Origin of the sequence: Pseudomonas sp. TKO26 (genome assembly GCF_003225665.1) — a bacterium.
Classification (GTDB): Bacteria; Pseudomonadota; Gammaproteobacteria; order Pseudomonadales; family Pseudomonadaceae; genus Aquipseudomonas; species Aquipseudomonas saponiphila.
This window is the reverse complement of record NZ_QKLN01000037.1, coordinates 1-57,124: the sequence shown is the minus strand read 5'-3', so window position 1 is coordinate 57,124 and position 57,124 is coordinate 1. Positions and strand designations below refer to the sequence as shown.

Sequence of the window (57,124 nt, the reverse complement as noted above, 5' to 3'; positions counted from 1 at the left end):
CCAGGAACACCGGATTTACCCCATGGCCGTACGCTGGTTTGCCGAAGGTCGACTGATGCTCGGCGATCAGGGTGCTTTACTGGATGGTCAATTACTGGCCGCCAGCGGCTATTTGATTCGAACCTAGGAGATTTTATGCGTCGCGCCCTGCTCTTCGCTTGCGCTCTGTTCGCCCTGCCGGTTGTGCAGGCGGCAGACCTTCACCCGTTCTCCGCCAGCTACACCGCCGACTGGAAGCAACTGCCCATGAGCGGCACGGCTGAACGCAGCCTGGAAAAAACCGCCAATGGTGCCTGGAAACTCAGCTTCAAGGCGTCGATGATGATCGCCAGCCTGAGCGAGGAAAGCACCCTGACCCTGGACAAGGACACCCTGGTGCCCCAGTCCTATCACTTCGAGCGTGGCGGTCTGGGCAAGGCCAAGAAAGCCGACCTGGATTTCGACTGGAACGCCAAGATGGTCACCGGCACCGACCGCGGGGATGCGGTCAAGCTGCCGCTGAACACCGGCATGGTGGACAAATCCACCTACCAGTTGGCCCTGCAGCACGATGTGGCCGCCGGCAAGAAGACCATGAGCTATCAAGTGGTCGACGGCGGTGAAGTCGACACCTACGACTTCCGCGTCCTGGGTTCGGAAAAAGTCGATACCAAGGCCGGCCAGATCGATGCCATCAAGGTCGAGCGCGTCCGCGATCCGACACAAAGCAAACGCATCACCGTCATGTGGTTCGCCAAGGACTGGGATTACCTGCTGGTACGCCTGCAACAGGTGGAAACCGACGGCAAGGAGTACAACATCATGCTCCTCAACGGCACCGTCAACGGCAAGACAGTCAAAGGCAGTTAAACCGCAGCACCCTGGAAGCCTCGCGAAAGCGGGGCTTTTTTTTGCCCGGAATCGACTCGCCAAGCCCGCCCAGAGGCCCTGGCGCAACGGGGCAAAGATGAAACTTTTGTCATGAAAGATCGGCCGCTGCGGCGAAATGTCACGGTTTTCGCGGGCTGCAGGATTGTCGCCAATCCTGCAAAGGTCTGTTGCAGATTCAGGCAATTTACTTAGCAAGCTAACAAAACATATAACAGAGGCCTGCACACGCCTTGCTGCAGATCAACCGAAATTGGAGCCAGCAGATGACTGTAAAAGTAACTGAACGCGACGATTCACATATGTCCCATGAAGGCGTAGCCGCGGGTGTCCGAATCTGGGATGTGCATCAACAAGACCTACTGGTGGGCATGTTCCACTCCGAGAGCGATGCCCACAGTTACAAGGCCGAACTGGAAAAACTCGAGCAGAACCGAGCGTCCCAGAGCTCCTGATTCAACCTCGACACAGAGGCGCCGGGATTCCACGCAAATCCCCCGCGCAAAAACCACCAACCCCGCCATGAGCGGGGTTGGTCGTTACAGGATGCTTACCACATCAGATCATCGGGGATCTGATAGGCCGCGTACGGATCGTCCTCGTCCGGCGCCTCGGTTGGCGTGTTCAGTTGCACGATACGTCGCGGGTCGCGCTCCTGGATCTTCAGCGCCGCCTCCCGCGGAATCACCTCATAGCCACCACCGTGGTGGACGATGGCCAGGGAACCGCTGCTCAGCTTGTTGCGCATCAGGGTGTTCACCGACAGGCGCTTGACCTTCTTGTCGTCAACGAAGTTGTAGTAGTCCTCGGTGTTCAGCTTGGGCAGACGCGAGACTTCGATCAGTTGCTTGATCTGCGCTGCACGGGCCTTCTGCTCGGCCTTCTCCTGCTGCTGACGGTTGAGCTCCTGGTCACGCTTGACCTTCTCGGCCATGGCTTCCTGGGCTGCGCGCTGCTGGGAATCATCAAGTTCGATCTGGCCTTTATGGGCCAGTCGCTGCTGCTTCTGCTTGTCTTTGCTGACCTGCTTGGCCTGCTTTTGGTTGACCAGCCCTGCTTTGAGCAACTGGTCGCGAAGGGAAAGGCTCATGGTGCTTACTCACTTAGGCAACGGCCTCAGCCGCAGCTGGGCAAATTCTTTTCCTGACGTTTGGCTTCACCCCACAGGGCATCCAAGTCTTCGAGGGTGCAATCTTCCACGGGACGACCGGTGTCGCGCAATGCCTGCTCGATAAATCGGAAGCGCCGATCGAACTTGGCATTGGCGCTACGCAGGGCGGTTTCCGGGTCGACCTTGAGATGCTTGGCCAGGTTGACCACGACAAACAGCAAGTCACCGATTTCATCGGTGATGGCCGCCGGGTCGTTGTCGGCCATGGCCTCCAGCACCTCGTCCAGTTCTTCACGCACCTTGTCCACCACCGGCAGGGCATCCGGCCAGTCGAAGCCGACCTGCGCCGCGCGCTTTTGCAACTTGGCCGCGCGGGACAGGGCCGGCAGGGCCACCGGCACATCATCGAGCAGGGACAACTGCTGCGGAGCGTCGGACTTCTCTGCGCGCTCCTCGGCCTTGATCTGCTCCCAGCGCTCCTTGACCTGCTCCTCATCGAGCCGCGGGATATCCAGCGGCGCGTACAGATCACCAGTAGGGAACACATGGGGATGCCGACGGATCAGCTTGCGGGTGATGCTGTCCACCACACCGTCGAATTCGAACCGCCCCTCCTCCCGGGCCAGCTGGCTGTAATACACCACCTGGAACAGCAGGTCGCCCAGCTCACCCTGCAAGTGGTCGAAGTCGCCGCGCTCGATGGCGTCGGCGACCTCGTAGGCCTCCTCAAGGGTATGGGGGACGATGCTGGCGTAGGTCTGCTTGATGTCCCACGGGCAACCGTATTGCGGGTCCCGCAGGCGCGCCATCAGGTGCAAAAGGTCTTCAAGGCTGTACATCAGTTCATCCATTTCATGCGGGCATCACGGGGTTCGATTGCGCCGGGTCTCGATGATGTTCGGCAGCTGGGATATGCGCCCCAGCAAACGTCCCAATGCGTCCAGGCCCGGAATCTCGATGGTCAGGGACATCAACGCGGTGTTGTCCTCCTTGTTCGAGCGGGTATTGACCGCCAGTACGTTGATCCGCTCGTTGAGCAGTACCTGGGACACGTCACGCAGCAGACCGGAACGGTCGTAGGCGCGGATGATGATGTCCACCGGATAGGTGAGCACCGGCACCGGCCCCCAGCTGACCTGAATGATCCGCTCCGGCTCGCGTCCGGCCAGTTGCAGCACCGAGGCACAGTCCTGGCGGTGAATGCTCACCCCGCGGCCCTGGGTGATGTAACCGACGATCGCATCCCCCGGCAGCGGCTGGCAGCAGCCGGCCATCTGGGTCATCAGGTTGCCCACGCCCTGGATCTGGATATCGCCGCGCTTGCCCGGCTTGTAGCCGGCGGCCTTGCGCGGGATCAGCTCCAGTTGCTCGTTGCCGCGCTCCGGCTCCACCAGTTGCTGGGCCAGGTTGACCAGTTGCGCCAGGCGCAGGTCGCCCGCGCCCAGGGCGGCAAACATGTCCTCGGCGGTCTTCATGTTGGCCTTGTCGGCCAGCTTGTCGAAGTCCACCTGGGGCAGGTCGAGACGGTTCAGTTCGCGTTCCAGCAGGGTCTTGCCGGCGGCGACGTTCTGATCGCGAGCCTGCAGCTTGAACCAGTGGACGATCTTCGCCCGCGCCCGGGACGTGGTGACGTAGCCCAGGTTCGGGTTCAGCCAGTCGCGGCTCGGCGTGCCGTGCTTGCTGGTGATGATCTCCACCTGTTCGCCGGTCTGCAGGCTGTAGTTGAGCGGCACGATGCGCCCGTTGATCTTCGCGCCCCGGCAGTTGTGACCGATCTCGGTGTGCACCCGGTAAGCGAAGTCCAGCGGCGTGGCCCCCTTGGGCAGGTCGATGGCGTGGCCGTCCGGGGTGAAGATGTACACCCGGTCCGGCTCGATATCCACCCGCAACTGTTCGGCCAGGCCACCGATGTCACCCAGTTCCTCGTGCCATTCCAGCACCTGACGCAGCCAGGAGATTTTTTCTTCGTAATGGTTGGAGCCGGACTTGACGTCGGTGCCCTTGTATTTCCAGTGGGCGCAAACCCCCAGCTCCGCTTCCTCGTGCATCGCATGGGTGCGGATCTGCACTTCCAGCACCTTGCCCTCGGGACCGATCACCGCGGTGTGCAGCGAGCGGTAGCCGTTTTCCTTGGGGTTGGCGATGTAGTCGTCGAACTCCTTGGGGATATGCCGCCACAAGGTGTGCACGATGCCCAGCGCGGTGTAGCAGTCGCGCATTTCCGGCACCAGTACCCGCACGGCGCGCACATCGTAGATCTGGCTGAACTCCAGGCCCTTGCGCTGCATTTTGCGCCAGATGGAATAGATGTGCTTGGCCCGCCCACTGATGTCGGCGTTGACCCCGGTGGCCTTCAGTTCGTTCTGCAGCTGGTTCATCACGTCGCTGATGAAGCGCTCGCGATCCAGGCGTCGCTCATGCAGGAGCTTGGCGATCTGCTTGTATTGCTCAGGCTCCAGGTAACGGAAGGACAGGTCCTCCAGCTCCCACTTGATATGGCCGATACCCAGGCGGTGAGCCAGGGGGGCGTAGATATCGAACACTTCCCGGGCAACCCGGTTGCGCTTCTCTTCGTCAGCGCCTTTCACCGCCCGAATGGCGCAAGTCCGCTCGGCCAGCTTGATCAGTGCCACGCGCACGTCATCGACCATGGCCACCAGCATCTTGCGCAGGTTTTCCACCTGGGCCTGAGTGCCGAGCACCAGGGATTGACGAGGGCTGAGACTGGCCGTGATGGCGGCCATGCGCAGTACGCCGTCGATCAGCTTGGCCACCACCGGACCAAAGCGCTGGCTGACCGCCGGCAACTGGATCTGGCCCTCGCGGACACCGCGGTACAGCACCGCGGCGACCAGGGAATCCTGATCCAGCTTGAGGTCGGCAAGGATCTCCGCAATCTCCAGGCCCGTGCTGAAACTCGACACGTCCTCGGCGCTCAGGCCCTTGGCGGCAATGTGTTTTAACTCTGCCTCGCGAGCGAACTCGCAGGCTTCTTTCAGGGCCTCACGGTCCAATGCCATATCGACGCTGACCGTATGATCGAGCCATGCCTCGAGATTGATACTGCCGTCGGTGTTGATCGGCTGGTGCGCTCTCACCTGTACCATCTTGCTTTACCTTCCCTACGACGCACATTCAATGCGTCAAATCGCTGATCCTCAACGCTCAGGGGCAGCTCGCGGGGCCAGCGAACCACACCTGAAGGATCAGTCGGATTAGACAAGCCATCCTAGCTCGCTTCGAATAACGCCATGGCCTCGACATGCGCCGTCTGAGGAAACATATCGAGGATCCCGGCACGTTTTAACTTGTAGCCCTGCTTGATCAATTCGACCGTGTCACGGGCCAGAGTTGCCGGATTGCATGACACGTAAACCAGCCGCTTGGCGCCCAGGCTCGCCAAGTGGCGAACCACCTCGAAAGCACCGTCACGGGGTGGGTCCAAGAGTACCGCAGAAAAGCCTTCATCAACCCACTCGGCAGCGCTCAGAGGCTGGGATAAATCGGCTTGAAAAAAGCGCGTGTTATGCAAATTGTTGCTAGCGGCGTTGTCAGCGGCACGCGCCACCATGGCCGCCACGCCTTCCACCGCCACCACTTCCCGCACCTGCCGGGCCAGCGGCAGGGCAAAGTTGCCCAGGCCGCAGAACAGATCCAGCACCCGCTCCTGAGGTTGCGGCGCCAGCCATTCCAGAGCCTGGGCCACCATCGCCTCGTTGACCCCGGCATTGACCTGGACGAAGTCCCCGGGTCGATACGCCAGGTGCAGATCCCAAGTCTCCAGGCGGTAGCCCAGCGACTGCAATGGATCAAAGGGTTGTGGCTCGCCTTCACCGTGCAGCCACAGTTGCGCCTGGTGGAAATCGCAGAAGTCCTTGAGGATCGAAAGGTCGCTTTCGGACAGTGGCGCCATGTGCCGCAACAGCAGGGCCAGGGCCGAACCGCTGAACAACTCGACATGCCCCAGCGCCTGGGGCTTGCTCAGGCGCCGCAACATGGCCGGCAAGCGGCTCATGATGGGTTGCAAGGCCAGTACCAGCACCGGGCAATCGTCGATGGCGACAATGTCCTGGCTGCCGGCGGCACGAAATCCCACTTCCAGCTGCTTGCCCTTGGCGTCCCAACGCACCGCCACCCGGGCGCGGCGTCGATAGCCGAACTCCGGACCGCTCAAGGGCGCTGCCCAAGCCTCGGGCTCGACCCCCGCAACCTTGGACAACTGCTCGGCGAGCATGCGCTGTTTCAGGGCAAGCTGTTCGGCGTGGGGCAGGTGCTGCACGCTGCAACCGCCGCAACGCCCGGCGTGGGCACAGGCTGCCGGGCGGCGCAGCTCACTGGCGTTGAAGATGCGCTCGGTACGGGCCTCCACCACCTTGCCATGACTGCCCAATACCCGTGCCTCGACTTCCTCACCGGCCAGGGCGCCGCTGACGAACCAGGTGCGCCCTTCGACAAAGGCGATGCCACGACCGTCGTTGGCCAGACGCTGGATGTTCAAGCGCTGCTTCTTGCCCACCGGAATCTGTGGGGCCCGACTGCCGCCCGCTGGCTGGAAGCGCAGGCCTCTCTCGTGCTTAGCCATCAGTTGGGCGCATCGAAGATGCCGGTCGACAGGTAACGATCGCCACGGTCACAGATGATCGCGACCATGACCGCGTTTTCCACTTCCCGGGACAGGCGCAGCATCGCTGCCACCGCACCACCGGAAGACACGCCGCAGAAGATGCCCTCTTCCCGGGCCAGGCGGCGGGTCACGTCTTCAGCTTCGCTCTGGGCCATGTCGACGATCCGGTCGACTCGACTGGCCTGATAGATCTTCGGCAGGTATTGCTCGGGCCAGCGGCGAATGCCGGGAATGGCCGAACCCTCCATGGGTTGCAGACCAATGATCTGCACCTCGGGGTTCTGCTCTTTCAAATAGCGCGAAGTGCCCATGATTGTGCCGGTGGTGCCCATCGAGCTGATGAAGTGGGTGATGCTGCCCTGGGTCTGGCGCCAGATTTCCGGACCGGTGCCGGTGTAGTGGGCCTCGGGATTGTCGCCGTTGGCGAACTGATCGAGCACCTTGCCACGGCCTTCGGCCTGCATGCGTTCGGCCAGGTCGCGGGCGCCTTCCATGCCCTCTTCCTGGCTGACCAGAATCAACTCGGCGCCATAGGCGGTCATCGCCGCCTTGCGCTCGGCGCTGGAGTTGTCGGGCATGATCAGGATCATCTTGTAGCCCTTGATCGCCGCAGCCATGGCCAGGGCGATGCCGGTATTACCGGAGGTCGCTTCGATCAGGGTATCGCCGGCCTGGATCTGCCCGCGCAGTTCGGCGCGCGTGATCATCGACAGTGCCGGACGGTCCTTGACCGAGCCCGCCGGGTTATTGCCCTCAAGCTTGAGCAGCAAGGTATTGCTGGTGGCGCCAGGCAGGCGCTGCAAACGAACCAGCGGGGTGTTGCCGACGCAATCGGCGATGGTGGGGTACTGCAAGGTCATGGCGTATTCGCAATCCAGACTGCGGGGGCGCCTATCATACCGGCAAACGTCCAAGCGCCATATCACGCAAAGTGCGGGACTTATGGCTTATTGATCTAAGGCCGGCCAGGGCCCGCGCTCAGGCTCCCGGCAAGCGCAGATGCAGACGCAAGCCACGCTCCCGGTTCTGCGCCCACAACTGCCCGCCCTGGCGCACCACCGCATTGCGCGCGATGCTCAGGCCCAGGCCGAAGCCGCCATCCCCCGGCCGCGATCCATCCAGACGGATGAACGGCGCGAAGATCCGCTCCAGATCCTCTTCGGCCACGCCAGGCCCCTGGTCGTCCAGCCACAGGTGCCAATACTCGCCATCCCGTTGTCCGGCCAGGGTAATTCGCGCGCCGGCCGGGGAATGACGGATGGCATTGCGCAGGATGTTTTCCAGGGCCTGGGCCAGGGTATTGAGATGGCCGCGCACCCAGCAATCGGCGTCCAGTTCACAGCACAACTGCGCCGCCGACCAGCCGCTTTCGAAGCAGGCGTTCTCGCTGAGCATCTCCCACAGTGCCTGGACCTGGATCTGCTCCGCAGGCAATGGCCCGCGTTCAGTATCCAGCCAGGCCAGTTGCAGGCTGTCTTCCACCAGGCGCTGCATGCCATCGACCTCCCGGGCCAGGCGCTCGCGCAGCGCCCCCAGGTTCTGCTCGCTGTCACAAGCCACCCGCAGGCGACTCAGGGGCGTGCGCAACTCGTGGGACAGATCGCGCAGCAATTGCTGCTGCACTGCCACGGTGCTCTGCAAGCGTTCGGACATCTGATCGAAGGCCCGCCCCAGCTCTCCCAACTCATCCTTGCGCTCAGTAGTCTCGCTGGACAGACGCACATTCAGCTGCCCGGCCCGCCAGGCGTTGGCCTGCTCGCGCAGCTGGTTGAGCGGTACCACCAGCAAACGGTACAGGCCGACACACAGCAAAAGCGTGAACAGGCCGGGGATCACACCATTGGTGATCACCTGCCAGAACACCCGATAGCGCCCGGGCATGAAGCGCTGTGGCAACTCGATCACCAGGCTGCCCAGAGAGGGATCTTTGGGGAATGGGATTTTCAGCCAAGGCAGACCACGGCCATGTCGGCTCACCGGCCAGTGCGCACCGCGCAGAGAGGTCAGGCGCTGGGCCTCGGCCGCGGTCAGAGACTGACTGCTCAGCGATTGCAGGTCGCTGCCGATGACGCCGACCCAGGTCTGCTCACGACCGGCCATTTGCGCAAGCCAGGCATCGACACCGGCACTCTGGCCGCTGTTCCAGGCTTGCTCGGCCTCAACGGCGTAATGCTCCAAGGTGGCCCGGGCGTCATCGGACAGGTACAGGTTCCTCTGCTCCACATAGCGCCCCCAGGACCAGCTCAGCCAGATCATCAGCAGACAGAAAGCCAGCAGCAGGCAGGCCAGTTTCCAGAACAGCGAATGCCGGCCGGGCAGTTCAGGCCAGCTCATCGGCGGCACTCAAGACGTAGCCCTTGCCCCACACGGTGCGCAACTCCCGCTCGCTGTAGCCCAGTGTCTTGAGCTTGCGGCGAATCTGGCTGACGTGCATGTCCAGGCTGCGGTCATGGGCCGCATAGCCGCGCTGCAGGACATGCTGGTAAAGGAAGGCCTTGCTCAGCACCTCATCGACGTTGCGATGCAGGGTTTCCAGCAGGCGATATTCGCTGCGGGTCAACCCGGCCCACTGCCCGGCAAACAGCACATCGCACAGCTCGTCGTCGAAACTCAGGCTCTGCACATTGCTGCTCGGCAGCGGCAACATCGGCCGCCGGTCCAGGGCCACCCGGCGCAGGATCGCCTCGATGCGCACCTGCAACTCGGCCAGGCTGAAGGGCTTGGGCAAATAGTCATCGGCGCCGAGGCGAAAACCGCTGATGCGATCGGCCTCCGCCCCCAGGGCCGACATCAACAGCACCGGCGTGGAATGACTCTGGCGCAAGCGGGTCAGCAGGGTAAGCCCATCCATGCCAGGCAGCAGGATGTCCATCAGCACCACATCGAAGCTCTGGCTGCGGGCGATCCCCAAGCCTTCCTGGCCGTTGCGGCACCAAGTCACGGCGAAGCCGCAGCGCCCCAGTTGCTCGTGCACATAGGCGCCAAGCACCGGGTCATCTTCAATGCTCAGGATACGGGGAGGCTCAACAGCTTCGGGAGTCATTAGCTTCTGCAAGTCATTCTCAGTTGGGCGATTATTCAAGATTGCCCGGAGCACGGCAACCAATGCCTTGGTCGCAACCTGGCCGCAGGCATTCCAGCCGCGACCGCCAGTGCGCAATTTGCCAAGATCAGCCTTCGGCAAATCGTTACACTGCGCGGGTGGCGCATCACGGACGTGCCCGTAGACCTTTCAAAACCGCGTGGAAGCAGGAGAGTGGCGTGCTCAAGAAACTGGGAATCAAAGGCCGCGTACTGTTGCTGACCTTGTTGCCCACCAGCCTCATGGCCCTGGTGCTGGGCGGTTATTTCACCTGGATGCAGCTCTCGGAACTGCAGGCCCAGCTCCTGCAGCGCGGCGAAATGATTGCCGAACAACTGGCCTCGCTGGTGGCTCCGGCGATGGGCAACCATAACGCGCAGATGCTCGAACGCATCGCCACCCAGGCCCTGGAACAACAGGACGTGCGCGCGGTGTCGTTCCTGGCCCCGGATCGCACGCTGGTGGCCCATGCGGGACCGAGCATGCTCAACCCGCCACTCAGCGGCAACGGCACGCAGCTGATGCAACGCAGCGGCAATGACGCGACCCGCTACCAACTGCCGGTCTTCGGCCACCATCGCAACCTCGCCGGCGACCTGATCCCCGATGAGTCCGACCGCCTGCTGGGCTGGGTGGAACTGAAGCTGTCCCACAGCGGCATGCTGCTGCGCGGCTACCGCAGCCTGTTCGCCAGCCTGCTGTTGATTGCCGCCGGCCTGGCCGGTACTGCCCTGCTGGCGGTGCGCATGGGCCGCACCATCAACAACCCGCTGACCCAGATCAAGCAGGCGGTGGCGCAACTCAAGGACGGCAACCTGGAAACCCGCCTGCCACCCTTGGGCAGCCACGAGCTGGATGAACTGGCCTCCGGCATCAATCGCATGGCCAGCACCCTGCAGAACGCCCAGGAAGAACTGCAGCACAGCATCGACCAGGCCACCGAAGACGTGCGCCAGAACCTGGAAACCATCGAGATCCAGAACATCGAACTGGATCTGGCGCGCAAGGAAGCCCTGGAAGCCAGCCGGATCAAGTCGGAGTTCCTGGCCAACATGAGCCATGAAATCCGTACACCCCTCAACGGCATTCTCGGCTTCACCCACCTGCTGCAGAAAAGCGAGCTGACGCCGCGCCAGCTGGATTACCTGGGCACCATCGAAAAATCCGCCGACAGCTTGCTGGGGATCATCAACGAGATCCTCGACTTCTCGAAAATCGAAGCCGGCAAGCTGGTGCTCGACAGCATCCCGTTCAACCTGCGGGACTTGCTGCAGGACACCCTGACCATCCTCGCCCCGGCCGCCCACGCCAAGCAGCTGGAACTGGTGAGCCTGGTCTACCGCGACACGCCGCTGTCGCTGGTCGGTGACCCGCTGCGACTCAAGCAGATCCTCACCAACCTGGTGAGCAACGCCATCAAGTTCACCCGTGAAGGCACCATCGTCGCCCGGGCCATGCTGGAAGAAGAGCACGAAGACAGCGTGCAGCTGCGCATCAGCATCCAGGACACCGGCATCGGCCTGTCGAACCAGGATGTACGCGCCCTGTTCCAGGCCTTCAGCCAGGCCGACAACTCGCTGTCGCGCCAACCCGGCGGCACTGGCCTGGGGCTGGTGATCTCCAAGCGCCTGATCGAACAGATGGGCGGCGAGATCGGGGTCGACAGTACCCCGGGTGAGGGCTCGGAGTTCTGGATCAGCCTCAACCTGCCCAAGACCCGCGACGACGCCGAGGACCTGCCCGGCCCGCCGCTGCTGGGACGACGGGTGGCGGTCCTGGAAAATCACGAACTGGCCCGCCAGGCCCTGCAGCACCAGTTGGAAGACTGCGGCCTGGAGGTGACCCCGTTCAATACCCTGGAAGCCCTGACCAACGGCATTACCGGGGTGCACCAGAGCGATCAGGCGATTGACCTGGCGGTACTGGGCATCACCAGCAACGACATGTCTCCCGAGCGCCTGAGCCAGCATATCTGGGACCTGGAGCATCTGGGCTGCAAGGTCCTGGTGCTGTGCCCGACCACCGAACAGACGCTGTTCCACCTCTCGGTGCCCAATCCCCACAGCCAGTTGCAGGCCAAGCCGGCCTGCACCCGCAAACTGCGCCGGGCCCTGTCCGATCTGGTCACCCCGCGCCGGCCCCGCAGCGAGCCGGAGGAAACCCTCTCCAGCCGCGCGCCACGGGTGCTGTGTGTCGATGACAACCCGGCCAACCTGCTGCTGATCCAGACCTTGCTGGAAGACATGGGCGCCAAGGTGCTGGCGGTGGACAACGGGTACGCCGCGCTGAACGCGATCCAGAACGAGCCTTTCGATCTGGTGATGATGGACGTGCAGATGCCCGGCATGGACGGTCGACAAAGTACCGAGGCGATCCGCCAATGGGAAAGCGAGCGCCATGGGACGCCGCTGCCGATCGTCGCCCTGACCGCCCACGCCATGGCCAACGAAAAGCGCGCCCTGCTGCAAAGCGGCATGGACGACTACCTGACCAAGCCCATCAGCGAACGGCAACTGGCCCAGGTGGTGCTGAAATGGACCGGCCTGGCGCTGCGCAACCAGGGCCCGGAACGGGCCAGCGAGCGCGCTGAAGTGAGCCTGGAACTGCAAGTGCTGGATCAGGACGAAGGCCTGCGCCTGGCCGCCGGCAAGGCCGATCTGGCAGCGGACATGCTGGCCATGTTGCTGGCATCCCTGGAAGCCGATCGCGAGGCGATCAAAGCCGCCCGGGCGGCCAACGACCACAGTGCCTTGATCGAGCGAGTGCACCGCCTGCACGGCGCCACTCGTTATTGCGGAGTACCGCAGTTGCGTGCCGCCTGCCAACGCAGCGAAACCCTGCTCAAACAGGAGGACGCCAAGGCCTTTGCCGCCCTTGACGAGCTGGACCACGCAATCGGTCGCCTGGCCGCCGAAGCGCGGATCAACGCCTGACCCAGGGCAAGACCCGAACAGTGCCCGGCAGGCATGCTGGGCGCCCCGAACAAGGATGCAAGCATGCGCACGATTCTATTCAGCAGTCAGAACTACGACCGTGAGAGTTTTCTCGGCGCCAGCCTGCCGGCGGGTATCGAACTGCAGTTCCAGGCAGCCCGCCTGAGCCTGGACACCGTGGCCCTGGCCGAACGCCATGAAGTGGTCTGCGCCTTCATCAACGACGACCTGAGCGCCCCGGTACTGGAACAACTGGCCGCCGGCGGCACCCGCCTGATCGCCCTGCGCTCGGCCGGCTACAACCACGTCGACCTGCCTGCGGCGCAGCGCCTGGGCCTGGAGGTGGTGCGGGTCCCGGCCTATTCCCCGCATGCAGTGGCCGAGCATGCGGTGGCGCTGATCCTGGCGCTGAACCGGCGCCTGCATCGCGCCTACAACCGCACCCGCGAGGGCGACTTCACCCTGCACGGCCTGACCGGCTTCGACCTGGTGGGCAAGACCGTGGGCATTGTCGGCACCGGGCAGATCGGCGCCACCTTCGCCCGGATCATGGCCGGTTTTGGTTGCCAGCTGCTGGCTTACGACCCCTTCCCCAATCCGGCCGTCGAAGCCCTCGGCGCCCGTTATCTGGAGCTGCCGCAACTGCTGGCCCAGGCGCAGATCATCAGCCTGCATTGCCCGCTCAATGACCACAGTCGCTACCTGATCAACCAGGAAACGCTGGCCCACATGCAGCCTGGGGCAATGCTGATCAATACCGGGCGCGGCGGCCTGGTGGATACCCCGGCGCTGATCGACGCCCTGAAAAGCGGCCAACTGGGCTACCTGGGGCTGGATGTCTACGAAGAGGAGGCGCAACTGTTCTTCGAGGACCGCTCCGACCTGCCCCTGCAGGACGACGTGCTGGCCCGGCTGCTGACCTTCCCCAACGTGATTGTGACTGCGCACCAGGCCTTCCTGACCCACGAAGCCCTGGCCGCCATCGCCGAAACCACCTTGCACAACATCGCCAGCTGGGCCGCAGGGCAAGCGCAGAATCAGGTCTTGGGGTGACATCGGCGCGGGCTGATCGAAGGTCGCCTGCCCGCAACCTGCGGCGCAGGGGCCCGTGCTAGCATACGCGGCAGATTTGGAGGACCCATGGTCGAACACGATTTCCGCTACAACCTGATGAACCCGCAACACACCCTGATCGAATGCCGCGCACTGGTGCCGGGCCGCTATCAAGTCACCGGCAACGGTGGCTCCATCCGCACCGACGACGTGCTGCTGGTCACCCTCAAAGGCAGCAAGGACCTGTCCATGCGCCTGACGGTGGAAACTGTGCGCCACCTGATCAATCCCGTCGGCCAATGGGTCGCCGTGGCCCGCGGCCCGGTATTCGGCGAACTGGCGATTCACCAGTGGCAGGTCAACTGCGACAGCTGCGCCGCCACCCTCGACTTCGAATTCGCGGTGGATGCCAAGCTGGGCAACAAGGCCCAGAAGCCCGCCGCCAGCGCGCGGATCGCCGAGCTTGGCTGGCGCAGCGAAGGTGAGCAGCACCGCTGCCCGAAATGCCAGCAGGCCGGCCAATGAAACGCCTGATGCTGACTGCGGCGCTGGGGGCCGGCCTGTTGGGCTGTGCCGCCGAGCCGCTGAAGCTGCAACAGGACCGCAGCTATGTTCTGGAATGGATCGGTGAGCGTCCGCTGATCGATTACAGCCACCTGACCATCACCCTGGGCGAGGATGGCCGCGCCTATGGCAATGGCGGCTGCAACCATTGGTTCGCGCCTTACACCCTGGACGGCGAGAAGCTCAGCTTCGGCAAGGTCGGCAGCACGCGCAAACTCTGTGCCCCGGCCTTGATGGAGCAGGAACGCCGCTTTCTACAGGCCCTGGAAAGCATCGAACGCTGGGATGTGTCGCCGATCGAGCAAGTGCGTTTCTGGCCTGCCGAAGGCAAGCCGTTGCGCTGGTGGCAGGAAGAAGGCTGATGTTCCTGTAGCCGCTCCCCAAGGAACAACATCCGGGGGCCTGAATCTCCAGCGAGCTTCAGGCCCCTGCATTCCTTCAGGACCTTCGCAGCCGGCGACAGCCGCTACAGTCCAGGCACCATCAATGCCCGCGCAGGGCCTGCAACTTGGCCAGCACGCCCGCGGCCGTCTGCTCCCCCATCATCTGCTCACGCACCTTGCCCTTGTCGTCGATGATGTAGGTCACCGGCAGCGCCTCGCTGCGTGGCAGTTCGAAGAGTTCCGCCGGGTTCTGCGCCAGCACGGTGAACTTGATCCCCAGCTTCTCGCTGGCGCTCTTGAGTTCTTCACCCTGCACATTGTCGAAATTGACCCCCAGCACGGTGGCCGACTGGCCCTTGAGCTGCTCGTTCAGGGCATTCAACTCGGGGATCTCGGTACGGCAAGGGCCGCACCACTCCGCCCAGTAGTTGAGCACCAGCCACTGCTTGTCGATACGCTCGGCGGCGACTTTGTGGCCATATTGGTCGACCCCGTAGTCATTGCCACAGCCGCCCAGCAGCAGGGTTGTGATGATCGCCAATGCCGCCGCCAATTGCCTTGCCATGCGCTGTTTCCTGTATTGAAAGATGCCTTGAATAACGCTGCCGACCTCGGGTCGCTGCGACCTATCGACTCCCAAGGTTCAGGAGAGCCCGTCGCGCGGGTAGAATAGCCGCCACCTTACGCAAGATGCGACCCGCACATGACCGATCTGACGCTTTATCACAACCCGCGCTGCTCGAAATCCCGCGGTGCGCTGGAACTCCTGGAACAACGCGGCCTAGCCCCGACCGTGGTCCGCTACCTGGAAACCCCACTGGATGCCGCCCAATTGCAACGTCTTCTGGGCAAGCTCGGCATCAGCGCGCGCCAACTGCTGCGCACCGGCGAGGAGGAGTACACAGCGCTCAACCTGGCCGACAGCAGCCTCAGCGAAGAGCAATTGATTGCCGCCATCGCCGGGCACCCGAAACTCATGGAACGGCCGATTCTCGAAACCGCCGACAAGGCCATCATCGGTCGCCCACCGGAAAATGTGCTGGAGATTCTGCCTTGAGCGCGCCGTACATCCTGGTCCTCTATTACAGCCGCAACGGTTCGACCAACGAAATGGCCCGGCAGATCGCCCGCGGTGTCGAACAGGCCGGCATGGAAGCCCGCCTGCGCACCGTCCCGGGAGTTTCCACCGAATGCGAAGCCGTGGCGCCGAGCATCCCCGACAGTGGCGCCTTGTACGCCAGCCTCGACGACCTGAAGCACTGCTCGGGCCTGGCCCTGGGCAGCCCGACCCGCTTCGGCAACATGGCGGCGCCCTTGAAGTACTTTCTCGACGGCACCAGCAACCTCTGGCTGACCGGCGCCCTGGTGGGCAAGCCCGCCGGCGTGTTTACCTCCACCGCCAGCCTGCACGGCGGCCAGGAAGCCACCCTGCTGTCGATGATGTTGCCGCTGCTGCATCACGGCATGCTGATCACCGGCCTGCCCTACAGCGAGTCGGCCTTGCTGGAAACCCGCGGCGGCGGCACCCCTTACGGGGCCAGCCATCATGCTGGGGCTGACGGCAAGAGCCCGCTGGACGAGCATGAAATCGCCCTGTGCCGGGCCCTGGGCCTGCGCCTGGCAAAAACCGCCCTGCAGTTGGAGAACGGCCGTGGCTAAGAAGCCGAAGATCCTGCCGCCGGTGCAATGGCTGGAACCCCGGGTGCGCCTGGCCCGGATCATCAGCCTGATTTGTTTCTTCGGCCTGGTGGGCCTGCTGTGCGGGTATTACCTGCTGGTGGCCGACCTGCACGGTGCCCGGCCCTGGGTGATCCTGCTGATCGAGTTGGTGCCCCTGCTGCTGATGGCGCCCGGCATGCTCAGTGGCAGCGCCCGGGGACACGCGTGGATGTGCTTCGTGGTCAACCTGTACTTCATCAAGGGCGCTCTGGCGGCCTATGATCCGAATCGCCAACTGTTCGGCCTGCTGGAAATGTTCGCCAGCCTGGCGGTGTTCACCTCGGCGCTGCTCTACGTGCGCTGGCGCTTCCAGCTCAACCGCCGGCTCGCCGGCGAAGGCGCTACCGCGGCTTGAACCTGGCGCAAGTTCCCCGGTTCAGGGGAACTTGCAGCGCCACCCAAGACCCCAACCCTGTTCAACCGACTCTCCGACCGCCCCTCCAGGAGCAGGCATGCACGATTACAAATGGCTGAATGAATACTGTCTCAACCGCTTCGGTTCCGCCGCGGCCCTGGAAGCCCAATTGCCAACCCCGGCAAGCAACGAGTATCTGCGTGCCTTGAGCGCTGATCGCTACCTGTCGACACTGGCCTTGCGGGTGTTTCGCGCGGGGCTGAAACACAGCCTGGTGGACGCCAAATGGCCAGCATTCGAACAGGTGTTCTTCGGCTTCGATCCGGACAAGGTGGTGCTCATGGGCGCCGAACATCTGGAGCGGCTGATGCAGGACACGCGAATCATTCGTCACCTGGGCAAGCTCAAGAGCGTGCCGCGCAACGCGCAGATGATCCTCGACGTGGAAAAGCAGCACGGCAGTTTCGGCGCCTTCATCGCTGACTGGCCGGTACAGGACATCACCGGGCTCTGGCAGTACCTGGCCAAGCACGGCAACCAGATGGGCGGCCTGTCGGCGCCACGCTTCCTGCGCATGGTGGGCAAGGACACCTTCATCCCCACCTGGGACGTAGTGGCCGCCCTCAATGCCCAGAACATCATCGACAAGGTGCCCAGTAGCAAACGTGACCAGGCCCTGGTGCAAGCGGTGTTCAACCAGTGGCAGGAGGAAAGTGGTCGCCCCCTGTGCCAGCTGTCGGCGATGCTGGCCTACACCGTCAATCACTGATCCCCCCTCCCTATTGACTGCTTCAGCCACGGACAGTGGTTGGAAGCAGTCTTGCATCGCCCCTGTCCCTCCTTTGGCTGACAGAACGCTGAACTGATTCGCAGTTTTTCAACGCCGTTCTTTTTCTCAGGCTAAAGTTTCACCGGCTTGTCATAGACACCTGAAACAGCAGCGTTAAATGACCGCGACGCACAGGTTCCCTGCGCCCGTCGGTTAGCGAGTAATAACGTTTTTTTCAAGCCTACAGGCTGAACAATTAATGTCTGGCCTTAAACAGGCACGCGCCGCGCCATTCGTTTTTTTCACATCGCTTTCACCAATCCGACACCTGGACTCCCTTAAGTTGGAGGCCAGTGACTACGCTGGTGCCGGTGCGCATGTCGGTCTGCTGCAGAACACTAGTTCCAACCCGAATTAAAAGTATTTCTCAAAAATAGATTCAGGTAAGCGACGTGCACAACATCAAACAAACCAGACCCCGGGCTGAAACCGCCCGCATTCGACGCTCCGGAAAGATCATCATCAGCGCGGTCACTATTACCCTGATCGCCCTGATAAGCGGTTTTGTACTCTGGCCGGCGACTCCTCTGGATCTCGCTGACGATCATCAGATGCAACACAGCGGAATCTATCAACAGTGGAAGGCTGGAGAAGTCATCGCCCTGGTGCGCCACGCCGAGCGCTGTGACCGATCGGCCAACCCCTGCCTGGGCCCGGCAGATGGCATCACCCGATTGGGCAGTGCTACCGCGACCGACCTGGGCAAGGCCTACCGGACCATCGGCATGGACCGTACCGATGTCATCAGCAGCCCCATGACCCGCACCCTGCAAACCGCACAGGCCATGTTCAATCAGGCCACCAGCACTCAGGATTGGTTGTTGAACTGCGCCGACAACTTCGAGAACGATATAAAGGCCCACAAGCTTCAGGGACGCAACCTGATCCTGGTCACCCACAGCGGCTGCATCAGCGATCTGGAGAGCCGCCTGGGCTTCGCCCATGCCCTGGCCACCGAGTACACCAGTTCCTTGTTCCTGACGCTCGGTACAAACGGAAAACTGCAAATACTGGGAATACTGAACGCCAAGAGCTGGCCACAAGTACTTAAAGAAGCGCCGAACAATTTGTAACTTTTTTTGACAACAACACAACAGACTTCATTCAGCGAATCGGCAGACTAACGACCCATATTTAATTGACTTTATTGCAACTTGCACTATTAGAAAGCAGTGCCTTTTACATAAAAACCGCTATAAAAATGCAGCTATTAAAAGCCGGGCAGAACTCACGGAGTTTCACGGGATTTGCAGATGCCTTCATCGCTGACCCTCAACCTGCCCCGGCAACACAACTTGCACGTTGAAATCCGTACCTGACTTCGAGGACAGAAATGCACCGCACTTTACCCACCCGGCTTATGGAACGAGCGCCACACCTTCAGGCAACACTGTGCGTGGGAGTAGCAACGGCATGATCAAGCGTTGGGCGTTGCCATTTCTGCTGTTGGCCTTCAGCCTGTTCTACCTGCTGCCACTGGCCAGCCATGGCCTGTGGATTCCCGATGAAACCCGCTACGCGCAAATCAGCCAGGAAATGCTCCTCAGCGGCGACTGGGTCGCGCCGCACTTCATGGGTATCCGCTACTTCGAAAAGCCCATTGCCGGTTACTGGATGATCGCCATCGGCCAGGCGGTGTTCGGCGACAACCTGTTCGGGGTGCGCATCGCCTCGGCCCTGAGTACCGGTTTGAGCGTGCTGCTGGCTTATCTCATCACTCGCCGGATGTGGAACGATCCACGCAAGAGCTTCGCGGCGGCGCTGCTGTACATGAGCTTCGGCCTGATTGCCGGGCAAGCCGGATACTCCAACCTCGACCCGCAATTCACCCTGTGGGTCAACTTGAGTCTGGTGGCCCTGTGGTTCGCCCTGGACAGCCAGACCACACGCGCTCGCCTCCTGGCCTGGGCGGTGCTCGGCGCGGCTTGCGGCATGGGCTTCATGACCAAGGGCTTCCTGGCGTGGCTGCTGCCGGTACTGATTGCCCTGCCCTATATGCTTTGGCAACGTCGCCTGGGCGAACTGCTGCGCTACGGGCTGGTAGCGGTCCTGGTGGCCATCGGCATCAGCTTGCCCTGGGTGCTCAGCGTTCACGCCCACGAACCGGACTTCTGGCGCTTTTTCTTCTGGCATGAGCATATTCGGCGCTTTGCCGCCGAAAACGCCCAACACACCCGTCCCTGGTGGTTCTACCTGCCCCTGCTGGTCGTCTCCTGCCTGCCCTGGGCATTGCTGCTGCCCGGCACACTGATGCAGGCCTGGAAGGACAAACGCCAGGCCAACAGCGGTTTTCTGCTGTTGTGGTTGCTGCTGCCGCTGGTGTTTTTCAGCCTGAGCCGGGGCAAGCTGCCGACCTACATCATGCCGTGCCTGCTGCCGTTGGCGGTGCTCATGGGTCATGCACTGATCGACCGCATCAGCAACCGCCAGGGTCGAGCCATTCGCCTCAACAGCCTGCTCAATCTGCTGATCGGCGTGGGGGCACTGGTGGCGTTGCTGGTGATCCAGCTCACCCGGCCAGTTTATGGCCACAACGAAATGCTCAGCCTGTCCCTGGTGTTCATCATGCTGATGGGCTGGATCATCGCCAACCTGCTGCCGGCCTCCAGGCCGCTGCAATACTGGCCCGCCCCGGCACTGGGCATCTGGCTGCTGGTGGCGCTGCTGCCCGCCGGCATGCCCGGACTGATCGTGCACAACGAGATGCCCGACCAGTTCATCAAGGAACATCTGCAAGAGCTCAAGCAGACCAAGACCCTGCTCAGCAATGACCTGGGTGCGGCCTCGGCCCTGGCCTGGCGCCTGCAACGTCCGCAGGTGTCGCTGTACAACACCGAGGGCGAACTGAAATACGGCCTGGCTTATCCAGACTCGGAGCAACGCAAGGTGAGCATGGCCGACGTCGGACAATGGATGACCGAGGCTCGCAAGCAGGGCTCCGTGGGCGTGGTCATGCGCGTCAAGAACGTGGTGGAGAACGAGGAAATCGCACTGCTGCCTCCGGGGGGCAAGCGCTATGAAGAGGGCAACCTGCTGATCCTGATCGTGCCGCAGAGCCAACCGTAACCGGCCCCGTAAGCCAGCCAGCGTCAGTGTCGAGCCGTTCGGCACTGACGTTTTTCTAACTGTCCGGCCCTCTGGGCCCGTGCAGTCTTTTCGAGTCACTCCATGGAAACCCGTCTATGAATCTCGATCACAGCGAGCGCAAGGCCCTGATCCTGCTCCTGAGCGTATCGGCGCTGATCCTGTTGCTGGGCCTGGGCTCCCGCGAGTTGTGGGGCCCGGAAACCCGCTGGGCCAACATTGCGTTGCAGATGCTGCAGAGCGGCAATTACTTCGACCCGTACCTCAAAGGCATGCCTTATTACGACAAGCCCCTGCCGTCCTACTGGCTGATCACCGCCAGTGCCTGGTTGATGGGCGGACTGGATCACTGGTCCTTGCGCCTGTCGTCGGTACTCGCCGCCTGGCTGAGCATCTGGCTGGTGTACCTGATCGGTGAGCGAGTGCTCCACAAAGGCACCGGCCTGATCGCCGGCTGGATGCTGGCCACCACCTTCTACTTCGCGTTCTGGGCGCGGGTGGCCACCGCCGACATTCTCACGGTATGCGGGGTCCTGGCTTCCGTCTGGTGGTACTGGCGAGATCCGGACGACACCCGCCTGAGCCGTTACACGGTGTTCTTCCTGCTGCTGGCGGCCACATCGCTGCTCAAAGGGCTGATCGGCTTCGTCTTGCCGGGACTGGTCCTGCTGCCTCACCTGCTCAGCCAGGGCCGCTGGAAACGCCACCTGAATCTGCGCCTGTGCCTGGCCCTGGTGGTGGCCGGCCTGCTGTACATGGTGCCGTTCCTGCTCTCGCACCTGTACGGCACACCGACCTACAGCCAAAGCGGCCTGGACCTGGTGTTTCGGGAAAACGTGGTGCGTTTTTTCGACCCTTTCGACCATCAGGGGCCGATCTATACCTACCTGATCTACCTGCCGGCCTATACCTTGCCCTGGGTTCCCTGCTGGCTGCTCGGCCTGTGGGTTGCCGTGCGCCACTGGCGCCAGTTGCAACCCAACGAGCGCTGGCTGGTCTGGGCCCTGGGCCTGCTGTTCCTGTTCTTCACCGCCAGCGGCAGCCGACGCAGCTATTACGTCTTGCCGCTGGTGCCCTTCGCCCAACTATTGGGGGCCTGGTGGCTGAACCGGCACCTGCAGCGAAAACGCGCCAGCGGCAAACCTGCCGATCGGCGCTGGACCCTGGGCTTTGCCAGCGCGGCAGTGATTCTGCTGTTGGTCCTGGGCGTCGCTTATCCCTGGAGCAATGGCGGTGGCGGAGTGATGCAGTTCGGCGCCCAGGTGAAAACCGAGGCCAGCCGGATCGCGCCCTGGAATCAATGGCGCATGGTGCTGGTGGAAGTGGACAACAAATTGCCGATGTACCTGCAGAACCAGGGAGATGCCTTCTACTACGTGCCGCAAACCGCGGATTTTCCTCGAACCGGCACTAGCGCCGACTTCATGGCCTGGCTGGACCAGACCAGCGGCCAGCACTGGGATCCTCAGCGCACCCTGATATTCGTGCAGCAGGACAAGGATCGACCCTTGATGCTGGAATACCTGGGCAACGACCATCAGCTGATCCGCACCCTGCCCACCAACGGTGAGCGCCTGGCGAAGAAATCCGCAGAGGGCAGCATCGCCTTTGTGCCGCGGGTGCCAGGCGCCTGAAGCCAGGGCCACGGCGTCCCGTGACTGGGGACGCCGCGACCCTGGCTCAGCGATTGCGGATCAGAGGTTCACCACATTGACGAAACGAGGCGTGGCGTTGTCATCGATGCGCAGGTTGGTGAAGTCGAACAGGTTGCGATCCGCCAGTTGCGACGGAATCACGTTCTGCAGACCGCGGAAGATGCTCTCGGTACGCCCTGGGCTCTTGCGCTCCCACTCCTGAAGCATCTCCTTGACCACCTGGCGCTGCAGGTTCTCCTGGGAGCCGCAGAGGTTGCAGGGAATGATCGGGAACTGCTTGAGGTCGGAATAGGCCTGGATGTCTTTCTCGCTGCAGTAGGCCAGCGGACGAATCACCACGTTGCGCCCGTCGTCGGCCAGCAGCTTGGGCGGCATGGCCTTGAGCGAACCGTTGTAGAACATGTTGAGGAAGAACGTCTCGACGATGTCGTCACGGTGGTGACCCAGGGCCATCTTGGTGGCACCGATCTGGTCGGCGAAGGTGTACAGGGTGCCGCGACGCAGACGCGAGCACAGCGAGCAGGTGGTCTTGCCTTCAGGGATCAGTTCCTTGACCACCGAGTAGGTGTCCTTCTCGACGATGTGGTACTCGATCCCCAATTCCTTGAGGTAGGCCGGCAGCACGTGCTCGGGAAAGCCGGGCTGCTTCTGGTCCATGTTCACCGCGACGATCTCGAACTTGATCGGCGCCACCTTCTGCAGGTGCAGCAGCACGTCGAGCATGGTGTAGCTGTCCTTGCCGCCGGACAGGCAGACCATGACCTTGTCGCCCTCTTCGATCATGTTGAAATCGGCGACCGCTTCGCCCGCCTGTCGGCGAAGGCGTTTCTGCAGTTTGTTCTGGTTGACCGTAAGAGTGCCCATGGCGCTTGGAATCCGCGAGGTGTGTGACGAAAAGCCGAGCATTTTAAGCAAAACCCCGGCCCCGTGAAAGCGCCGCAAGATGCCATCCGGCCAGACGGGGGCAACAGACACGACCGCGATTAGCCCAATGGTTTACAGCGCAATTTGCTCTAAAACGGCGCACATCCGAGGAAAACTCCTTCCTATACTGCGACATAAGGTCGCACGCCCGTATAGACCTATACTGACTACGCCACTTGGCTGTAAGCGCTCCGTTGGGGGGCGATGGCAACATTTAAGGAGTGACTGACCATGATTCATCATGTCGTAGGACTCTTCACCCACCCCGATCAGGAATGGCGAGAAATTCGTGGTGATGCCGAGGAAAGCATCAGCCACATGTACCTCACTCACACGCTGATTCTGGCGGCGATCCCCGCTGTCTCGGCCTTTATCGGCACCACCCAGGTCGGCTGGGTCATCGGCAACCGCGCGCCGGTGATGCTGACCATGGAAAGCGCCCTGTGGATGACCATCATGTCGTACCTGGCCATGCTCTGCGGTGTGGCGGTCATGGGCGCGTTCATTCACTGGATGGCCCGGACCTATGATGCCAGCCCGAGTCTGGCGCGTTGCGTGGCCTTTGCCACCTACACCGCCACTCCGCTGTTCGTCGGCGGCCTGGCGGCCCTGTATCCACACATGTGGCTGGGGATGATCATCGGCACCGCGGCAATCTGCTACACCGTGTACCTGCTCTACGTCGGCCTGCCGACCTTCATGAACATACCGTCTGACGAAGGCTTCCTGTTTTCCAGCTCGGTCCTGGCGGTGGGACTGGTGGTGCTGGTCGCGATCATGGCCTTCACCGTGATTGTCTGGGGCCTGGGCGTCGGCCCCGTGTACACCAACTGACGCCGCACCAATAATAATCCTCCATCTGCCAACACAGGCCGCCGCAAGGCGGCCTTCTTATATGGGCCCGATCCTGCGACCATTCGGCGCCTGAACGATTCGGATTCGCCGGTCCTTGCGGCATACTCAGCCACTCTGGAGAGCCGTTAAGCATGCCCGAGCAACTCAATACCCGCGTCGAAGACTGTTTCCTACTCGCTGAGTCCTTTTTCAAACGTCCTTTCAAACGCCCGGTGGTCAGCCTCAAGTTGCGCGGCCAGAAAGCCGGGGTCGCTCACCTGCATGAAAACCTGCTGCGCTTCAATCCCCAGCTGTACCGGGAAAACACCGAAGACTTCCTCAAGCAGACAGTGGCCCATGAGGTGGCCCACCTGATCGCTCACCAACTGTTTGGCGAACGCATCCAGCCCCATGGCGAGGAATGGCAACTGATCATGCGCGGGGTCTATGAACTACCGCCCAATCGTTGCCACACCTATGCGGTCAAACGCCGCAGCGTGACGCGCTACATCTACCGCTGTCCCTGCGCCGAGAGCGATTTCCCGTTTTCCGCCCAGCGCCACAAGCTGGTGGCACAAGGTCGGCGCTACCTGTGTCGGCGCTGCCGGCACACCCTGGTCTACAGCGGGGAAACCCGGGTCGAGTGACAGAAGCCAAAGCGCTTCGCCGACAGGCCGGTTCCTAGCCGATGATCCCCTGGCCTCGAAGCGCCTCGATACGCTCGGCGCTGTAGCCCAGCTCCGTCAGTACCTCAACGGAATGGGCGCCCAGGCTGGCGCCGATATGCCGCGGCTCGGGCAAGCCCTGGGAGAACTTCAGCGGACAGGCGATCTGCGCCTGGAGGCTGCCGTCCTCACGGGGCACCCGGCTGACCAGTTGCCGGGCCTGCAACTGCGGATGCTGCACCGCCTCGGCCAGGCTCAGGACCGGCTCGACACAGGCGTCGAGCCCGGCGAACAGCTGGCAGAGCTCGGCGAAGTCGTGTTTTTCGAACTCGGTCTGCAAGGCCTGCTTGAGGGCCTGTTGCTGCTCCGGTACAGGCGACAAGCCCCGGGCCGCCAGCTCCGGCCGTCCCAGGGCCTGACACAACTGCTGCATGAACACCGGCTCCAGGCTGCCCACTGACAGCCAGCGACCATCCCGGCTGCGGTAGTAGTCATAGAAACTGCCGCCGTTGAGTGCCTGCTGCTCCATCCCCGGCTCGACCCCGCAGGCCAGATAACCGGCGCCGGCCATGGCGTTCAGGCTGAACACACAGTCGGTCATGCTGATATCCAGGTGCTGGCCCTGGCCACTGTGCTGACGGGCGACAACCGCCGCCAAGAGGCCAATTACCCCGTGCAGCGAGCCACCGGCGATGTCCGCCGCCTGAATGCCCAGAGGCAAGGGCCCCTGATCCCGACGCCCGGTCTGGCTGGCCAACCCGGCCAGGGCCAGGTAATTGATGTCGTGCCCTGCGCGGTCCTTGTAAGGCCCGGTCTGGCCATAGCCGGTAATGGACACGTAAATCAGCCGCGGATTGACCGCCTTCAAGGCTTCGTAGCCCAACCCCAGGCGTTCCATCACCCCCGGGCGAAACTGCTCGAGGAGAATGTCATGCTCCTGCAGCAGTTGCCGCACCACCTCCAGAGCTTCGGGCCGCTTGAGGTCCAGGGCCAGGCTGCGCTTGTTGCGATTGAGATAGGCGTGGCTGGCGGACACCCCCTGATCGTGGGGCGGCAGCACCCGCAGCAGGTCCATGCGGGTCGGCGACTCGATGCGCAGCACCTCGGCGCCCATGTCCGCCAGCAGCAGCGAGGCGAACGGCCCAGGCAGCAGGGTGGAGAAATCCAGTACCTTGAGTGACGCCAACGGCCCTTGCATGTGCCCTCTCCTCTTGATCGACCGCCAGAGAGTAGGCAGCCGCAAGCAGTGCAGCAATTACCACAATGCTCAGCCGGACTGACCGTTGCGCTCATGCTCCAGGCAATAAAAAACCCGCCGCAGCGGGTTTCTTATGTTCAGCCAGTCTTACTTGATGGTCGGTGCCGGACCTTCGGCCACACCCAGATCATCGGTTTCGCGGGTGTCGCTGATGGCGCGACCACCGGAAGCCAGTTCGACTTGCAGCTTGTCCTCGTCCAGCTCCTTGACCCACTTGGCGACCACCAGGGTGGCCACAGCGTTGCCCACCAGGTTGGTCAGGGCGCGAGCCTCGGACATGAAGCGGTCGATACCCAGGATCAGTGCCAGGCCGGCCACCGGCAGGTGACCCACGGCCGACAGGGTGGCCGCCAGCACGATGAAACCGCTGCCGGTCACGCCCGCGGCGCCTTTGGAGGACAGCAGCAGCACCAGCAGCAGGGTGATCTGGTGGGTGATGTCCATGTGGGTATCAGTGGCCTGGGCGATGAACACCGCGGCCATGGTCAGGTAAATCGAGGTACCGTCGAGGTTGAACGAGTAACCGGTTGGAATCACCAGGCCGACCACCGACTTCTTGGCACCCAGGCGCTCCATCTTGATCAGCATGCGCGGCAGGGCCGACTCCGAGGAGGAGGTGCCCAGCACGATCAGCAACTCTTCACGGATGTAGCGGATCAGCTTGACCACACTGAAGCCGTGGGCACGGCAGATGGCCCCCAGGACCACCAGCACGAACACCACGCAGGTGATGTAGAAGCAGATCATCAACTGGCCCAGCTGCACCAGGGAGCCGACGCCGTAGGCGCCGATGGTGAACGCCATGGCACCCAGCGCGCCCAGGGGCGCCAGCTTCATGATCATGTTGATGATGTTGAACATCACGTGGGCGAAACGGTCGATGAAGTCCAGCACCGGCTTGCCATAGGCACCCAGGCGATGCAGGGCGAAACCGAAGATCACCGAGAACATCAGCACTTGCAGGATGTCGCCGTTGGCGAAGGCACCGACGATGGTGGTCGGAATCACATTGAGGATGAAGCCGACGATGCTCTGGTCATTGCCCGCGGTCACATAGGCCGCAACTTTCGAAGCATCCAGGGTCGAGGCGTCGATATGCATGCCGGCACCCGGCTGCACCACGTTGACCACGATCAGGCCGATCAGCAGGGCGATGGTGGAGACGATTTCGAAGTACAGCAGCGCATAGCCGCCGGTCTTGCCAACCGATTTCATGTTCTGCATGCCGGCGATACCGCTCACCACGGTGCAGAAAATGATGGGGGCGATGACCATCTTGATCAGTTTGATGAAACCGTCACCCAGGGGCTTGAGGGCCACGCCGGTCTGAGGGTAGAAGTGACCGAGCAGGATGCCGATGGCGATGGCAACGATCACCTGGAAATACAGGGATTTGTACAGTGGCTGACGAGTCGTCATTGCAAAGTTCCTCAAGAGCCCCGGCATACAGCTTCCATCGATGCATGCGGTGCCTAAAGTGCGAACCCTCCTGCACTGGAGGGATTTGTTGTGTCGAACTGCGTGCTGGCAGGTCTTGCGGCTCTATCGCAAAGCCCGTGCCACCTTGCCCAAAAGCCCTGCAGGCCTTTAGACATCAGGGGGGCGGACCGATCCTTGCATTGCTTGCGCCCGGCGAAGCTGGCGGATATCCGCCCATTCGCCGAGTCTCGTCCTACAATTTGGCGGATATCCGCCTTGTTCCCTCATAGGGTGGCTGGCTAACATCCGCCTCTCAATGGACGGACCAGCCTCATGCGTGAACGCACCATCGCCAGCCACTTTGCCCGCGCCGCCTTGGGCGGGGCGCGCCGTCGCGGTCACGATTGCGAGCCGCTCTTGCAGCGGCTGGGCATCAGCCCGGAACTGTTGAACCAGCCCAAGGCACGCATCGCTCCCGAGCAGTTCTCCAGCCTGCTGCAGCAACTGTGGCTGGAACTGGATGACGAATACCTCGGCTTCGCCCATGGCCCCAGCAAACGCGGGACGTTCGCCATGATGTGCCACGCCCTGATCCACTGCCGCACCTTGGAAAAAGCACTGCAGCGCGGCTTATTGTTTTATAGCTTGTTTCCGGAAGCTCCGCGCCTGAGTCTGACGCGTGAAGGAGAAATGGCTCGACTGAGCCTGGATGATTCTGAACTGTGGGACCCCGAGCACTTTCTCAGCGAAAGCCTGCTGGTGATCTGGCACCGCTTGGGCAGCTGGTTGATCGGCCAGCGCATTCGCCTGGAGCAGGCCGGTTTCAGCTATCCGAAACCCGAACACGCCGCGGAATACGATCTGCTCTTCCCCTGCCCTCTGGTGTTCGCCCAGCAACGCAGCAGCCTGCTGTTCCACAGCCGCTACCTGGGCATGCCGCTGCTGCAGGATGAACGCACCCTCAAGCACTTCCTCGAACGCTCCCCCGCCGACCTGCTGTCGCGGCCGGACGAAGGCGACAGCCTTAGCAGCCAGTTACGCCGCCTGCTCAGCCACGACCGCGAGCGCTGGCCCGACCTGGAAAGCGTCGCGCAGCACCTGCACGTCAGCCCGCAGACCCTGCGCCGACACTTGCGCGAGGAAGGCTCGAGCTTTCAGGGGTTGAAGGATGAACTGCGGCGCGACATTGCCATCTTCCACCTGGGACGCGCCGACCTGTCGTTGCAACAGATCGCCGAGCACCTGGGCTTTTCCGAACCTTCGGCGTTTCATCGGGCGTTCAAGAAATGGACCGGCCTCACCCCGGGCGCCTATCGAGCCCGGGAGCGCTAGCACAGGGCGTCGCGCTAGAGGGCCGGGAAGTGAATGCGAAATGCCGCACCGCCCAGGGCCGAGTCTCCCAGGGTCAACTGCGCGCCGTAACTCTCGATGATGTCCTTGACCACCGCCAGGCCAATGCCCTGTCCCGGGTGCTGGCGATCCAGGCGCTCACCGCGCTGGAGAATCCGCGCCCGCTGATCCGGCGGCACGCCGGGGCCGTCGTCCTCCACGCACAACTCAGCGCCGTCGAGGGTTTCGCGCACGCTGATGCGCACCGAGCCCAGGCACAGGCGGTAGGCGTTCTCCAGCAGATTGCCGAGCAACTCCAGCAAGGCGCCCTGTTCGATCGGCACATAGCAGCGCTCGGGCAAATCGAATGACACCCGCACCTGCTTGTCGCGATAGACCTTGTCCAGGGTGTCGCACAGGCTTTGCAACACTGGCCGCAGACGCACCTGATGGCGCACCAGGCCGCTCTTGCGCAGGCTGGCACGTTGCAACTGATAGCTGATCTGCTGGCTCATGCGTTCGATCTGCGCTTGCAGGACCCAGGCCTGCTCCCGATCCTGAGGCCGCTGTGCCATGTCCTCGCTCACCCCTTGCAACACCGTCAGCGGGGTTTTCAGGCTGTGGGCCAGATCATCCAGGGAGTCTCGATAGCGGCTGCGCTGCTCGCGCTCGCTTTGCAGCAGGCGGTTCAAGGAGCCGGTCAGCCGCAACAGCTCCCGTGGGTGCTCCTCGCTCAGGCTCTGGCGGGTGCCGCTTTCGATCTGGTCCAGCTCCTGACTCAAGCGTCGCAGGGCCTGCAAGCCCCAGGTCAGGCCCATCCAGAGCAGCGCCAGAAGCACCAGCAATGCCGCGCCAAATCCCAGGTAGAGGTTCTCCCGAACGCCTTCGAGGGTCTGCTGGTACTCGCGCACCGGCTGCAGCGCCACGATACTGAAGGCCGCATTCTTGCCCCCCAGCAGCTTGATCTCGACGTCGTAGACGAAGAACTCCTGGCCATTGGCTTCGCGGATCCTGGCGAACTCGTTGCCACGCCCGTCGTACCGCGGACGATAGTTGATGTTCTCTTCCTGAGTAGCCCGGGAGCGCCAGACCAGATGCCCCTCGCGATCGTAGATGTAGCCCAGCAGGCGGCTGTCGGCGAGATTGAAGCGCTCGTCGGGCAACTGCGCGGGCATCAGCAGGCGATTGTTTTCGATCCGCGCCGCCGAAATCAGGGTGGTGACGTCGGAGGCCAGCCGCTGCTCGATGGAGTCCTGCAACGCCAGGCTGAACGCGCCCTGCATGGCTGGCAGCAACCCCAGCATGAACAGCACCGCCAGGGTGGTGGCGGCCAGCATGAGCCGCAGGCGCAGCGATCGAATCATCGGCAGCGCTCGTTGAACAGATAGCCCAGACCACGCACCGTATCGATGGGCTTGAAGCCCGAAGGCGCTTCAAGCTTGCGCCGCAGGCGCCCCACCAGCACCTCGATGACGTTCGGATCGCGCTCGTCATCGTCCGGGTACAGTTGCTCCATCAAACGGTCCTTGGCCACCACCTGCTGGTGATGGCGCATCAGGTATTCGAGGATCCGGTATTCATAGGCGGTCAGCGCCAGGGGCTGCTCATCCAGGGACGCCTGTTTGCGGTTCAGGTCCAGCAGCAGCGGCCCGGCCACGATGGTCGACTGGGTAAAGCCGCTGGAGCGCCGCAGCAACGCATTGAGCCGCGCATCCAGTTCCTCGAACTGAAAGGGCTTGACCACATAGTCGTCGGCACCGGCGGCCAGCCCCTCGACCTTGTCCTGCCAGTTGCCGCGAGCCGTGAGGATGAGGATCGGAAATGCCTTGCCCCGGGCGCGTAGCTGGCGGATCAGATCCAGCCCGCCCATGCCGGGCAAGCCCAGGTCGATCACCGCCAGGTCGTGATTGAACTGCTCGGTCTGATACAACGCCTCCTCGGCGTTGGCCACGGACTCGACCACGTGACCGCTGTCGGTGAGGCGGGTTTGCAAGTGATGACGCAACAGCGCCTCATCTTCGACGACCAGCAACTTCATAACGCTCTCCCAGGCAAAATTCGACATCTCCAGGGGCGCCCCTGCGCCCTGATGATCAATGCACCAACGCCGGACCCTGCCCATGGCACGGTCCGGCGCGGCTCAGGCCAGGCTGCTTATCAGAAAGCGTAGTTGGCCGACAGATAGGTCTGGGCGCTGCTGGTCAGGCTCAGTGAACCTTGCTTGCTGCCGCCCCGTTCGCTCATCTCGGTCCCGGCATTGCTGCGCAGGTAACGGTAGCCGAGCTCCACCGAGGTGTTCTGTGAAATCTGCTGCAGGACACCGGCCTGCACACCGACCGCATAGCCGATATCACTGTCGCGGCTGAAGCCCGGAGACTCCTGGGTCAGCTTGGTCAGGCCGGCCGTACCGCCACCAAAGAGCTTGGTGCTGCTGGTCACCGGCAGGAACATATCGTAACTGCCCAACAGGTTCTGCTGACGTAATTTAATGCCGTTGTGAGAGCCGGAAACGTAATCGTAAGTGGCGTAGTAACGGCTCTGGTCGTTCTGTTGACCCAGGCGCACGCCCCAGGTGTTGTCCTTGCCGATCACGCCATCGGCATTCGGATGACCGAGGTTGCTGTTGAGCTGGCTGGACTTTTTAACCTTGTCGCTGGTCTGGCCGAAGGTCAGGCTGGCGAAGTTGCTGTCAGCGGCTTGAACGGCGGCGCTGGCGCCGAGCACGGTAAAGGCGAGGATCAGTTTTTTCAATGAAGTCATAGGAAGTTTCCTTTGCGCTATTGGCTTTTTGGGTACCGGGCCAGAGTAAACAGCCCGCCCTGAACTCCCCCTGAACACCTCCTTAACCTCGCCTGAACCAGAGCCACATGAGTGTTTTTACCGGTTTTTAACCCCAACAAGCTTCCCGCACAGAGCTCCACCCCCGCGCTCGGCACCACGCGGCGCTACCCTCGACCCCGTCAAACCGGCAAACTAGCGGCCATGAATGCACTCCCCTCTCTCCCCCTCTGCTGCACTCCACCACAGGCCTCCTGGCCCTTGCCGGAAGCCTTGCCCCACACCCGTTGGCTGAGCACCCGGTTCGACCCCGGGCAGTTGGCTGCGGACGACTTCCAGCGCAGCGGCATTCCCGCACCACCCAGCATCCAGCGCTCGGTAGCCAAGCGCCAGGCCGAGTTCCTCGCCGGGCGCCTGTGTGCCCGTGAGGCTCTGCGCCAACTGCAACAACTGGACTGGGTCCCGCCGATCGGCGCCGACCGGGCACCGGTCTGGCCCGAGCATATCTGTGGCTCGATCACCCACAGCACCGGACGAGCCGCCGCCATCGTCGCCGACAAGCAGCACTGGCGAGCCCTGGGCATGGATCTGGAAAAGCTGCTCAGCGACGAACGTGCCGCCAATCTGGCCGAGCAGATCCTCACCCCGGCGGAGCTGTTGCGTCGCGACCGCTTGCCGGCCGAGCAGCACGCCCTGGTCGTGACCCTGACCTTCTCGATCAAGGAAAGCCTGTACAAGGCCCTGTACCCCTTGGTGCACAAGAGCTTCTATTTCGAACATGCCGAAGTGCTGGAGTGGTCGCCGACGGGCCAGGTGCGCATGCGCCTGCTTACCGACCTGTCCGAGGAATGGCACCACGGCCGCGAACTGCTGGGACAGTTCGTCGTCGAGGCGGATCAGTTGCTGAGCCTGGTCGCCATCAAGCCCTGAACGCCCTCATGCCTCAACGGGGCTCCTGATGCCGCGGCCAGCTCAAGCTGAAGCAGGCGCCCCCGAGACTGTTGCTCTTGCTGATCAGGGCCCGACCGTCGTGCCAGTGAATGATCCGCCGCACGATGGACAGCCCCAGTCCATGGCCGCCGGAAGCCCGGGTCCGACTGTCGTCCAGGCGCAGGAACGGCGTGAAGATTTTTTCCCAGGCACTTTCCGGTACACCGGGCCCGTCATCCTCCACATCCACCCGACAACGCAACTGGCCCACCTGATAACTGACGGTCACCTGGGAGTGGGCGTGGCGCATGGCGTTGCTCACCAGATTCTGCAGCGCCCGGTGCAGATAACGCGGCTCGGCCTCGACCCAGGCGCCATCGCACTCGACAGCGGACAGGCACAGGCCGCGATGGACCTTGAGATTGGCCCGCAACGGCGCCAGCTCGTCGATCACCTGATTGATCAGGGCATCGAGGTCGATGCGCTGGAAGTTCAGGGCCGGCGAGCCCTGCTCCAGACGGGCATAGGTGAGCATCTCGTCCACCAGTCGATCGAGGTCCTGAATATCGTTGTCCATGCCGTCCAGGTACTTTTGCCGAGCCTGGTCAGTGCTCGCCGAAGCGATCATCTCCAGGCCGAAACGCAGGCGCGCCACCGGGGTACGCAATTCATGGGACACCGCCCGCACCAGTTCACGCTGGATCGCCAGCAACCTTTGCAGGTGTTCGGCCATGCCATTGAAGGCGGCCGCCAGACGCCCCACCGAATCCGCGCCCCGGGCCGGCACCCGGGTTTCCAGGCTGCCCTTGGCAATCCGCGTGGCCGCCGACTCCAGGCCGCTGAGGCGCCGCTCCAACTGGCGCACCAGCAGGTAGACGATCAGCCCGATCAGGCTCAGCCCGAGCACGGCAATCAGCACCAGCCATTGCGGCGGATACGGGTTCATCTGGTACAGGGGACCGATTTCCAGCACCCAGGGCGTGCCCACCAGACCGGCGAAGACCCGGATCGAGTCGCCGCCCTTGCCCAGGGCCATCACCGTATCGCCCTCGGCCACCCGGCGGCGCTGGTCCTCATCCATATCCGCGGCATCCAGGGTCGCCAGGTGCATGTCGAAGCCAAACCCCTTGGCCTGCTTGAGTGCCGCCAGACGCTGCGGCTGCTCGGCCACCGGGTAGCGCACCAGCTCGTCCGCCAGCAGGTAGATGGTGGCCCGAGCCAGTTGTTCGCTGATCTGCTGCACCTCGGCACTGAGCAGCAACTGCTCCTGCTCGCTGACCAGGCGGTAGACCCGGGCCGCGAAGGGGCCGGTCTGCTCCACCAGTGCCTGCCCGCGCAGCACCCGGCCACGCTGGCTGCTGTCCAGATCGGTCTGGTTGAACGTCTTCAAACTCAGGGGAATGCCCAGCAAGCGCTGCCACACCAGCAAGGCCCGGCGACGCTCGATCTCGCTCATCGGCTGCAAATTGTCCGCCATCAGCGAGAAGGTGCCGTGGGCCAGGCGTTCGCGGTACTGCTCGCTGCGCACTTCGTTGAGCAGATGCAGGGCCAGCACCCCCAGCAGCGCCACCAGAATCAGCGCGGCACACATGCCGCCATAGATACGCAGGAAGATCGAGTTCACAAGGGCATGTCGGCGGCGGCTTCGGGGACGAACAGATAACCCTTGCTGCGAATGGTCTTGATCAGCCGCGGGTGCTCCGGGTCATCGCCGATCTTGGGACGGATGCGCGAGATGCGCACGTCGATGGAGCGGTCCTGGCCGTCATAGCCGATTCCCCGCAAGGCGGTGAAGATTTCCTCGCGGGACAGGATCCGCCCGGCATTCACCACCAGCAGCCACAGCAGATCGAATTCGGCGCTGGTCAACTCGATGCCCACGTCGCTCAGCCAGGCTTCGCGCAGGGCGCTGTCCACCAGCAAAGGTCCGAAGCGCAGGCGCCGGCTTTTTTCTGGAGCGGGCTCAGGCGTCTCGCTGCGCCGCAGCAGAGCCTGGATCCTGGCCAGCAACAGACGGGGGCGCACGGGCTTGCACACGTAGTCATCGGCGCCCAGGTCCAGCCCCATGACCTGATCCATGTCATCGGTGCGGGCGGTGAGCATGAGGATCGGTCCATCGTAGTGATCCCGGACCTTGCGACAGATGCTCAGACCGTCCTCGCCGGGCAGCATCAGGTCGAGGATCACCAGGTCCGGCTGCTCGGCGATGATCCTGTCGGCAGCCAGGGCGCCATTGCCTTCGATCGCCACCTGCAGGCCGTTGCTCTCCAGATATTCACGGGTCAACTCAGCCAGACGCTGGTCATCCTCGACAATCAGTACTTGCCAGGCTTCTTGCTCCACGCTCGACCTCTTTATTGCCAGCACTCATTGGAAACAAGACACCCGTCTTTTTGTCATGAAAAAGGCGGATAACTTGTCGTGGAAAACGCAGCCGTCGCTGCATGGATCGCGGCGGATTGTAGCAACCGGCATGCGCCCCCATACAAGCGACTAAAACGACTCGGTCAGGGCGATTTTTTGTGATAGGGTTCGCGCCCGCAAAAATCCGCCCAAGGCAATTTTCAACGGTAAAAAACAGTGACAAACGGTTGCATGCACTAGGACTGCGGGCTGCGTGAGTTTTACCCAGCCCATACACAATTTACGCACAACCTTATCCACAGGCTGTACGTTGCAAACAGCCCCCAAAACGCATTATCTTGTAGCCCGGCGGCCAAAAATCCCTATATCTAGGGTTTTGCTCAAAAAACCAAACACAATACAGACGAGAAACTCAAGCCCTTTTCTTGCCCCGTTTGGTGGAACCAATCGCTAATTCAGAAGACCAACACCGCGCGTGCGGATGGCACCGTTTTCCACCTTGTCCAGGAGAAAGCGGTACGGGTGTTGCAGCAACCAGACTGTCACCCACCAGGAACAAGGTGCCGAGCCCCGGCTCGCCACCCATGACTTCGGCATGGAAGCGGCGCCTATAGCCCCCTTCCTGAACTGTCCCGAAGTCGTTATGCCCGGCCTCAACCGGATGTAGTGCTTCAGGACGGAACGGTGGGCACCCAAACGGTGCCCAAACAAACATAGAGAACGTGGAGACACCCATGCAAACCGACACAACTCGCGAGAACTCGCAGGCCAATGCGCCGCAGGCCGCCGATTCCATTCAGGATCTGTCTGCTACCGCACCTGGCCAATTGCGCGTGATCAAGCGTAACGGCACTGTCGTTCCTTACACCGACGACAAGATCACCGTCGCGATCACCAAAGCGTTCCTCGCAGTTGAAGGCGGCACCGCCGCTGCCTCGTCGCGAATCCACGACACCGTGGCGCGCCTGACCGAGCAGGTCACCGCGACCTTCAAGCGTCGCATGCCTTCGGGCGGCACCATCCACATCGAAGAAATCCAGGATCAGGTCGAACTGGCCCTGATGCGCGCCGGCGAGCAGAAAGTCGCCCGCGACTACGTGATCTACCGCGACTCCCGCGCCAAGGAACGTGCTACCCGCTCCACCACCGAAGAGCCGGTACAAGCCCACCCTTCGATCCGCATCACCCGCACCGATGGCAGCCTCGCGCCCCTGGACATGGGTCGCCTGAACACCATCGTCAGCGAAGCCTGCGAAGGCCTGGAAGAAGTCGATGGCGACCTGATCCAGCGCGAAACCCTGAAGAACCTCTACGACGGCGTCGCCCTGAAAGACGTCAACACCGCCCTGGTGATGACCGCCCGTACCCTGGTGGAGCGCGAGCCGAACTACTCGTTCGTCACCGCCCGCCTGCTGATGGACACCCTGCGTGCCGAAGGCCTGGGCTTCCTCGGAGTCGCCGAAAGCGCCACCCACCACGAAATGGCCGACCTGTACGCCAAGGCACTTCCGGCCTACGTCGCCAAGGGTATCGAGTTCGAACTGCTGAACCCGGTACTGGCTGAATTCGACCTGGAAAAACTCGGCAAGGCGATCAACCACGAGCGCGACCAGCAGTTCACCTATCTGGGCCTGCAGACCCTGTACGACCGTTACTTCATCCACAAGGACGGTATCCGCTTCGAACTGCCGCAAATCTTCTTCATGCGCGTGGCCATGGGCCTGGCGATCGAAGAGAAGCAGCGTGAAGATCGCGCCATCGAGTTCTACAACCTGCTGTCGTCCTTCGACTACATGGCTTCGACTCCGACTCTGTTCAACGCCGGTACCCTGCGTCCACAACTGTCGAGCTGCTACCTGACTACCGTTCCGGACGACCTGTCGGGCATCTACGGCGCCATCCACGACAACGCCATGCTGTCGAAATTCGCCGGCGGCCTGGGTAACGACTGGACTCCGGTCCGTGCACTGGGCTCGTACATCAAGGGCACCAACGGCAAGTCCCAGGGCGTCGTGCCGTTCCTCAAAGTGGTCAACGACACCGCCGTAGCCGTGAACCAGGGTGGCAAGCGCAAGGGCGCCGTGTGTGCCTACCTGGAAACCTGGCACATGGACATCGAAGAGTTCATCGAGCTGCGCAAGAACACCGGTGATGATCGCCGTCGTACCCACGACATGAACACCGCCAACTGGATCCCCGACCTGTTCATGAAGCGCGTCTTCGATGACGGCAAGTGGACCCTGTTCTCGCCATCGGAAGTGCCGGACCTGCACGATCTGACCGGCAAGGCCTTCGAAGAGCGCTACGAGTACTACGAAGCCCTGACCGAATACAACAAGATCAAGCTGTTCAAGACCGTCCAGGCCAAAGACCTGTGGCGCAAGATGCTGTCCATGCTGTTCGAAACCGGCCACCCATGGCTGACCTTCAAGGACCCATGCAACCTGCGCAGCCCACAGCAGCACGTGGGCGTGGTCCACAGCTCGAACCTGTGCACCGAGATCACCTTGAACACCAACAAGGACGAGATCGCGGTCTGCAACCTGGGCTCGATCAACCTGCCGAACCACATCAAGGACGGCAAGCTCGACACCGCCAAGCTGCAACGCACCGTGAACACCGCCGTGCGCATGCTCGACAACGTGATCGACATCAACTACTACTCGGTGCCGCAAGCGAAGAACTCCAACTTCAAGCACCGTCCAGTAGGCCTGGGCATCATGGGCTTCCAGGACGCTCTGTACCTGCAGCACATCGCCTACGGTTCCGACGCGGCCGTCGAGTTCGCCGACAAGTCCATGGAAGCGGTCAGCTACTACGCGATCCAGGCTTCCTGCGACCTGGCCGACGAGCGCGGCGCCTACGAGACCTTCCAGGGTTCGCTGTGGTCCAAGGGCATCCTGCCGCTGGATTCGCAACAAATCCTGATCGAGGCCCGTGGCCAGAAGTACATCGATGTGGACCTCAACGAAACCCTGGACTGGGCACCGGTTCGTGCCCGCGTGCAGAAAGGCATTCGTAACTCCAACATCATGGCCATCGCACCGACCGCGACCATCGCCAACATTACCGGCGTGTCGCAGTCGATCGAGCCGACTTATCAGAACCTGTATGTGAAGTCGAACCTGTCGGGCGAATTCACCGTGATCAACCCGTACCTGGTTCGCGACCTGAAAGCTCGTGGCCTGTGGGACTCGGTGATGATCAACGATCTGAAGTACTACGACGGTTCGGTGCAACAGATCGAACGCATCCCGCAGGAGCTCAAGGAGCTCTACGCGACCGCCTTCGAAGTGGAAACCAAGTGGATCGTCGACGCCGCCAGCCGGCGCCAGAAGTGGATCGACCAGGCTCAGTCGCTGAACCTGTACATCGCCGGCGCCTCGGGCAAGAAGCTCGACGTGACCTACCGCATGGCTTGGTACCGTGGCCTGAAAACCACTTACTACCTCCGCGCCCTGGCCGCCACCAGCACCGAGAAGTCGACCATCAACACCGGCAAGCTGAACGCTGTTTCCAGCGGCGGCAACCACGGTGACGACTCGGTCCTGGCCGCTCCGGCCGGTCCTGCTCCAGTGCCGAAGGCTTGCGCCATCGACGAGCCGGATTGCGAAGCTTGCCAATAAGCTGAGCTGACAGGTGCCCTAGGGCACCTGCAACAACCCCCGATAGACCTCCGGTTTATCGGGGGTTTTCTTTTGCCCGCAACACAGCTGCAGGAAGCGCCTTGCCGGCGAACAGCTCCGAAGCCTTGCACTGCTTCAGAGAGTGCCTTCGCTGGCAAGCCAGCTCCTACGGCAGAGACTCCTGCAGGGTAAACAGCGCCATCGAACAGGCACAAAAAAGCCCCTCAAAGAGGGGCTTTTCGTACAGCGTGTCAGCCAACCCGCATCAGGTCATCTGGATGATGGTCTGCATGATGGTGCTCTGGGTGGAGATGGTCTTGGCGTTCGCCTGATAGTTGCTCTGGGCCTTGATCAGGTTCACCAGTTCGTTGGTCAGGTTGACGTTGGACTCTTCCAGGGAGTTGGACACTACCGCGCCCAGGGTACCGGTCTTCGGCGCGTCATAGCCTGGAATACCGGACGAGTAAGTCTCTTTCCACTGGGTGCCGCCTACCGGCTGCAAGCCTTGCTCGTTGGTGAAGCTGGCCAGGGAGATCTGGCCGATCGGCTTGGTCTGCTCGTTGCTGAAGTTGGCCAGCATCACGCCAGTGCCGTCGATGGTCAGGCTGGAGATCTGGCCAGTGGAGTAACCGTTCTGCGCGATCACCGAGCGGGTGGTTTCGCCAAACACCGAACCGGTTTTGGTCATGTCGATGCTGACACCGTTCGGCGCAGGCTTGGCACCGTTAGGAGTGAACACGCCATTGGTGACGGTACCCGGAGTCCAGGCTGTGGCCGACATGACAATGCTGTTACCGGTAATGGTGTACGGCGTAGTCCCGGGCGCAGCGGGCGGGGTAATGGAACTGAGCTTGCCCGACGAGTCGAACTTGATGGTGATCGGCGACTGGTTGGCCATGCTGAACGCGGTGCCGTCAGGGTTGCGACCATCGATCAGGGTATAGGTCTGCCATTCGTTAGCATTCGGCGTCTTGATCATGTACTGATCCATGACGTGCTTGTTGCCCTGGGTGTCATACACAGGCGTGCTGAACTGCTTGGTATAGGTGGTGTTATCGGTCGGATTGAACACGTAGGCCGGAGAGGTCGACCCCACATTGATCGGCGTCGAATCGGAGTTCAAGTTGATGGTCGACGAGATCGAGTCGGTCGGCTTGGGCGCCAGGTTCGAAGTGTCGATCCGCAGGTCGGTCAATACACCGTTGATGATCTTGCCATTGGCATCCACGGCATAACCTTGCAGGCGTGCAGTGCCATCACTGTTGGTGATGAAGCCATCCTTGTCGGTCTTGAAGGTACCGGCACGGGTGTAGGTCAGGGAGCCGTTGGTGCTCAGCACGAAGAAACCCTGGCCCTGGATGCCCATGTCCAGCACGTTGCCGGTGTTGTTGATATCACCGTTGGTGAACTGCTGGGAAACGTTGGCCAGGCGCACGCCGTTACCAATCACCTGGGTGCCGCTGCCGAGCTTGGTGGCCGAATAGACGTCGGCGAACTCCGCGCGGGAGGATTTGAAGCCGGTGGTAGCGACGTTGGCGATGTTGTTGCCGGTAACGTCCAGCTGTTTGTTGGCAGCGTAGAGACCGCTAAGGCCGATATTGAAAGACATATTCCTCTCCTTTTGCCGGTTAGTCGGCTCTAGATACCAATGGTTTGTACTTTGGACAGGCCAATCGGGCTGGTCATGCCGGCAAGGTTCAACATCAACTCGCCGCCGGTCTGGCTGATAGTCACACTGTTGACCGTCGCCGGCAGGTAGGTGATCAGATCAGTGCCCTTGCCGTCGATGGTGGTGCTGGCCTTGAAGCTGTAGCTGCCCGGATCCGCCTTGGTACCGTCGGTCTTGGTGCCATCCCAGACGAAGCTGGCGTTGCCGGCCTTCTGGCTGCCCATGTCGATGGTCTTGACGGTGTTGCCGTTCTTATCGGTGACGGTCACGGTGACCGAACTGACGCTGGATGGCACGGTGACCGAGCCAGTCATGCTCTTGCTGGTGTCGACCTGGGTAGTACCGGTCTGCACGATTACCGAACGCCCCACCAGGGACGAAGCCTGCAACGCCTGAGACGACTTGTAGTTGCCAGTGATGGAGTTCACCGAGGTATTGAGGGTGGTAATCCCTTCCAAGGTGGAGAACTGCGCCAGCTGGGCAACGAACGCACTGTTGTCCTGAGGATCCAGCGGGTTCTGGTTGTTCAGCTGGGTCACCAGCAGCTTGAGGAACGCATCCTTGCCCAGGGACTGCTTGCCAGTGGCGCTGTTGGTCGCGGCCGCCAGGCCGTCGGCACTGGAAGTGGTCGTGGTTTTCTTTGACGAGTTGGCCAATACGTCCTTGAGGGACGGGCCGCTGGTGGTATCAGTAACACTCATTGGCTTCGCCCCTTATCACTGACCGAGGGTCAGGACCTTCTGCATCATGGTTTTGGCGGTGTTCATCATTTCAGCGTTGGTCTGGAACGAGCGGCTGGCAGAAATCATGTCGGCCATTTCTTCCACCACGTTGACGTTGGGGTAGTAGACGTAACCCTTGGCGTCGGCGGCCGGATGGTTCGGTTCGTAGCGAGCTTCCAGATTGCTCTGGTCTTCCACCACACCCAGCACCTGCACGCCCTGGCCTGCAGCGTCCTGGTTCTGAAACAGCGAATCGCTGCCGCCGCTCTGGGCACCCTGGAACATGGTGGCGAATACCGGATGACGCGCGCGATAGGTCTGGTCGATGCTCGACGACACGCTCTCGGCGTTGGCGATGTTACTGGCGACGGTGTTCAGACGCGTGGTCTGAGCGCTCATGCCACTACCGGCAATATTGAAAACACTGGCGAGGGACATGGATTACTCTCCGCGCAGGGCTGCTACCAGCCCTTTGAATTTGCTGTTGAGCAGCGTGAAGCTGGCCTGGAAGTCCACCGAGTTCTGCGCATAGCTCGATTGCTCCAGCTGGGCGTCCACGGTGTTCTGGTCGATCGAAGGCTGCATCGGGGTCCGATACAACAGCGACTCGTCGCCACTGCTCAGGCCCTGGGCTTCGATATGCCGGGTGTTGGTCATGTTCAACGCGAAGGTGCCGTTCTTGACCTTTTCATTTTGCTCGGCGAGCACGGCGGAAAAGTCCAGATCCCGAGCCTTGTAGTTCGGGGTGTCGGCGTTGGCGATGTTGTTGGCCAGCACTTCGGCGCGCTTGGCGCGAAAGCCAAGAGCCTGTTCGTGGATACCGAGCGCTTTATCGAAGCTGATGCTCATGTCGGAAACCTTTGGGTGACCTGATTTTTCGTAATCTGGGTATAGCAAGCTACGTGCCAAGTCCTGAAGCCCCGTAAATCAAGGCTTTGCCGACAGCGGCAAGCCGGCAATGCCAGAAAAGCGGCAATGGCCTTCCGCGAATCGCCGGCAAAGCGGCAAGTGCCCTGCCGCATTTGCCACTGCTTGCAAGAAACTGACGCGCACAAAAAAGGAGGCCTGATGGCCTCCTTTTCGTTGCTGCAACTGTCGATCACTTCGCCTGGTAGATGATCCCCGGGCTGCATTGCACCATCTGGTAATGGTCCGGCAGGCCATTGAGCGCTTCGGAAGCCCCCAGAAACAGATAACCGCCAGGTTTCAGAGTGCTGTGAATGCGCATCAGGATGTCTTTCTTGACCTCGGCCGAGAAGTAGATCAGCACATTGCGGCAAAACACGACATCGAACTTGCCCAGGCTGGCATAGCTGTCCAGCAGGTTGAACGAGCGAAACTCCACTCGACTCTTGATCGGCGCCTTGACCACCCAGCGTCCCGGCCCCTTGGGATCGAAGTAACGCTGCAGGCGCTCGGCAGAAAGGCCGCGCCCAATTGCCAGGCTGTCATATTCGCCGGTCTTGCAGTTGTTGAGCATGGTTCCGGACAGGTCGGTGGCAACGATCTGCACCCCCATCTTCAACTGGCCCATGTTGCTGCGCTCGAACTCATCGATGGACATCGACAACGAATAGGGTTCCTGCCCCGACGAGCAAGCCGCCGACCAGATCCGCAAACGTTGGCTGGGGCTGGCCTTGATCGCTTCGGGAAGCACCTTGTTCTTCAGTACTTCGAAGGGATAGGTGTCACGAAACCACAAGGTTTCGTTGGTCGTCATCGCGTCCACCACCATCTCGCGCAATCCGCTGCGCGGCTGGGTCTGAATCCGCTGAACCAGCTCACCCAAGGTTTTTAGACCTTGTTGCTCCATCAGTTTGTTGAGACGGCTCGAGACGAGATATTGCTTATTTTCCCCGAGCAAAATACCACAGGCTTTTTCCAGGAAGACCCGGAACTGTTCAAAATCCAAATTACCCGTAGACAATGCTGCCGCCTCTTAAATCTTATGTCCGCCAGGGGCTGATGCCCTCAGCTGTGGTCTGCTGCTTTGATCCGGTCAACTACCCGGGAAGCCAGGTCGTCAGGACGGAACTTGGCAAGGAAGTCATCGGCACCGACCTTCTTTACCATCGCCTGATTGAACACCCCTGACAACGAAGTATGCAGGATGATATGCAGCTTTTGCATGCGTGGATCATTACGTATCTCGGCCGTGAGGGTGTAGCCGTCCATTTCGGGCATCTCGATGTCGGAAATCATCATGAGGAATTCCTCTTCCGGCTTCTTGCCCTCATCCACCAGCTTGCGCAAGTAGTCCAACGCTTGTCGCCCATCGTTCAAAGCCACTACCTCGACACCCACGGTCTGCAGGCAGCGAGTGACCTGCTTGCGCGCCACCGACGAATCGTCGACGGTCAGCACCCGCAGTGAAACGGCCTTGTGCTGGGTTTCAAGATCCACCACGCCCGCCGAAATCGATTCCGAGGTCGGCGCGACTTCCGCCAATATTTTTTCCACGTCGATGATTTCGACCAACTGGTTGTCCACCCGGGTCACAGCGGTCAAGTAGTGATCGCGACCGGTTCCCTTGGGTGGCGGATGAATTTCTTCCCAGTTCATATTGACGATGCGCTCCACTGAACGCACCAGAAACCCTTGGGTCTTGGTGTTGTACTCAGTGATGATAACGAACGGGCTGCTCTGATCCTTCAACCCACCAGAACCCGTAGCCATTGCCAGATCCAGGATCGGAATGGTCGCCCCTCGAATATTCGCGACACCGCACACCACAGGATTGGATTTGGGCATCAGAGTCAGCTTGGGGCATTGCAGCACCTCGCGAACCTTGAAAACGTTGATCCCGTAAAGCTGCTCACCGTCCAGACGGAACAGCAGCAGTTCCAGGCGATTCTGCCCAACCAATTGCGTGCGCTGGTTTACCGAATCCATTACACCAGCCATGCCCAGACTCCCCAAAGCTTTAAGATCCGACGCACGCTCATCGCTAAACGGCACGGCGCTTGCTTTTTAACTGTTATGAACGCCAAAACGACATTTTTCCGACGCCTGACATCCCCCTATCGCACATTGCTCTGCGGGCTGTCGGCCTTGTGTATCTTAAACCCTGGCGGCCCTGCCGTTGCTGATTCGGTCACCCTGCCTGATCTACTTATCGGCGTCACTCAAGGGTTTCTTGAATTCACGGTAGAAGACTACCTGGCTACCAGTCAAACGGAAGGGCGCTACGAAATTCAGGTCAACCAGCTGGATCCCCGTATGCACATGCCCGCGTGCGACAAGGAATTGACAGCGAGCCTGGAAAGCCCTGCCCAGCCACTGGGCAGGGTCACGGTCAAGGTACGCTGCGAAGGCGGCTCGCCCTGGACCGTATTCGTCCCGGCGCAGGTCAAACTGTTCCGCGAAGTGGTCACCAGCTCACGACCACTCAAACGCGCCGGCATCATTGAGCCCGAAGACGTCGTGCTGCGCGAGCGGGACATCAGCCAGAACAATCAGGGCTACCTGACCTCGGTAGACCAGGCCATTGGCCAGAAACTTGTCCGACCAATGGTCGCCGACCAACTGATTACCCTGGGTCATCTGGAACAGGCAGAAGTGGTGCGCAAAGGCGATCACGTAGTGATCTCGGCACGCAGCGGCACCCTGAATGTACGAATGCCGGGGGAAGCACTGTCTAACGGCGGCATGAGCGAGCAGATTCGGGTCAAGAACCTGAACTCGCAACGGGTGATCAAGGCTCGCGTCACTGCACCTGGCCAGGTGGAAGTTGCCATGTAGATATCTGGCGCTCGACTCGCTCGTTCCCTAAACTGTGGCCAATACAAGGTCGCAGATGCCTGCGTTGGCTTATCGACAATCGAGCCTAAAGTTTTTCAGGGTATGGCCGAAAACATGGCAAGCGTCCAAATACCCAGAGGTTTTCTTCATCATGGTCATCGACTTCAGCCGTTTAAACAGCTCCCCTTTACTGACAGGCAGTACGCGCACCAGCACCAGCAAGGAAACCGGCGATGCCGGCAAGTCCGTGCCGCTGGCAACTGCAGCCGAGACCAGCAAAAGCGGGGAATCGGTACACCTCAGCAATGAGGCTCAACAGTTGCAGAAAATCACCGACAAGCTGCGCGATCAGCCTGCTGTCGACAAGGCCCGAGTGGCCGAGTTGAAGCAAGCCATTGCCGATGGCAGCTACAAGGTCGACAGCAACCGTGTAGCCAGCAAACTGCTCAACTTCGAAGCCCAGCGCTAGCCTCAGGCTTGCGCCAGGCTTTTGGACGCTTAACTCCCAAGGCCAGCCATGCACGACACGAATCTACTGCAACTGATCAACGATGACCTTGCCCCAGCACAACAACTGCTGGAACTGCTCAGAGCCGAATCCGTAGCCCTGCACGGTCGTGACATGCCGTTGCTGGAGAATATTCTGGCGCAGAAGCAAGCCCTGGTCATTTTGCTGGAACAGCATGGCCGCAAACGCACAGAGATCCTCGCCAGCCTGAACCTGCCAACCAATCGTGCCGGCCTCGAACAACTGGCCAGTCACTCGAGTGTGGGCGATCAGCTCCTTGAGCAGAGCAGCCTGTTGACCCAACTGCTCGCCGACTGCCAGGCCACCAATGAACTCAATGGCCGCTCGATCCAGATTCAGCAGGCCACCACTGCCAACCAGTTGAAAATCCTCAACGGCGGCGAACCCCCAGCCCTATATGACGCCCGCGGCTCTACCTCTATGCTTGCGAAGCCCCGCCCACTCAGTCAGGCTTAAACCCCAAAAATGAGCGCGTGCTACCAAGCCGTGAAACATGCTGGCAGAATGCCAGCTCCTGCGTGTAGTTGTATTTTGTCTGGAGATTGATGAACCGTGTTCAACGCCTCAAACGCGGAAGATGCTCCGCAGCCACCCAAGGTGTTCACCACTGCGTTGGAAATTTCCTCCAACCTGCGGCTGCTGCAAGAGAGCCACGACCCGCTGATCATCACTTTCCATGAGCGCAGCCAGCGTTTCCAGAGCTACCTGGTGGAAGTGGACCGCGACAGCAACATGATTGCACTCGATGAAATGATTCCCCGCGATGGCGAGCGCTTCCTTCTGGCAGGCGAGCCGTTTCGCGTTGAAGGCTTTCATGAAGGCGTGCGCATCGCCTGGGAAAGCAATGGCACTCCAACCCTGGACGAGTCCAATGGCGGTCGCTGCTACCGCGCTACCTTGCCGGACGAGGTGGTTTACCATCAACGCCGCAACGCTTTCCGTGCCGCACTCAAACTGGCGCAGTTGGTGGATATCGAACTGAGCGGCGAAAAACTCAAATCACCGTTGACAGGCAAGTTGCTGGATATCTCCGCCACCGGCTGCAAGTTGCGCTTCGATGGTGATATTTCCTCGCGCCTGCAACTGGGTCAGGTATACGAACGTTTCATCGCCGCCCTGCCCTTCGGCAACATGACCGCCCCGGTCGAGCTGCGTTACCTGCATCACGAAGAACGCATCGACACCACTTTTGCCGGCGTGCGTTTTCATAACATGAGCGGTCTGGTCCAGCGCCAGGTAGAGCGCTTCGTCTATCAGTTGCAGCGTGAAGCACGGCGCTTCGACAAAGACGACCTCTGATTCAGCAAACACCAATGAAAACGGGCAGTGCCTTGCGGCAACTGCCCGTTTTGCATTTCTAGGGTCTGGCCCCGCTCAGGTGATCCCGAGCGCGATCCTCGGGCGCCCCCTCATCCGTCGCTTGCGGCGTATCGGGTCCTGCAGGCGCAGCGGGGTCCGGCACGGGAGCGGTCTGCATCTGATCCTGGACCACCTGCTCGTCTACCCGCGGATCGAGAGCCGCCACCAAAGGCGAACTGGACATACTGTCCGGCATTGCCACGTGATGCAGCGGCGCGTCGTCCACCTGATGCAGATTGGTCACCGCCTTCGGTCGAATCCGCCAGACCAGCACCAGGGCAAAGAAACTGAAGAAGGCATAGAGCATCTGGCTGCCAAACAGCTTCATCAGCACCCCAGCCACCAACGGGCCGACGCTCGCCCCAACGCCATAAGTGACCAACAACATCGCCGTCAGCGACACCCGTCGATCGCTTTCCACATGGTCATTGGAAAAAGCCACCGCCAGCGGATAAAGGCAGAACTGCACCAGCGAACAGAGGAATCCAAGGACGAACAGCAGCTCCAGAGGCACCGCCGGCAGGACCGCCAGGGGCAAGGCCACAACCGCCAGGAACAAGGCAAAACAACGAATCAACAGCGCCCGGTCATAACGATCCGACAACCAGCCCAGCGGCCATTGCACCACCAGCCCGGCAAAGATGCAGCTCCCCATGAACAAGCCCACCTGCTCGGTGCTAAGCCCCTGCTGCGAGGCGTAGAGCGGCGCCAGACCGTAGAACGAGCCGACGATCAGGCCCGAGCCCAGCACGGTACTCAAGGACTGCGGCACCCGCTTGATAAAGAACCGCGGTTCCATTGGCGCCGGGTGCAGAGGTGCCGGGTGAATACGCCGGGTCATGGCCACCGGCACCAGACACAGGGCAAAGCATAGGGCTACCAGCATCAACAGCTCCGGCCCCAGAGCCGGGTGCATGACCAGTATCAACTGACCCAGCACCAGCCCCAGGTAAGAAGCGATCATGTAGCCGCTGAACACAAGCCCACGCTGATTGGCGTCGGCCTGCTCATTGAGCCAGCTTTCGATGACCATGTACTGACACATCATCCCCAGGCCGACGATCATCCGCAGCACCAGCCAGGCAGGCAGCCAGTCCACCAGACCGTGCCCAAGCACCGCCGCGCCAACGATCCCGGCACAGGTGGCGTAAGCACGGATATGTCCGACTCGGGCAATCAGCCGATGACCCAGCTTGCCGCCCAATACCAGGCCGAAATAGTTCGCCGCCATCAGAGCCCCCACCCACAGGCCATCGACATGATCGGCAGCCAGGCGCAGGGCCAGATAGGTGCTGAGCAGGCCCGAGCCGATCAACATCATCAGCGAGGCGAAATAAAGCGCTCGAAAGGATTTCCAAATTTGGCGCATCGACGTTCCGAGCGGCTCCTTGAATGAGGTGCCGGGCCCCTGACAGATCGAGGCCCGGCCAGCGACGGGTTAGGTTATGCCTGGGCCGCTAGCACACGCCGCTCCCAGGGAGTAATTTCATCAAAGAAGCTGGTCAACTCCATGGTCTTCGAAGCGATGTAGCCTTCGATGAACTCGGTACCGAACAGTTCCCTGGCCAACTGACTACGTTTCAGACGCTCCAGGGCCGCATGCAAGGTACAAGGCAGGGACAAATTGTCCGGCACTTCAAACTCACCCTGGATCGCCGCCGTGGGCTCCAGCTCATTCTCGATCCCATGCAGGCCCGCAGCCAGGCTGGCGGCGATGGCCAGATACGGGTTGGCATCCGCGCCCGGCAGGCGGTTTTCCACCCGTCGCGCCACCGCTGAACTGGCCGGTATGCGCAGCCCCGCAGCCCGGTTGTCATAAGACCAGCAGGCATTGTTCGGCGAAGCGTAAGGATGGCACAAGCGTTGATAGGAGTTCACGTTAGGCGCGAACAACGCGGTGAAATCCGCCAGGCCGGCCTGCAAGCCGCCGATGAAATGACGGAACATCGCCGTCGGTTGCCCGGCCTCGTCACTGAAGACATTCCGCCCACTGCCGATCTCCACCAGGCTCTGGTGGATATGCATGGAACTGCCGGGCGTGCGGGCCAGCGGCTTGGCCATGCAGACCACGATCAATCCGTGCTTGAGCGCCACTTCCTTGAGCAAGTGCTTGAACAGGAAAGTCTGATCCGCCAGCAGCAACGGGTCGCCATGCAAAAGATTGATCTCGAACTGGCTGACGCCCATCTCATGCATGAACGTATCGCGGGGCAGGCCCAGGGCCGCCATGCATTCGTAGACTTCCTTGAAGAACGGCCGCAGGCCGTTGTTGGAACTGACACTGAACGCCGAATACCCTTCTTCCCGCCGACCATCCAGGCCCAGCGGCGGCCGGAAGGCCTGGGAGGGATCGTCATTGGCCGCAAACACGAAGAACTCAAGCTCAGTGGCCACCACAGGCGCCAGGCCCAGAGCCGCATAACGCGAGATCACCTGCTTGAGCTGGCCCCGGGTGGACAAACGCGAGCTTTCGCCACTGAGCTCGTCCGCGTCACAGATGGCCAGCGCCCGCGGCGCCTGGCTCCAGGGCAGGCGATGAATCTGCCGAGGATCGGCATTGAGCGCCAGGTCGCCGTCGTCGCTGCCGTAAAACCGTGCCGGCGGATACCCGCCCATGATGCATTGCAGTAGCACCCCCCGTGCCATCTGCAAGCGCCGCCCTTCGAGGAAGCCCTCGGCGGTCATCACCTTGCCCCGCGGCACGCCATTGAGATCCGCAGTGACGCATTCAATCTCATCAATGCCCGTCAATCGCTCGGCGAGTGAACTGTGGCCATCGGTTGTCATGACTCAATCCTTGTTGTTATACGAGCCGCGAACGGCGACCCGTACAAAATACGCATCACCCGTTCAGGATTTCAAGCAGGCAAGAATAAAATCCCGGGAAGGAACCAGCTCCCGGCGAACAACCCGTAACGTCAGTCCCGACACCAACCCTGGGCAGAAAGAAAGCAGCCCCAAGCAAGCGCCGAGCACCCAGGTCAGGCCTGTCAGAACGCCCTCTGCACCGTGACTGACAAGACACTCAAGGCAGATACAGCTTGAACAGTCCGCCGCCCAACGGGCCTCCATTGCTGATCCGGGTGTGTCCGCAGACCCCGTTGCGCTGATGCAACTGGGCAATGCGCCCGGCAAAATACAGCCCCAGCCCGGTGCTGCCGCTGCTCTGATTGATGCCCTGCAGATAATCGTCCTGGCGCTCGATCAGCGCCTGCGGGTAGCCGTCGCCGTCATCGTTGACGGACAGCACCACCTGCCCCTCTTCGTCACTGACGGTAATCAACAGTGCATGACGGGCATAACGCAGCGCATTGTTGATGCAATTGGCCAGCACCGAGGCGATCAGCTCCCGATCGAAAAAGCCCAGGGGGCTCAACGGGTCGACCTCATAAGTGGCCGAGATGCCGCGGCTCTTGAACACATCCTGATGGCTCACCAACTGCGCCTCGATGAAGTCATCCAGCTCATGGTAGGCCGGTTGCAGCGGCAACTGATTGACGCCCAGCTTGTACAGCCCCAGAAGCTGCACCAGCATGCCGTTGAGGTGGGCGAAGTGGTAATCGATCACTCCCTGCTCGGGCGCCCGCGGCGCCTCGGACAGTCGAGCCTGCCACTGACCGTGGGCCTGCATCAGCATGGCCAGGGAGTTTTTCATATCGTGTACGGTGGAGGCGATCACCGTGGAAAAATCGAGCGCCTGTTGCTCTTCGTTCATTCGCCAAACGCCTTGCTTCGCAGCTTCTGGTAGCGCGGATAACGCGCATCGGTATCGGGCATCATGCCGACCATTTTCAGGCACGCCTGGCATTCTTCCAGGAGTGCCGCGTCTGTATTCGGATCCGTGCCGTGCAACAGCGACTGCGCCATATTCAGGGCAATACTGATGTTCTTCGGCTGCATGGCCAGGGCCTTGCGGAACAACTCGCGAGCCTCGCTCAGATTGCCGGCCTTGTAACTGCGCACGCCCTGGCGGTTGATGTCGGCCGCCGCATTGGAGGAACTGAGAATAGTCGGATCATCGGTGAGCTTGGCGATGTTCTGCATGACTTTCGGATCATCGCCGTAGATCTCCGCACAGTTCTTCAACATCGTCGCGCCGGCACTGGCCTGCCCGAGCATCTGCAACTGCTTGGCCACCAGCAAGGCGGCTTCCGGACTCATGAACTGCTCCATGCCGTCCAGACGCATCAGTGCCTGCTCGGTGAGCTTCTCCGCAGTTTCCGCATCATTGAGCAGCAGACTGGTGGCTTTCATCAAACGCGCACGAATCTGTAGCCCCGGGTCGCTGGGGTTTTCCTTGGCCACCGCACTCAGGGTCTGATTGATCTCCAGGCGGGTGCGGGTATCCAGGCCCTTTTCGCTGCCCTTGCTGATCAGGGCATGGGCCAGGCCCAGGTTGCTTTCCGGATCCTTGAAGCGCGACTGGGCGCCCTGGGATACAGCTTGGCGATAGGCCCTGGAAGCACTGTCAAAGTCTTCGTTGGCCATGGCCAGCTTGCCCAGCAAGGCCTGGCGACGCACCGCCAGCGGAGACAGGCGCACGGCCTCTTCGAGCACACTCTGGGCGCGCTTGGTATCCCCTTCGGCCACCAGCACATCGGCCAATCCGTCGTACAGCCCCGGCATCATCGGGAATGCCTTCAGGGCTTTTTCGTACACTGCCTTGGCTTCACCTGTCTGCCCACGCTTGAACAGCAAGCGACCAAGGCCGACATAGGCCCAAGGCAACGGACGATCGGCCAGGATGCTGTTGTACAGGCGCTCCAGGGCTTCGTTCTGATGCATGTCGCGCAGGGCATCGGCCCGGTAGCGCAGACACAGTGGCGCGTAACGCGGGTCCTGCTTGCACAGGGCGACGCAGGCGTTGAGCACTTCCACCGGTTTGCCCCGGTCAAGGGCCTGGAGAATGGGCTTGAGCAGGGTCTTGCGCTGCTGCAGACGCTCCAGGCGCTGGGCCAGGCCGGAACGGTTGAACGGCTTGGTCAGGTAGGCATCAGGTTCGTGTTCCAGGGCGCTGAGCACCATCGCCTGGCTGCTCTCGGCAGTCACCATGAGGAACACGCTCTCGTGACTGATGAGCTTTTCCAGCATCAAGTCTTCCAGCACCTGCTGGCCGTTTTTCTTGCCGTCGCCCAGGTGGTAATCCTGAAGAATGAAGTCGTAGCGCTTCTGCGCGCACATGCGCAGGGCCTGTTCGCCGCTATCGGCGGTGTCCACATCCTTGACGCCCAGCTCACGCAACATCGAACGCACCGAACTGCGGAAGTCCGAGAAATCATCGACGATCAAAAAGCTCTTTTGGTGGTACGCCAGCATCGAAGATTCCAGGCAAGTAAGAAGATCAATCCAGGGACAGCAAGACCCGCCCGGCTTCGCAGCCTGTTTTTGGCGCGCAGATAATAGCTGCTGGCCACAGGCTATCAAGCACTTTCAAGTCGACCTGTGATGCATGTCGCCGCTTGGGAACACAATTGTCCACTGAAGTTATCGGCCGGACTTGCCAATCCCTTATAGAGGCCCGAGAGGATTTAACAGTTGCCAGCCTAGACGGCCCGGCGCAGAAAAACAGCGTTGCTGCATGGGCAAACCTTGGATTCCGATACATCACCTGATAGCGTGCTGCGCCTTGAAGCCTCGATCGTTTTTGGCCTGGAATACCGACGCTGCGCGCAGGGTCGGCCAAAGGCAGAGGGTCTATCAGTAGCAGGTGCCAAGGCTTGCTACCCGGGTGTCGAGGGATCGGCATGACACTCGAAGACGGTACCCACGACGAGGCAATGCCGGTTCGCCAGGCAGTGCATCACGGGATGCGCAGGTCATTATCAAATGGAGTTAACGATGGCGCATGACAGCAACGTGATAACCGGCATCGAACTGGAACAGTTCATGGACCGTCTTGAGGCGCAACAGCAGGAGCAGGAAGGCGATACCTGGCTGGCCCAACTGCAGGCGCAACCCCTGCGGGCCGACTCTCTGGCATCCATCGACCGCCTGCACACCCTGTGGATGCAGGCCGGCGACTCAGCGGCGGCCCGGGCAGTGATCGAGAACGATGGCAACGCCTTGCTGCAGGCCTCCCCCGAGCCGGCGCGCGCCGAACTGCTGATGAACCTGGCCATCCTGCGCCTGCGGGTCGCCAGTTATCTGGATGACGAAGCGACCCTGCTCGAGGTCCTCGAACAGCTCAACCAGATGGCCACGCAAACGCTGGACTTCAATGTCGAGCATTACCGTCGCTTCCGGATCTTCGACGAACTGGAGGGCGGTCGCCTCGAAGTCGCGTTAAAAACCATAGAAGTGCGCTACGCGCTGACGCTGAGCAACCCTGCTCGTGTGGCACTGCGAGCCTGGGATGCTGCCGATCAGCATCAGCGCCGCGCCCGCGTCCTGGCCTATCACCAGTACGATGAAGACGCCCGCAGCGCCGCCCTGGAAGCGATCAATGCGCTGCGCAGCGCCGGCCCTGATCAGGACATCGACGAAGGCGACTGGCTTTGGCTGGGCAATGCGCTGATCGAGATCATCCCCTTGCGCCTGGCACTGTTCGAGCAACCCATCGCCCATCTGACCGCCCACCTCTCCCTGCCAAGGCGCCGCGAGTGGGAGGTGCGCACCGCACGCCTGGCCGCCCGCGCCCTGCACGCCCAGGGTGACCTGGCCGGAGCCTTGAAGATCTGTAACGCCGCGGCCCTGAGCCTGGACTCCGACGGCGGGAGCAACTTCATCGAATACGAACTGCCCTGGCTGATGGAAGCCGGGCGCATCGAGGAAGCCGGGCATCGCGCTTTCATCGATGTCTACGAGCGACAAACCGAAATGTGGCCGGCCACCGCGCGTTTGATCCTCAACCGCTTGCAGGACCCCGAGGATCACAACCCCTGGTGGCCAATCTGCGTGATGCGCGCCTGCATCAATGAAGAGGTGCTGCAGAGCTTTCTCTCTGCACTGCCAGAGCTCGATGCCAACGAGGCGGACGCCTCCCCGCTGCTCGCGGCGCTGCATTCAGCGATGGAGGATCCGCAGTTGCTTGATCCACTGTTTGCCGCAGCACGCGCCGAAGCCCTGCGCCGCGCTCCCGAGCAGCCGTGGATCCGGCGCCTGGCCGCCGTGCATGACGCTGAACGCGGCCTGATCGACGCTGCCAGCGAGGCCAGCCAGCTGCAGGCGGCCATCCAGGATGGACGGATGCAGGACAACCGCAGCGCCTTTTCGCTGTTTGCCGCGCAGGTCAAGAACCTGGGGGTGATCGAGGCCCTGAAGCAACCCAAGCCGATCCTGGCCAGCGGCATGTATGGCTACAACTACGCGGCGTTCATCGACGATCTGGTGGAAGCCGAGGCCGACAAACTGCCCAAAGCAGCCCGCGACCAGGCCTATTGGTTGCTGCGCGAAGCACAGAGAGATGCCTACGAGCAGGGCCAGGCCCATATGGAGCGCTACTTCGCCAGCGGCAGCGGTCACCCATTCGATGCCTGTGCCCACCTGTATTCCATGCTCTGCAACAATCTGGCGATCAACTATCGCTATTACAACGAACAGAACCGCTACGAGGAGGCGATTGAGCTGCACCTGCGAGGTCTTGCCGCCAGCTCGTTCGCCGAACACTACAACGGCCTGCTCAGCGCGCGCATTCGCATGGATGACAAGCCCGGCATCGTCGAAGCCGCAGAACAGCTGTGGCACTACTCAGCGGAATTCGGCTACAGCCGCCACGATCCAAACGACTACATCGCCTCGGTGGCCTACGCCCTGTACTCGCTGGATCGCGACAGCGAAATCCTCATCTGGCTCGAACGCCTGCTCAAATGGCAGGAAGAGCAAGGCGTCAGCGACCAGCAACTGGACAGCTCGGCCCTGTTCGCCCGAGTCAAGGTGGCGCGCTACCTGGCCCATGCCCACCCGGATAATGCCGACAGCCTCTGGCAGCGCTATGAGCCGCTGGTCCTGGCCATGAACGAAGTCTCGGTGATGTCCTCCTCGGTAGACTTCCACCACGCCCGGGGACGCACCGCCGAAGCCATCGACTACTGCACACGCACTTTGGCCCTGTGCAATGACGAAGATGACTACGACATCAAGTGCCGGGCCCGCACCGAACAGCTCCTGGCGCAGCTCCAGGCACCGGCGCAGACAGTCGGCAAGAAAAGCTGGTGGCAGATATGGAAATAGGCACTGAGCCACGCACCTCCAGCTACGCCCCGCGCAATCTGCTCAATGCCGACCAGCTCAAGGCCGGCATCGCCCAACGCAGTCAGGGCCGGGGTGATGAAGGGCCGGTACAGAGCTGGCTGCTCAATCACTTCTACCGGCATCTGGTCGGTAACTTTGAGCCGGCGCGCGCCATTTTCAGCCTGGAGGAAGCCGCTAGCGCCCTGGGCAGCGATACCTTGCCCATCTGGGTAGCCGGGCACTTCAAGGCCGCAGCCAAGGCACTGAACGAAGAAAACCCAAACGCAGTAGCACCCTTGGTATGGATCGATCCACAGGAACCGCAGCTACTGCATCAGGAGGCCGTGCTCGTAGAGTTCCTGACGTCGCGCAAAGGCACGGCACTGGAGGGCAAACTCGATCGCATCACCTGCCCCCAGGCCCTGGCACTGTGGGAAAAAGAGCATGCACAGATGGCTGCCCGGGTCGAACAGGGCTGGCGTCAAAGCTCGGCCGACGCCCTGGACCTGACCCTGGCCTGCGCCGATCACAACTGGGTCGAGCTGCGCCCGCAAAGCCCGTTGCTGCGGGCGGAAATGGCCTTCGAAAGCTACGTGATGCGTCACTGCCTGGGGCAGTTCGCCAACCGCCGAGCCTTGACCGGTGGCTACGGCGAGCGTTATGCCGAAGCCGTGGAGCAACAGAGCATGCGCGTGTTCAGCCTGCGTGATGCCCAAGGCCAGCCCCACATCACCGTCAGCCTGATCATCCAGGACGACGGCGCTTTGACCGTGGAGCAAGTCAAAGGCAAGCAGAACCGTCCCCCCATCGAACGCTACTTTCAGGACCTGCTACGGTTCCTCAATACTCTGGATACCGACCTGCAGACCCCGGCCGACTGCATTGCCATCGGCATCGTGCGCACCGAAGCCGGTTGGCTGCGCATTGAGGAAGTCAGCGACGCCCAGACCCAGACGCGTCTGGTGGCGCATTACCCACAACTGCTCTGTCGGCTGGATGCCCCTTCGGCCATGGTCGAGTGGCTGGTGGCGGCCCGTCAGTCGGACCTGCTGCTGGAGGTGGCCCCCCAAGCGCCGTCGGTCAAGTACGCCACCCGGCATATCTTCAAGAAAAGTCCCTGGCCACAACCCCACGCCGACGCCCCGTCATACCGGACCGAAGGCGTGACATGGACAGATATGTCCCCGCTCCAGGCGGAGGAAATAGCGGCCTGGCAGGCCAGGAATCGGTGAACCGCAAATGATGACAGTAATAGCAGTAGCCTTTGGCGCCTGGCTGCTCTGGCGCTACTACCGCCGCCAATCACCTACCTCGCTGGTGGTGTTCACTCCACGCAAACGCTGGGCGTTGACGCTGGCGCAACCCATGGTCGATGCCACCGGGATGACGGGCTTCTTCGACCCCGATACCACCCACTTCATGGATCAGGCGAAAAGCACTCTCAGGGCCCCGCTGCTGCATCAGATCGGTTTTCGCAGCAATGCCACAGATGAGGAAGTCCGTGAGCACTTGAATAACACTCTGGAACGCCAATGGTTTCGGGTTGACTTGCACGGCCTGAACGCCAGCGACGACCCGCGGGCGGCCATGGCGTTTGCTTGCGTGCGCAGTGCCTTTTTCGTCCGCTGCGCAATACTGATGGGCTGGATCGAAGTCGAGAGCGGTTGGCGGATCCTGCTCCTCAACGCACAGCGAGCCCAGGACTGCTTCAACGACTGGGAGGACTTCGGCAAAGCCTTCATGCTCGGACGCAGCCAGTGGGTAGCGGCATTCAGGGCCGACTCACTGGGGCAGGCGTTCAACGAAGCAAGCCTTGGTCGACTGCTGACGCCGGGCAGCGGCGTGTGGGCCGGGGTCGCCTGGCAAGGGTTACCGGCGTTCTCGCCAGTGGTGGATTGAAATCGCTGAAGTGGGGAAGTGTCCTGTTCTCGCACCATTGAATGGACTCATCGGCCTGTTGAGGCCCCTGCCCTTCATCTTGACGGGAGAGGCTAGGAGGAACTCCACACCGCTTGGAGCCTTGCAATGGGTCATGTACTGACAGAACCATCCGCTTAGCGCATCAGCCGCCAAGGTGGTTCCAAGGAGGAGCATGACATAGAGCATTCCCCCTCACCCCGTCGAGTATCAACAACACCGGCTACCACGATCTGAGCAATCGCGGGTGATTTCGTGATTTGGTGCCGAGAGGCACTCTCTTGCTACAGGGCCTGATCGGAGAGAGCGAGAACAGCGACTCTGGCGCTCTCAGTCGACCGTCCTCCTTCTCCCCAACGTATACGCCAATGGCAGTAGAGCCTTCTGCAACGAGAGTAGGCCGCAAGCCTGGCACTCGCTGGCAGCCGTAAGCACACGAGCGTGGCCAGCCCCAGCAACGCAACTTTTCCGCCGCGCAAAAACAAAACCCCAACTGCTTTCGCAATTGGGGTTTCGGAATTTAATCTTGACGATGACCTACTCTCACATGGGGAAACCCCACACTACCATCGGCGATGCATCGTTTCACTTCTGAGTTCGGGATGGGATCAGGTGGTTCCAACGCTCTATGG

The 57,124-nt window shown here is 61.6% G+C and carries 52 protein-coding genes and 1 rRNA gene (1 of these 53 cut by a window edge); 26 read left to right on the top strand and 27 right to left on the bottom strand.

The window, feature by feature from the left end; translation table 11 throughout:
- The 3 genes from purN to DNK59_RS25960 form a co-directional block, all read left to right on the top strand.
- Window positions 1-127, top strand: partial view of a phosphoribosylglycinamide formyltransferase gene (gene purN / locus DNK59_RS25970; protein ID WP_110725181.1) — the 3' portion only. 524 nt of this gene lie to the left of the window's left edge; 127 of the gene's 651 nt are visible here — the last part of the coding sequence; the start codon falls outside the window, past its left edge; the stop codon is at window positions 125-127.
- 8 nt (window positions 128-135) lie between these two features.
- On the top strand, window positions 136-849 hold the full coding sequence (locus DNK59_RS25965; protein WP_047305628.1) for a DUF3108 domain-containing protein: 714 nt from the start codon (window positions 136-138) through the stop codon (window positions 847-849).
- A gap of 284 nt (window positions 850-1,133) precedes the next feature.
- A complete protein-coding gene (locus tag DNK59_RS25960; RefSeq protein WP_092311746.1) occupies window positions 1,134-1,322 on the top strand; it encodes a hypothetical protein in 189 nt (62 codons plus the stop codon).
- A gap of 95 nt (window positions 1,323-1,417) precedes the next feature.
- Here DNK59_RS25960 and DNK59_RS25955 read toward each other — a convergent pair whose 3' ends face one another.
- The 7 genes from DNK59_RS25955 to DNK59_RS25925 all read right to left on the bottom strand — a co-directional run bounded on the left by DNK59_RS25955 (window position 1,418) and on the right by DNK59_RS25925 (window position 9,645).
- Window positions 1,418-1,957 (bottom strand): DUF2058 domain-containing protein, encoded by a 540-nt coding sequence (locus DNK59_RS25955; protein WP_060840548.1) that lies wholly within the window; start codon window positions 1,955-1,957, stop codon window positions 1,418-1,420.
- Between the two features lie 26 nt (window positions 1,958-1,983).
- Window positions 1,984-2,817, bottom strand: coding sequence for a nucleoside triphosphate pyrophosphohydrolase (mazG, locus tag DNK59_RS25950; protein ID WP_110725180.1), 834 nt, complete (start codon window positions 2,815-2,817; stop codon window positions 1,984-1,986).
- Window positions 2,818-2,841: 24 nt separating this feature from the next.
- Complete coding sequence (gene relA / locus DNK59_RS25945; protein ID WP_092311743.1) at window positions 2,842-5,085, bottom strand: GTP diphosphokinase; 2,244 nt, start codon at window positions 5,083-5,085, stop codon at window positions 2,842-2,844.
- A gap of 122 nt (window positions 5,086-5,207) precedes the next feature.
- A complete protein-coding gene (gene rlmD, locus DNK59_RS25940) occupies window positions 5,208-6,560 on the bottom strand; it encodes a 23S rRNA (uracil(1939)-C(5))-methyltransferase RlmD (protein WP_110725087.1) in 1,353 nt (450 codons plus the stop codon).
- Complete coding sequence (gene cysM / locus DNK59_RS25935) at window positions 6,560-7,462, bottom strand: cysteine synthase CysM (RefSeq protein WP_060840551.1); 903 nt, start codon at window positions 7,460-7,462, stop codon at window positions 6,560-6,562. The genes rlmD and cysM overlap by 1 nt, the downstream gene beginning before the upstream one ends.
- 118 nt (window positions 7,463-7,580) lie before the next feature.
- Window positions 7,581-8,936 (bottom strand): sensor histidine kinase, encoded by a 1,356-nt coding sequence (locus tag DNK59_RS25930; RefSeq protein WP_110725086.1) that lies wholly within the window; start codon window positions 8,934-8,936, stop codon window positions 7,581-7,583.
- Window positions 8,923-9,645 (bottom strand): response regulator transcription factor, encoded by a 723-nt coding sequence (locus DNK59_RS25925; RefSeq protein ID WP_110725085.1) that lies wholly within the window; start codon window positions 9,643-9,645, stop codon window positions 8,923-8,925. Before DNK59_RS25925 ends, DNK59_RS25930 begins: the two co-directional genes overlap by 14 nt.
- Before the next feature lie 218 nt (window positions 9,646-9,863).
- On the opposite strand from DNK59_RS25925, the gene DNK59_RS25920 reads away from it, so the two are divergent.
- The 4 genes from DNK59_RS25920 (at window position 9,864) to DNK59_RS25905 (ending at window position 14,596) form a co-directional block, all read left to right on the top strand.
- Window positions 9,864-12,617 (top strand): response regulator, encoded by a 2,754-nt coding sequence (locus DNK59_RS25920; protein ID WP_110725084.1) that lies wholly within the window; start codon window positions 9,864-9,866, stop codon window positions 12,615-12,617.
- Between the two features lie 63 nt (window positions 12,618-12,680).
- Complete coding sequence (locus DNK59_RS25915) at window positions 12,681-13,670, top strand: 2-hydroxyacid dehydrogenase (protein WP_092311728.1); 990 nt, start codon at window positions 12,681-12,683, stop codon at window positions 13,668-13,670.
- Window positions 13,671-13,757: 87 nt separating this feature from the next.
- Window positions 13,758-14,195 carry a hypothetical protein gene (locus DNK59_RS25910; RefSeq protein WP_092311726.1) on the top strand — a complete coding sequence of 146 codons (438 nt, stop codon included), beginning with the start codon at window positions 13,758-13,760 and terminating at the stop codon, window positions 14,193-14,195.
- Entirely contained in the window at window positions 14,192-14,596 is a 405-nt protein-coding gene (locus DNK59_RS25905; protein ID WP_110725083.1) for an META domain-containing protein, read from the top strand. Before DNK59_RS25910 ends, DNK59_RS25905 begins: the two co-directional genes overlap by 4 nt.
- 121 nt (window positions 14,597-14,717) lie before the next feature.
- Here DNK59_RS25905 and DNK59_RS25900 read toward each other — a convergent pair whose 3' ends face one another.
- Window positions 14,718-15,182 carry a TlpA disulfide reductase family protein gene (locus DNK59_RS25900; RefSeq protein WP_092311720.1) on the bottom strand — a complete coding sequence of 155 codons (465 nt, stop codon included), beginning with the start codon at window positions 15,180-15,182 and terminating at the stop codon, window positions 14,718-14,720.
- 138 nt (window positions 15,183-15,320) lie between these two features.
- Between DNK59_RS25900 and arsC the strand changes: the two genes are divergently transcribed.
- From arsC to DNK59_RS25865, 7 genes are all read left to right on the top strand, one after another.
- Window positions 15,321-15,674 carry an arsenate reductase (glutaredoxin) gene (arsC, locus tag DNK59_RS25895; protein ID WP_092311717.1) on the top strand — a complete coding sequence of 118 codons (354 nt, stop codon included), beginning with the start codon at window positions 15,321-15,323 and terminating at the stop codon, window positions 15,672-15,674.
- On the top strand, window positions 15,671-16,276 hold the full coding sequence (gene wrbA, locus DNK59_RS25890) for an NAD(P)H:quinone oxidoreductase (RefSeq protein WP_016965678.1): 606 nt from the start codon (window positions 15,671-15,673) through the stop codon (window positions 16,274-16,276). The genes arsC and wrbA overlap by 4 nt, the downstream gene beginning before the upstream one ends.
- Window positions 16,269-16,691, top strand: coding sequence for a DUF2069 domain-containing protein (locus DNK59_RS25885; RefSeq protein WP_110725082.1), 423 nt, complete (start codon window positions 16,269-16,271; stop codon window positions 16,689-16,691). The genes wrbA and DNK59_RS25885 overlap by 8 nt, the downstream gene beginning before the upstream one ends.
- A 97-nt stretch (window positions 16,692-16,788) precedes the next feature.
- Window positions 16,789-17,460 carry a DNA-3-methyladenine glycosylase I gene (locus DNK59_RS25880; protein WP_092311709.1) on the top strand — a complete coding sequence of 224 codons (672 nt, stop codon included), beginning with the start codon at window positions 16,789-16,791 and terminating at the stop codon, window positions 17,458-17,460.
- Between the two features lie 611 nt (window positions 17,461-18,071).
- On the top strand, window positions 18,072-18,593 hold the full coding sequence (locus DNK59_RS25875) for a histidine phosphatase family protein (protein WP_110725179.1): 522 nt from the start codon (window positions 18,072-18,074) through the stop codon (window positions 18,591-18,593).
- A 340-nt stretch (window positions 18,594-18,933) separates the two neighbouring features.
- Window positions 18,934-20,586 (top strand): lipid IV(A) 4-amino-4-deoxy-L-arabinosyltransferase, encoded by a 1,653-nt coding sequence (gene arnT, locus DNK59_RS25870; RefSeq protein ID WP_110725081.1) that lies wholly within the window; start codon window positions 18,934-18,936, stop codon window positions 20,584-20,586.
- Window positions 20,587-20,702: 116 nt separating this feature from the next.
- A complete protein-coding gene (locus DNK59_RS25865; RefSeq protein WP_110725080.1) occupies window positions 20,703-22,238 on the top strand; it encodes a glycosyltransferase family 39 protein in 1,536 nt (511 codons plus the stop codon).
- A gap of 60 nt (window positions 22,239-22,298) precedes the next feature.
- On the opposite strand, the gene ttcA is transcribed toward DNK59_RS25865, so the two are convergent.
- On the bottom strand, window positions 22,299-23,123 hold the full coding sequence (gene ttcA, locus DNK59_RS25860; RefSeq protein WP_092311700.1) for a tRNA 2-thiocytidine(32) synthetase TtcA: 825 nt from the start codon (window positions 23,121-23,123) through the stop codon (window positions 22,299-22,301).
- A 291-nt stretch (window positions 23,124-23,414) separates the two neighbouring features.
- On the opposite strand from ttcA, the gene DNK59_RS25855 reads away from it, so the two are divergent.
- Together DNK59_RS25855 and DNK59_RS25850 are read left to right on the top strand one after the other, a co-directional pair.
- The gene (locus DNK59_RS25855; RefSeq protein WP_016967577.1) at window positions 23,415-24,017 is read left to right on the top strand and encodes a Yip1 family protein; all 603 of its coding nucleotides are present in this window, start codon (window positions 23,415-23,417) and stop codon (window positions 24,015-24,017) included.
- Window positions 24,018-24,169: 152 nt separating this feature from the next.
- Complete coding sequence (locus tag DNK59_RS25850; RefSeq protein ID WP_092311697.1) at window positions 24,170-24,664, top strand: SprT family zinc-dependent metalloprotease; 495 nt, start codon at window positions 24,170-24,172, stop codon at window positions 24,662-24,664.
- 34 nt (window positions 24,665-24,698) lie between these two features.
- On the opposite strand, the gene DNK59_RS25845 is transcribed toward DNK59_RS25850, so the two are convergent.
- Together DNK59_RS25845 and DNK59_RS25840 are read right to left on the bottom strand one after the other, a co-directional pair.
- Window positions 24,699-25,880 (bottom strand): CaiB/BaiF CoA-transferase family protein, encoded by a 1,182-nt coding sequence (locus DNK59_RS25845; protein ID WP_110725079.1) that lies wholly within the window; start codon window positions 25,878-25,880, stop codon window positions 24,699-24,701.
- A gap of 147 nt (window positions 25,881-26,027) precedes the next feature.
- The gene (locus DNK59_RS25840) at window positions 26,028-27,359 is read right to left on the bottom strand and encodes a dicarboxylate/amino acid:cation symporter (protein WP_092311691.1); all 1,332 of its coding nucleotides are present in this window, start codon (window positions 27,357-27,359) and stop codon (window positions 26,028-26,030) included.
- Between the two features lie 333 nt (window positions 27,360-27,692).
- On the opposite strand from DNK59_RS25840, the gene DNK59_RS25835 reads away from it, so the two are divergent.
- Complete coding sequence (locus DNK59_RS25835; protein WP_110725078.1) at window positions 27,693-28,691, top strand: AraC family transcriptional regulator; 999 nt, start codon at window positions 27,693-27,695, stop codon at window positions 28,689-28,691.
- 14 nt (window positions 28,692-28,705) lie between these two features.
- Here the strand turns inward: DNK59_RS25835 and DNK59_RS25830 are convergent, their stop codons facing one another.
- The 3 genes from DNK59_RS25830 to DNK59_RS25820 all read right to left on the bottom strand — a co-directional run bounded on the left by DNK59_RS25830 (window position 28,706) and on the right by DNK59_RS25820 (window position 31,448).
- Window positions 28,706-30,052, bottom strand: coding sequence for an ATP-binding protein (locus DNK59_RS25830; RefSeq protein WP_110725077.1), 1,347 nt, complete (start codon window positions 30,050-30,052; stop codon window positions 28,706-28,708).
- A complete protein-coding gene (locus DNK59_RS25825; RefSeq protein WP_016967571.1) occupies window positions 30,049-30,726 on the bottom strand; it encodes a response regulator in 678 nt (225 codons plus the stop codon). The genes DNK59_RS25830 and DNK59_RS25825 overlap by 4 nt, the downstream gene beginning before the upstream one ends.
- Window positions 30,727-30,845: 119 nt before the next feature.
- The gene (locus DNK59_RS25820; RefSeq protein WP_110725076.1) at window positions 30,846-31,448 is read right to left on the bottom strand and encodes a hypothetical protein; all 603 of its coding nucleotides are present in this window, start codon (window positions 31,446-31,448) and stop codon (window positions 30,846-30,848) included.
- Between the two features lie 222 nt (window positions 31,449-31,670).
- Here DNK59_RS25820 and DNK59_RS25815 point away from each other — a divergent pair, with 222 nt between their 5' ends.
- On the top strand, window positions 31,671-32,396 hold the full coding sequence (locus DNK59_RS25815) for a 4'-phosphopantetheinyl transferase (protein ID WP_092311680.1): 726 nt from the start codon (window positions 31,671-31,673) through the stop codon (window positions 32,394-32,396).
- A gap of 13 nt (window positions 32,397-32,409) precedes the next feature.
- On the opposite strand, the gene DNK59_RS25810 is transcribed toward DNK59_RS25815, so the two are convergent.
- Together DNK59_RS25810 and DNK59_RS25805 are read right to left on the bottom strand one after the other, a co-directional pair.
- Complete coding sequence (locus DNK59_RS25810; RefSeq protein WP_110725075.1) at window positions 32,410-34,020, bottom strand: ATP-binding protein; 1,611 nt, start codon at window positions 34,018-34,020, stop codon at window positions 32,410-32,412.
- Window positions 34,017-34,739, bottom strand: coding sequence for a response regulator (locus tag DNK59_RS25805; protein WP_110725074.1), 723 nt, complete (start codon window positions 34,737-34,739; stop codon window positions 34,017-34,019). The genes DNK59_RS25810 and DNK59_RS25805 overlap by 4 nt, the downstream gene beginning before the upstream one ends.
- 755 nt (window positions 34,740-35,494) lie before the next feature.
- Here DNK59_RS25805 and DNK59_RS25800 point away from each other — a divergent pair.
- Window positions 35,495-38,386, top strand: coding sequence for a ribonucleoside-diphosphate reductase subunit alpha (locus DNK59_RS25800; RefSeq protein WP_092311671.1), 2,892 nt, complete (start codon window positions 35,495-35,497; stop codon window positions 38,384-38,386).
- Between the two features lie 265 nt (window positions 38,387-38,651).
- On the opposite strand, the gene flgE is transcribed toward DNK59_RS25800, so the two are convergent.
- The 6 genes from flgE to DNK59_RS25770 all read right to left on the bottom strand — a co-directional run bounded on the left by flgE (window position 38,652) and on the right by DNK59_RS25770 (window position 43,681).
- Window positions 38,652-39,995 carry a flagellar hook protein FlgE gene (gene flgE, locus DNK59_RS25795; protein ID WP_110725073.1) on the bottom strand — a complete coding sequence of 448 codons (1,344 nt, stop codon included), beginning with the start codon at window positions 39,993-39,995 and terminating at the stop codon, window positions 38,652-38,654.
- A gap of 29 nt (window positions 39,996-40,024) precedes the next feature.
- Window positions 40,025-40,756 carry a flagellar hook assembly protein FlgD gene (flgD, locus tag DNK59_RS25790; RefSeq protein WP_110725072.1) on the bottom strand — a complete coding sequence of 244 codons (732 nt, stop codon included), beginning with the start codon at window positions 40,754-40,756 and terminating at the stop codon, window positions 40,025-40,027.
- A 15-nt stretch (window positions 40,757-40,771) separates the two neighbouring features.
- Complete coding sequence (gene flgC / locus DNK59_RS25785; protein ID WP_011062742.1) at window positions 40,772-41,215, bottom strand: flagellar basal body rod protein FlgC; 444 nt, start codon at window positions 41,213-41,215, stop codon at window positions 40,772-40,774.
- A gap of 3 nt (window positions 41,216-41,218) precedes the next feature.
- Window positions 41,219-41,626, bottom strand: a complete 408-nt coding sequence (gene flgB, locus DNK59_RS25780; protein ID WP_016967562.1) for a flagellar basal body rod protein FlgB — start codon at window positions 41,624-41,626, stop codon at window positions 41,219-41,221.
- Between the two features lie 250 nt (window positions 41,627-41,876).
- Complete coding sequence (gene cheR, locus DNK59_RS25775; RefSeq protein ID WP_110725071.1) at window positions 41,877-42,704, bottom strand: protein-glutamate O-methyltransferase CheR; 828 nt, start codon at window positions 42,702-42,704, stop codon at window positions 41,877-41,879.
- 44 nt (window positions 42,705-42,748) lie between these two features.
- Window positions 42,749-43,681: a chemotaxis protein CheV gene (locus DNK59_RS25770; protein ID WP_092311663.1), complete on the bottom strand. Its 933-nt coding sequence runs from the start codon at window positions 43,679-43,681 to the stop codon at window positions 42,749-42,751.
- Between the two features lie 75 nt (window positions 43,682-43,756).
- Between DNK59_RS25770 and flgA the strand changes: the two genes are divergently transcribed.
- The 4 genes from flgA to DNK59_RS25750 all read left to right on the top strand — a co-directional run bounded on the left by flgA (window position 43,757) and on the right by DNK59_RS25750 (window position 46,346).
- Entirely contained in the window at window positions 43,757-44,518 is a 762-nt protein-coding gene (gene flgA, locus DNK59_RS25765) for a flagellar basal body P-ring formation chaperone FlgA (RefSeq protein ID WP_110725070.1), read from the top strand.
- A gap of 151 nt (window positions 44,519-44,669) precedes the next feature.
- A complete protein-coding gene (flgM, locus tag DNK59_RS25760) occupies window positions 44,670-44,987 on the top strand; it encodes a flagellar biosynthesis anti-sigma factor FlgM (RefSeq protein WP_092311657.1) in 318 nt (105 codons plus the stop codon).
- A 48-nt stretch (window positions 44,988-45,035) separates the two neighbouring features.
- Entirely contained in the window at window positions 45,036-45,503 is a 468-nt protein-coding gene (locus DNK59_RS25755) for a flagella synthesis protein FlgN (RefSeq protein WP_110725069.1), read from the top strand.
- Between the two features lie 96 nt (window positions 45,504-45,599).
- The gene (locus tag DNK59_RS25750) at window positions 45,600-46,346 is read left to right on the top strand and encodes a flagellar brake protein (RefSeq protein WP_110725068.1); all 747 of its coding nucleotides are present in this window, start codon (window positions 45,600-45,602) and stop codon (window positions 46,344-46,346) included.
- Between the two features lie 58 nt (window positions 46,347-46,404).
- Here DNK59_RS25750 and DNK59_RS25745 read toward each other — a convergent pair whose 3' ends face one another.
- The 4 genes from DNK59_RS25745 to DNK59_RS25730 form a co-directional block, all read right to left on the bottom strand.
- The gene (locus tag DNK59_RS25745) at window positions 46,405-47,775 is read right to left on the bottom strand and encodes an MFS transporter (RefSeq protein ID WP_110725067.1); all 1,371 of its coding nucleotides are present in this window, start codon (window positions 47,773-47,775) and stop codon (window positions 46,405-46,407) included.
- A gap of 74 nt (window positions 47,776-47,849) precedes the next feature.
- Window positions 47,850-49,091, bottom strand: coding sequence for a glutamine synthetase family protein (locus tag DNK59_RS25740; RefSeq protein ID WP_177431305.1), 1,242 nt, complete (start codon window positions 49,089-49,091; stop codon window positions 47,850-47,852).
- A 340-nt stretch (window positions 49,092-49,431) separates the two neighbouring features.
- Window positions 49,432-50,121 (bottom strand): sensor histidine kinase KdpD, encoded by a 690-nt coding sequence (locus DNK59_RS25735; RefSeq protein ID WP_110725065.1) that lies wholly within the window; start codon window positions 50,119-50,121, stop codon window positions 49,432-49,434.
- Window positions 50,118-51,722 carry a tetratricopeptide repeat-containing response regulator gene (locus tag DNK59_RS25730; protein ID WP_092311639.1) on the bottom strand — a complete coding sequence of 535 codons (1,605 nt, stop codon included), beginning with the start codon at window positions 51,720-51,722 and terminating at the stop codon, window positions 50,118-50,120. Before DNK59_RS25730 ends, DNK59_RS25735 begins: the two co-directional genes overlap by 4 nt.
- 522 nt (window positions 51,723-52,244) lie before the next feature.
- On the opposite strand from DNK59_RS25730, the gene DNK59_RS25725 reads away from it, so the two are divergent.
- From DNK59_RS25725 to DNK59_RS25715, 3 genes are read left to right on the top strand one after another with little or no spacing between them, the layout of a single operon-like run.
- Entirely contained in the window at window positions 52,245-54,575 is a 2,331-nt protein-coding gene (locus DNK59_RS25725) for a hypothetical protein (RefSeq protein WP_110725064.1), read from the top strand.
- Window positions 54,566-55,807 (top strand): hypothetical protein, encoded by a 1,242-nt coding sequence (locus DNK59_RS25720; protein WP_110725063.1) that lies wholly within the window; start codon window positions 54,566-54,568, stop codon window positions 55,805-55,807. The genes DNK59_RS25725 and DNK59_RS25720 overlap by 10 nt, the downstream gene beginning before the upstream one ends.
- Window positions 55,808-55,814: 7 nt before the next feature.
- On the top strand, window positions 55,815-56,474 hold the full coding sequence (locus tag DNK59_RS25715) for a DUF1266 domain-containing protein (protein ID WP_110725062.1): 660 nt from the start codon (window positions 55,815-55,817) through the stop codon (window positions 56,472-56,474).
- Between the two features lie 542 nt (window positions 56,475-57,016).
- On the opposite strand, the gene rrf is transcribed toward DNK59_RS25715, so the two are convergent.
- Window positions 57,017-57,124, bottom strand: a 5S ribosomal RNA gene (gene rrf, locus DNK59_RS25710); the annotation flags it as partial.

Coding starts and splice junctions, on each gene's coding strand:
- DNK59_RS25965 (WP_047305628.1), top strand. CDS start 136: ATGCGTCGCGCCCTGCTCTTCGCTTGCGCTCTGTTCGCCCTGCCGGTT.
- DNK59_RS25960 (WP_092311746.1), top strand. CDS start 1,134: ATGACTGTAAAAGTAACTGAACGCGACGATTCACATATGTCCCATGAA.
- DNK59_RS25955 (WP_060840548.1), bottom strand. CDS start 1,957: ATGAGCCTTTCCCTTCGCGACCAGTTGCTCAAAGCAGGGCTGGTCAAC.
- mazG (WP_110725180.1), bottom strand. CDS start 2,817: ATGTACAGCCTTGAAGACCTTTTGCACCTGATGGCGCGCCTGCGGGAC.
- relA (WP_092311743.1), bottom strand. CDS start 5,085: ATGGTACAGGTGAGAGCGCACCAGCCGATCAACACCGACGGCAGTATC.
- rlmD (WP_110725087.1), bottom strand. CDS start 6,560: ATGGCTAAGCACGAGAGAGGCCTGCGCTTCCAGCCAGCGGGCGGCAGT.
- cysM (WP_060840551.1), bottom strand. CDS start 7,462: ATGACCTTGCAGTACCCCACCATCGCCGATTGCGTCGGCAACACCCCG.
- DNK59_RS25930 (WP_110725086.1), bottom strand. CDS start 8,936: ATGAGCTGGCCTGAACTGCCCGGCCGGCATTCGCTGTTCTGGAAACTG.
- DNK59_RS25925 (WP_110725085.1), bottom strand. CDS start 9,645: ATGACTCCCGAAGCTGTTGAGCCTCCCCGTATCCTGAGCATTGAAGAT.
- DNK59_RS25915 (WP_092311728.1), top strand. CDS start 12,681: ATGCGCACGATTCTATTCAGCAGTCAGAACTACGACCGTGAGAGTTTT.
- DNK59_RS25910 (WP_092311726.1), top strand. CDS start 13,758: ATGGTCGAACACGATTTCCGCTACAACCTGATGAACCCGCAACACACC.
- DNK59_RS25905 (WP_110725083.1), top strand. CDS start 14,192: ATGAAACGCCTGATGCTGACTGCGGCGCTGGGGGCCGGCCTGTTGGGC.
- DNK59_RS25900 (WP_092311720.1), bottom strand. CDS start 15,182: ATGGCAAGGCAATTGGCGGCGGCATTGGCGATCATCACAACCCTGCTG.
- arsC (WP_092311717.1), top strand. CDS start 15,321: ATGACCGATCTGACGCTTTATCACAACCCGCGCTGCTCGAAATCCCGC.
- DNK59_RS25880 (WP_092311709.1), top strand. CDS start 16,789: ATGCACGATTACAAATGGCTGAATGAATACTGTCTCAACCGCTTCGGT.
- DNK59_RS25875 (WP_110725179.1), top strand. CDS start 18,072: ATGCAACACAGCGGAATCTATCAACAGTGGAAGGCTGGAGAAGTCATC.
- arnT (WP_110725081.1), top strand. CDS start 18,934: ATGATCAAGCGTTGGGCGTTGCCATTTCTGCTGTTGGCCTTCAGCCTG.
- DNK59_RS25865 (WP_110725080.1), top strand. CDS start 20,703: ATGAATCTCGATCACAGCGAGCGCAAGGCCCTGATCCTGCTCCTGAGC.
- ttcA (WP_092311700.1), bottom strand. CDS start 23,123: ATGGGCACTCTTACGGTCAACCAGAACAAACTGCAGAAACGCCTTCGC.
- DNK59_RS25855 (WP_016967577.1), top strand. CDS start 23,415: ATGATTCATCATGTCGTAGGACTCTTCACCCACCCCGATCAGGAATGG.
- DNK59_RS25850 (WP_092311697.1), top strand. CDS start 24,170: ATGCCCGAGCAACTCAATACCCGCGTCGAAGACTGTTTCCTACTCGCT.
- DNK59_RS25845 (WP_110725079.1), bottom strand. CDS start 25,880: ATGCAAGGGCCGTTGGCGTCACTCAAGGTACTGGATTTCTCCACCCTG.
- DNK59_RS25840 (WP_092311691.1), bottom strand. CDS start 27,359: ATGACGACTCGTCAGCCACTGTACAAATCCCTGTATTTCCAGGTGATC.
- DNK59_RS25835 (WP_110725078.1), top strand. CDS start 27,693: ATGCGTGAACGCACCATCGCCAGCCACTTTGCCCGCGCCGCCTTGGGC.
- DNK59_RS25830 (WP_110725077.1), bottom strand. CDS start 30,052: ATGATTCGATCGCTGCGCCTGCGGCTCATGCTGGCCGCCACCACCCTG.
- DNK59_RS25825 (WP_016967571.1), bottom strand. CDS start 30,726: ATGAAGTTGCTGGTCGTCGAAGATGAGGCGCTGTTGCGTCATCACTTG.
- DNK59_RS25820 (WP_110725076.1), bottom strand. CDS start 31,448: ATGACTTCATTGAAAAAACTGATCCTCGCCTTTACCGTGCTCGGCGCC.
- DNK59_RS25815 (WP_092311680.1), top strand. CDS start 31,671: ATGAATGCACTCCCCTCTCTCCCCCTCTGCTGCACTCCACCACAGGCC.
- DNK59_RS25800 (WP_092311671.1), top strand. CDS start 35,495: ATGCAAACCGACACAACTCGCGAGAACTCGCAGGCCAATGCGCCGCAG.
- flgE (WP_110725073.1), bottom strand. CDS start 39,995: ATGTCTTTCAATATCGGCCTTAGCGGTCTCTACGCTGCCAACAAACAG.
- flgD (WP_110725072.1), bottom strand. CDS start 40,756: ATGAGTGTTACTGATACCACCAGCGGCCCGTCCCTCAAGGACGTATTG.
- flgC (WP_011062742.1), bottom strand. CDS start 41,215: ATGTCCCTCGCCAGTGTTTTCAATATTGCCGGTAGTGGCATGAGCGCT.
- flgB (WP_016967562.1), bottom strand. CDS start 41,626: ATGAGCATCAGCTTCGATAAAGCGCTCGGTATCCACGAACAGGCTCTT.
- DNK59_RS25770 (WP_092311663.1), bottom strand. CDS start 43,681: ATGGCTGGTGTAATGGATTCGGTAAACCAGCGCACGCAATTGGTTGGG.
- flgA (WP_110725070.1), top strand. CDS start 43,757: ATGAACGCCAAAACGACATTTTTCCGACGCCTGACATCCCCCTATCGC.
- flgM (WP_092311657.1), top strand. CDS start 44,670: ATGGTCATCGACTTCAGCCGTTTAAACAGCTCCCCTTTACTGACAGGC.
- DNK59_RS25755 (WP_110725069.1), top strand. CDS start 45,036: ATGCACGACACGAATCTACTGCAACTGATCAACGATGACCTTGCCCCA.
- DNK59_RS25745 (WP_110725067.1), bottom strand. CDS start 47,775: ATGCGCCAAATTTGGAAATCCTTTCGAGCGCTTTATTTCGCCTCGCTG.
- DNK59_RS25740 (WP_177431305.1), bottom strand. CDS start 49,091: ATGACCGCCGAGGGCTTCCTCGAAGGGCGGCGCTTGCAGATGGCACGG.
- DNK59_RS25735 (WP_110725065.1), bottom strand. CDS start 50,121: ATGAACGAAGAGCAACAGGCGCTCGATTTTTCCACGGTGATCGCCTCC.
- DNK59_RS25730 (WP_092311639.1), bottom strand. CDS start 51,722: ATGCTGGCGTACCACCAAAAGAGCTTTTTGATCGTCGATGATTTCTCG.
- DNK59_RS25725 (WP_110725064.1), top strand. CDS start 52,245: ATGGCGCATGACAGCAACGTGATAACCGGCATCGAACTGGAACAGTTC.
- DNK59_RS25720 (WP_110725063.1), top strand. CDS start 54,566: ATGGAAATAGGCACTGAGCCACGCACCTCCAGCTACGCCCCGCGCAAT.
- DNK59_RS25715 (WP_110725062.1), top strand. CDS start 55,815: ATGATGACAGTAATAGCAGTAGCCTTTGGCGCCTGGCTGCTCTGGCGC.